The organism is Ruegeria sp. AD2(2025) (assembly GCF_056542385.1).
Genome location: NZ_JBQFZS010000004.1, coordinates 1 through 57671, shown reverse-complemented (window position 1 = coordinate 57671; position 57671 = coordinate 1). Strand labels below are relative to the sequence as shown.

General features: G+C 58.6%; 48 protein-coding genes, 1 tRNA gene and 2 pseudogenes (1 of these 51 running past the window's edge). 20 read left to right on the top strand and 31 right to left on the bottom strand.

Annotated elements, in window-relative coordinates:
* The 3 genes from ACR1XV_RS09895 to ACR1XV_RS09885 form a co-directional block, all read right to left on the bottom strand.
* A protein-coding gene (locus ACR1XV_RS09895; RefSeq protein WP_480530791.1) for a hypothetical protein crosses the window boundary here: on the bottom strand, positions 1–1193 show its 5' portion. Its footprint begins 34 nt before the window's first position; only the first 1193 of its 1227 coding nucleotides appear in the window; it begins with the start codon at positions 1191–1193; its stop codon lies off the left edge, out of view.
* 82 nt (positions 1194–1275) lie between these two features.
* Positions 1276–2673, bottom strand: a complete 1398-nt coding sequence (locus ACR1XV_RS09890) for an FAD-binding oxidoreductase (RefSeq protein ID WP_480530789.1) — start codon at positions 2671–2673, stop codon at positions 1276–1278.
* Positions 2674–2691: 18 nt separating this feature from the next.
* Positions 2692–3678 carry a 2-hydroxyacid dehydrogenase gene (locus ACR1XV_RS09885; protein WP_480530787.1) on the bottom strand — a complete coding sequence of 329 codons (987 nt, stop codon included), beginning with the start codon at positions 3676–3678 and terminating at the stop codon, positions 2692–2694.
* Positions 3679–3815: 137 nt separating this feature from the next.
* Between ACR1XV_RS09885 and ACR1XV_RS09880 the strand changes: the two genes are divergently transcribed.
* Positions 3816–4337 (top strand): SH3 domain-containing protein, encoded by a 522-nt coding sequence (locus tag ACR1XV_RS09880; RefSeq protein WP_480530785.1) that lies wholly within the window; start codon positions 3816–3818, stop codon positions 4335–4337.
* A gap of 3 nt (positions 4338–4340) precedes the next feature.
* On the opposite strand, the gene ACR1XV_RS09875 is transcribed toward ACR1XV_RS09880, so the two are convergent.
* Complete coding sequence (locus ACR1XV_RS09875) at positions 4341–4850, bottom strand: ferritin (RefSeq protein ID WP_480530783.1); 510 nt, start codon at positions 4848–4850, stop codon at positions 4341–4343.
* A 351-nt stretch (positions 4851–5201) separates the two neighbouring features.
* Here ACR1XV_RS09875 and ACR1XV_RS09870 point away from each other — a divergent pair.
* Both ACR1XV_RS09870 and ACR1XV_RS09865 read left to right on the top strand, forming a co-directional pair.
* Positions 5202–5276: transfer RNA gene (locus tag ACR1XV_RS09870), tRNA-Gln, on the top strand.
* Between the two features lie 100 nt (positions 5277–5376).
* The gene (locus ACR1XV_RS09865; RefSeq protein ID WP_480530780.1) at positions 5377–6720 is read left to right on the top strand and encodes a sodium-dependent transporter; all 1344 of its coding nucleotides are present in this window, start codon (positions 5377–5379) and stop codon (positions 6718–6720) included.
* A 217-nt stretch (positions 6721–6937) separates the two neighbouring features.
* Here ACR1XV_RS09865 and aroE read toward each other — a convergent pair whose 3' ends face one another.
* The 4 genes from aroE to ACR1XV_RS09845 all read right to left on the bottom strand — a co-directional run bounded on the left by aroE (position 6938) and on the right by ACR1XV_RS09845 (position 11465).
* Complete coding sequence (gene aroE, locus ACR1XV_RS09860) at positions 6938–7801, bottom strand: shikimate dehydrogenase (RefSeq protein ID WP_480530778.1); 864 nt, start codon at positions 7799–7801, stop codon at positions 6938–6940.
* Positions 7802–7828: 27 nt separating this feature from the next.
* Positions 7829–8881, bottom strand: coding sequence for an ABC transporter permease (locus tag ACR1XV_RS09855; protein ID WP_480530776.1), 1053 nt, complete (start codon positions 8879–8881; stop codon positions 7829–7831).
* Positions 8878–10449: a sugar ABC transporter ATP-binding protein gene (locus tag ACR1XV_RS09850; RefSeq protein WP_480530774.1), complete on the bottom strand. Its 1572-nt coding sequence runs from the start codon at positions 10447–10449 to the stop codon at positions 8878–8880. Before ACR1XV_RS09850 ends, ACR1XV_RS09855 begins: the two co-directional genes overlap by 4 nt.
* Positions 10450–10511: 62 nt before the next feature.
* Positions 10512–11465, bottom strand: coding sequence for a substrate-binding domain-containing protein (locus ACR1XV_RS09845; protein WP_480530772.1), 954 nt, complete (start codon positions 11463–11465; stop codon positions 10512–10514).
* A 151-nt stretch (positions 11466–11616) separates the two neighbouring features.
* Here ACR1XV_RS09845 and ACR1XV_RS09840 point away from each other — a divergent pair, with 151 nt between their 5' ends.
* Positions 11617–12585 carry a GntR family transcriptional regulator gene (locus ACR1XV_RS09840; protein WP_480530770.1) on the top strand — a complete coding sequence of 323 codons (969 nt, stop codon included), beginning with the start codon at positions 11617–11619 and terminating at the stop codon, positions 12583–12585.
* A gap of 26 nt (positions 12586–12611) precedes the next feature.
* On the opposite strand, the gene ACR1XV_RS09835 is transcribed toward ACR1XV_RS09840, so the two are convergent.
* Positions 12612–14138: a UxaA family hydrolase gene (locus tag ACR1XV_RS09835; RefSeq protein WP_480530768.1), complete on the bottom strand. Its 1527-nt coding sequence runs from the start codon at positions 14136–14138 to the stop codon at positions 12612–12614.
* Positions 14139–14449: 311 nt separating this feature from the next.
* Here ACR1XV_RS09835 and mgrA point away from each other — a divergent pair, with 311 nt between their 5' ends.
* Together mgrA and ACR1XV_RS09825 are read left to right on the top strand one after the other, a co-directional pair.
* A complete protein-coding gene (gene mgrA, locus ACR1XV_RS09830; protein WP_480530766.1) occupies positions 14450–15487 on the top strand; it encodes an L-glyceraldehyde 3-phosphate reductase in 1038 nt (345 codons plus the stop codon).
* Positions 15488–15511: 24 nt separating this feature from the next.
* Positions 15512–16411 carry an NAD(P)-dependent oxidoreductase gene (locus ACR1XV_RS09825; RefSeq protein ID WP_480530764.1) on the top strand — a complete coding sequence of 300 codons (900 nt, stop codon included), beginning with the start codon at positions 15512–15514 and terminating at the stop codon, positions 16409–16411.
* Positions 16412–16413: 2 nt separating this feature from the next.
* Here ACR1XV_RS09825 and ACR1XV_RS09820 read toward each other — a convergent pair whose 3' ends face one another.
* The 5 genes from ACR1XV_RS09820 to ACR1XV_RS09800 are packed head-to-tail and all read right to left on the bottom strand — an operon-like array spanning position 16414 to position 21702.
* A complete protein-coding gene (locus ACR1XV_RS09820; protein ID WP_480530762.1) occupies positions 16414–17319 on the bottom strand; it encodes an SMP-30/gluconolactonase/LRE family protein in 906 nt (301 codons plus the stop codon).
* The gene (locus tag ACR1XV_RS09815; protein WP_480530760.1) at positions 17316–18293 is read right to left on the bottom strand and encodes an ABC transporter permease; all 978 of its coding nucleotides are present in this window, start codon (positions 18291–18293) and stop codon (positions 17316–17318) included. The genes ACR1XV_RS09820 and ACR1XV_RS09815 overlap by 4 nt, the downstream gene beginning before the upstream one ends.
* Positions 18290–19216 (bottom strand): ABC transporter permease, encoded by a 927-nt coding sequence (locus ACR1XV_RS09810; protein WP_480530758.1) that lies wholly within the window; start codon positions 19214–19216, stop codon positions 18290–18292. The genes ACR1XV_RS09815 and ACR1XV_RS09810 overlap by 4 nt, the downstream gene beginning before the upstream one ends.
* Entirely contained in the window at positions 19213–20685 is a 1473-nt protein-coding gene (locus ACR1XV_RS09805; protein WP_480530756.1) for a sugar ABC transporter ATP-binding protein, read from the bottom strand. Before ACR1XV_RS09805 ends, ACR1XV_RS09810 begins: the two co-directional genes overlap by 4 nt.
* Before the next feature lie 3 nt (positions 20686–20688).
* Positions 20689–21702, bottom strand: a complete 1014-nt coding sequence (locus tag ACR1XV_RS09800) for a substrate-binding domain-containing protein (RefSeq protein ID WP_480530754.1) — start codon at positions 21700–21702, stop codon at positions 20689–20691.
* Between the two features lie 222 nt (positions 21703–21924).
* Between ACR1XV_RS09800 and ACR1XV_RS09795 the strand changes: the two genes are divergently transcribed.
* Positions 21925–23115, top strand: a complete 1191-nt coding sequence (locus tag ACR1XV_RS09795) for a GAF domain-containing sensor histidine kinase (RefSeq protein ID WP_480530752.1) — start codon at positions 21925–21927, stop codon at positions 23113–23115.
* Entirely contained in the window at positions 23112–23846 is a 735-nt protein-coding gene (locus ACR1XV_RS09790; RefSeq protein ID WP_480530750.1) for a response regulator transcription factor, read from the top strand. The genes ACR1XV_RS09795 and ACR1XV_RS09790 overlap by 4 nt, the downstream gene beginning before the upstream one ends.
* A gap of 1490 nt (positions 23847–25336) precedes the next feature.
* Here ACR1XV_RS09790 and ACR1XV_RS09785 read toward each other — a convergent pair.
* The 6 genes from ACR1XV_RS09785 to ACR1XV_RS09760 form a co-directional block, all read right to left on the bottom strand.
* Complete coding sequence (locus ACR1XV_RS09785) at positions 25337–26482, bottom strand: ABC transporter permease (RefSeq protein ID WP_480530748.1); 1146 nt, start codon at positions 26480–26482, stop codon at positions 25337–25339.
* On the bottom strand, positions 26479–27405 hold the full coding sequence (locus tag ACR1XV_RS09780) for an ABC transporter ATP-binding protein (protein ID WP_480530746.1): 927 nt from the start codon (positions 27403–27405) through the stop codon (positions 26479–26481). The genes ACR1XV_RS09785 and ACR1XV_RS09780 overlap by 4 nt, the downstream gene beginning before the upstream one ends.
* Positions 27402–28271 (bottom strand): HlyD family secretion protein, encoded by an 870-nt coding sequence (locus ACR1XV_RS09775; protein ID WP_480530744.1) that lies wholly within the window; start codon positions 28269–28271, stop codon positions 27402–27404. The genes ACR1XV_RS09780 and ACR1XV_RS09775 overlap by 4 nt, the downstream gene beginning before the upstream one ends.
* A 189-nt stretch (positions 28272–28460) precedes the next feature.
* Complete coding sequence (locus tag ACR1XV_RS09770; protein WP_480530742.1) at positions 28461–29351, bottom strand: haloalkane dehalogenase; 891 nt, start codon at positions 29349–29351, stop codon at positions 28461–28463.
* Positions 29348–29773 carry a GFA family protein gene (locus ACR1XV_RS09765; RefSeq protein ID WP_480530740.1) on the bottom strand — a complete coding sequence of 142 codons (426 nt, stop codon included), beginning with the start codon at positions 29771–29773 and terminating at the stop codon, positions 29348–29350. Before ACR1XV_RS09765 ends, ACR1XV_RS09770 begins: the two co-directional genes overlap by 4 nt.
* 13 nt (positions 29774–29786) lie before the next feature.
* On the bottom strand, positions 29787–30164 hold the full coding sequence (locus ACR1XV_RS09760) for a hypothetical protein (protein WP_480530738.1): 378 nt from the start codon (positions 30162–30164) through the stop codon (positions 29787–29789).
* A gap of 117 nt (positions 30165–30281) precedes the next feature.
* On the opposite strand from ACR1XV_RS09760, the gene ACR1XV_RS09755 reads away from it, so the two are divergent.
* Entirely contained in the window at positions 30282–30875 is a 594-nt protein-coding gene (locus tag ACR1XV_RS09755) for a TetR/AcrR family transcriptional regulator (protein ID WP_480530736.1), read from the top strand.
* 95 nt (positions 30876–30970) lie between these two features.
* On the opposite strand, the gene ACR1XV_RS09750 is transcribed toward ACR1XV_RS09755, so the two are convergent.
* A complete protein-coding gene (locus tag ACR1XV_RS09750; RefSeq protein ID WP_480530734.1) occupies positions 30971–31360 on the bottom strand; it encodes an ectoine synthase in 390 nt (129 codons plus the stop codon).
* 17 nt (positions 31361–31377) lie between these two features.
* Positions 31378–32127 carry an SDR family oxidoreductase gene (locus ACR1XV_RS09745; protein WP_480530732.1) on the bottom strand — a complete coding sequence of 250 codons (750 nt, stop codon included), beginning with the start codon at positions 32125–32127 and terminating at the stop codon, positions 31378–31380.
* Positions 32128–32243: 116 nt separating this feature from the next.
* Between ACR1XV_RS09745 and ACR1XV_RS09740 the strand changes: the two genes are divergently transcribed.
* Positions 32244–33122 (top strand): LysR substrate-binding domain-containing protein, encoded by an 879-nt coding sequence (locus tag ACR1XV_RS09740; protein ID WP_480530730.1) that lies wholly within the window; start codon positions 32244–32246, stop codon positions 33120–33122.
* 139 nt (positions 33123–33261) lie between these two features.
* Here ACR1XV_RS09740 and ACR1XV_RS09735 read toward each other — a convergent pair.
* Positions 33262–33369: pseudogene (locus tag ACR1XV_RS09735) on the bottom strand (IS5/IS1182 family transposase); the annotation flags it as partial.
* A 43-nt stretch (positions 33370–33412) separates the two neighbouring features.
* Positions 33413–33526: pseudogene (locus ACR1XV_RS09730) on the bottom strand (IS5/IS1182 family transposase); the annotation flags it as partial.
* Between the two features lie 165 nt (positions 33527–33691).
* Here ACR1XV_RS09730 and ACR1XV_RS09725 point away from each other — a divergent pair.
* The 4 genes from ACR1XV_RS09725 (at position 33692) to ACR1XV_RS09710 (ending at position 38231) form a co-directional block, all read left to right on the top strand.
* Positions 33692–34864: a Hint domain-containing protein gene (locus ACR1XV_RS09725; RefSeq protein ID WP_480530728.1), complete on the top strand. Its 1173-nt coding sequence runs from the start codon at positions 33692–33694 to the stop codon at positions 34862–34864.
* A gap of 514 nt (positions 34865–35378) precedes the next feature.
* Positions 35379–36389 carry a TRAP transporter substrate-binding protein DctP gene (gene dctP, locus ACR1XV_RS09720; RefSeq protein WP_480530726.1) on the top strand — a complete coding sequence of 337 codons (1011 nt, stop codon included), beginning with the start codon at positions 35379–35381 and terminating at the stop codon, positions 36387–36389.
* Between the two features lie 19 nt (positions 36390–36408).
* Complete coding sequence (locus ACR1XV_RS09715; protein ID WP_480530724.1) at positions 36409–36915, top strand: TRAP transporter small permease; 507 nt, start codon at positions 36409–36411, stop codon at positions 36913–36915.
* Positions 36916–36938: 23 nt separating this feature from the next.
* A complete protein-coding gene (locus ACR1XV_RS09710; RefSeq protein ID WP_480530722.1) occupies positions 36939–38231 on the top strand; it encodes a TRAP transporter large permease in 1293 nt (430 codons plus the stop codon).
* A gap of 103 nt (positions 38232–38334) precedes the next feature.
* Here ACR1XV_RS09710 and ACR1XV_RS09705 read toward each other — a convergent pair whose 3' ends face one another.
* The 5 genes from ACR1XV_RS09705 to ACR1XV_RS09685 all read right to left on the bottom strand — a co-directional run bounded on the left by ACR1XV_RS09705 (position 38335) and on the right by ACR1XV_RS09685 (position 44575).
* Complete coding sequence (locus tag ACR1XV_RS09705; RefSeq protein ID WP_480530720.1) at positions 38335–39669, bottom strand: NAD(P)/FAD-dependent oxidoreductase; 1335 nt, start codon at positions 39667–39669, stop codon at positions 38335–38337.
* 31 nt (positions 39670–39700) lie between these two features.
* Positions 39701–41002, bottom strand: a complete 1302-nt coding sequence (locus ACR1XV_RS09700) for an NAD(P)/FAD-dependent oxidoreductase (RefSeq protein ID WP_480530718.1) — start codon at positions 41000–41002, stop codon at positions 39701–39703.
* Positions 41003–41017: 15 nt separating this feature from the next.
* Positions 41018–42412, bottom strand: coding sequence for an aspartate aminotransferase family protein (locus ACR1XV_RS09695; RefSeq protein ID WP_480530716.1), 1395 nt, complete (start codon positions 42410–42412; stop codon positions 41018–41020).
* Positions 42413–42427: 15 nt separating this feature from the next.
* The gene (locus ACR1XV_RS09690; RefSeq protein WP_480530714.1) at positions 42428–43804 is read right to left on the bottom strand and encodes a glutamine synthetase family protein; all 1377 of its coding nucleotides are present in this window, start codon (positions 43802–43804) and stop codon (positions 42428–42430) included.
* A gap of 120 nt (positions 43805–43924) precedes the next feature.
* On the bottom strand, positions 43925–44575 hold the full coding sequence (locus tag ACR1XV_RS09685; RefSeq protein ID WP_480530712.1) for a GntR family transcriptional regulator: 651 nt from the start codon (positions 44573–44575) through the stop codon (positions 43925–43927).
* 151 nt (positions 44576–44726) lie between these two features.
* On the opposite strand from ACR1XV_RS09685, the gene ACR1XV_RS09680 reads away from it, so the two are divergent.
* The 6 genes from ACR1XV_RS09680 to ACR1XV_RS09655 all read left to right on the top strand — a co-directional run bounded on the left by ACR1XV_RS09680 (position 44727) and on the right by ACR1XV_RS09655 (position 50832).
* Positions 44727–45815, top strand: a complete 1089-nt coding sequence (locus ACR1XV_RS09680) for a polyamine ABC transporter substrate-binding protein (protein WP_480530710.1) — start codon at positions 44727–44729, stop codon at positions 45813–45815.
* A gap of 69 nt (positions 45816–45884) precedes the next feature.
* On the top strand, positions 45885–47024 hold the full coding sequence (locus ACR1XV_RS09675) for an ABC transporter ATP-binding protein (protein WP_480530708.1): 1140 nt from the start codon (positions 45885–45887) through the stop codon (positions 47022–47024).
* A gap of 12 nt (positions 47025–47036) precedes the next feature.
* Entirely contained in the window at positions 47037–47933 is an 897-nt protein-coding gene (locus tag ACR1XV_RS09670) for an ABC transporter permease subunit (protein ID WP_480530706.1), read from the top strand.
* Positions 47930–48748 carry an ABC transporter permease gene (locus ACR1XV_RS09665; RefSeq protein ID WP_480530704.1) on the top strand — a complete coding sequence of 273 codons (819 nt, stop codon included), beginning with the start codon at positions 47930–47932 and terminating at the stop codon, positions 48746–48748. Before ACR1XV_RS09670 ends, ACR1XV_RS09665 begins: the two co-directional genes overlap by 4 nt.
* Entirely contained in the window at positions 48745–50085 is a 1341-nt protein-coding gene (locus ACR1XV_RS09660) for a glutamine synthetase family protein (RefSeq protein WP_480530702.1), read from the top strand. The genes ACR1XV_RS09665 and ACR1XV_RS09660 overlap by 4 nt, the downstream gene beginning before the upstream one ends.
* A 15-nt stretch (positions 50086–50100) precedes the next feature.
* Complete coding sequence (locus ACR1XV_RS09655) at positions 50101–50832, top strand: type 1 glutamine amidotransferase (protein ID WP_480530700.1); 732 nt, start codon at positions 50101–50103, stop codon at positions 50830–50832.
* Between the two features lie 39 nt (positions 50833–50871).
* Here ACR1XV_RS09655 and ACR1XV_RS09650 read toward each other — a convergent pair whose 3' ends face one another.
* Both ACR1XV_RS09650 and ACR1XV_RS09645 read right to left on the bottom strand, forming a co-directional pair.
* Positions 50872–52152 (bottom strand): NAD(P)/FAD-dependent oxidoreductase, encoded by a 1281-nt coding sequence (locus ACR1XV_RS09650; protein ID WP_480530698.1) that lies wholly within the window; start codon positions 52150–52152, stop codon positions 50872–50874.
* A gap of 467 nt (positions 52153–52619) precedes the next feature.
* Positions 52620–57440, bottom strand: coding sequence for an NAD-glutamate dehydrogenase (locus ACR1XV_RS09645; protein WP_480530696.1), 4821 nt, complete (start codon positions 57438–57440; stop codon positions 52620–52622).
* Between the last annotated feature and the right edge of the window lie 231 nt (positions 57441–57671).

Genomic DNA, 57671 nt, shown 5'->3' with positions numbered 1-57671 from the left:
CCGTTCATGTTGCAGGACGACGCGGTCCCGCCCCCTTTGCGCACCCGCACCTCGCTGGCCTTTGTAACCTCGGTACCGTCACCCGTGCCGAACTTGGGCAGTTTTTCCATCAGCCCTCGCAGAAACCCCTTGCCTTGGGGGGCAGCCGCAGCCTGACGCTGGTCCGAGCGCAGCAGCATCTCAAGCGCCTTGCCATGGGCCATTTGCAGGTTGTCCTGATTTTCAAACACCTTGCCACCGGTGATATCGGCCAGACCCTCGGCATCGAAATCCGCGGCGAGCAGCGTGTTCAGCATCACCGCGCCCATATCCATGTTTTCGAGCTTGTCCTGTGTCGTACGCTCTTGCATCAGCTTCATCTCTTGATAAAGCCGATGGCTCTTATCCGCCATCTCGGCCTGCTGTTCGAGCGCGATATCGATGCCCTGCCCCGTTGCGGGCGAGGGGTATTGCAGCAGCGCATTCAGGGCCGCCAGATCAATTTCGGCCAGCAACGCGCGTATGGTTTCATCGCTTGCATTGCTGTGCAGCCGGATCACGATCTCTTCGTCAAAGCCGATCCGGCCCTTGATCTTGCGTACGTCACTCTCGTCCGAACGCCCCGAGATATCCTCGCGCACCTCGACAAACGGAACGCCGTCGAGAACGGCAAACCCGTCCTTAAGCTCCATCGCGTTCATGAAGTTGGCCTGACGGCCCAGGGCCAGTCCGACCAGCGTGTTGCGCGGCTGCTTGCGCTTGAACGCGATGTCGAGCCAGAGGATCTCATCATCTTTTACATAGACATAGCTCGTCTCAGCCAGCTTACGGATCAGGCCATCCCGGCCCGCGTTGGACAGGCGCTGCAATTCGGCCTGACTGGAAATCGAACTGATCAGCGGCGTGAGTTGATACGCCGACAGTACCGTCTGAACCGGCGCGCTTTCAGTTTCGGTCAGGTCATGGCGGCTCCACCCGGCGGGGGCCGAGGGGAGGTGGGGTTTGGACCCCTCATCCCACCGCGATTTCCGATCGCGTTCGACCTTCTTGGCGACCTGTTCGGCCTTGTACGCGCCAAAGCGGTCTTTGAGCGTGTCCGTATAACTGCCGAAAGACAGCCTGCCTTCGACCTTCTTGTCCTGCTGGTAATAGTCCAGCCCCGCGATAACCAATCCAGCGATCAGCAAAAACCCTATGAAACGCAACGCGCCCATGAATGACCTCGGAATCAAAACCTGCTCTTGCAGAGGTCAATCACACAAGATTGAGGCACCGGTATGGCCTAACCACTGATGGTCAGAGAATCTTGCCGGGGTTCATGATGTTATCAGGGTCCAACGCAGCCTTGATTGTCGACATATAGGTGGTGGCCGCGCCAAGTTCTTTGACCAGATAGGGGCGCTTGCCCTGACCGATCCCGTGCTCCCCGGTGCAGGTGCCGTCCATCGAAATCGCCAGATCGTTCAGCCAGCCGACAAATTCCTCGGCCGCCGCGACCTCGGTGGAGTTGTCCATGTCGATCAGCAGCAGCGTGTGGAAATTCCCGTCGCCGACATGACCCACGATCGGGGCCAGCAAACCCAATTCCTGCGCCTTGTCCTGAGCCGTCGTGACGCATTCGGCCAGACGCGAGATCGGCACGCAGACATCGGTCGATATCCCGCGCGCACCGGGGCGCAGCTGCAGGCTCGCCCAGTACATATCATGCCGCGCCTGCCACAGCTTGTTGCGCTCTTCGGTGGTCGAGGTCGCGGCGAAATCCGTGCCCCCGAACTCTTCGGCGATCTGGCCGAAGGTTTCGGCCTGCTCGGCGGCGCCTGTCTCCGAACCATGGAACTCGAGCAGCAGCAAAGGCGTTTCCGGCAGGGTCAACCCGGAATAGGCGTTGGCCGCACGGACAGACATCTGATCCAATAGTTCGATCCGGGCAACAGGAATGCCGTATTGGATGGTCATCATCACCGCCTGACAGGCCGCATCCACGGTTGGAAATGAACAGCGGGCCGAACTGATCGCCTCGGGAATACCCTGCAGGCGCAGGGTGATCTCGGTGATGATGCCCAGCGTCCCCTCGGCCCCAATCAGCAGGCGCGTCAGGTCGTAGCCTGCCGAGGATTTGCGCGCCCGGTGACCGGTGCGAATGATCTGCCCGTCGGGCATGACGGCCTCAAGGCTCAGCACATTGTCCTTCATCGTGCCATACCGCACCGCGTTGGTGCCCGAGGCACGGGTGGCTGCCATTCCGCCCAGCGAGGCATCGGCCCCCGGATCAATGGGAAAGAACAACCCCTGATCGCGCAGATGCGTGTTCAATTCGGTGCGGGTCACGCCGGGCTGCACGGTGCAATCCAGATCGCTCGCATTGACGGCGAGAACCTTGTTCATCTGCCTCAGGTCCACCGACACGCCCCCAGCGGGCGCATTTACATGCCCCTCAAGCGAGGTGCCGGTGCCAAACGGGATCACCGGCACTTTATGCGCGGCGCAGGTTCGGACGATTTCGGCAACCTCTTCGGTCAAGTGTGGAAACACCACCGCATCCGGGCTCTGGTTCTCGATCCAGGTGGTAGTGTGGCCGTGCTGTTCGCGGATCGCCGCACCGGTTTGCAGCCGATCCCCGAACCGTTGCTTCAGTATCCCCAAGGCCGTTTCGATGCCGGCCTCATTACGTGGCAGAGCGGTTGCCTGCGCCATCGTCTTTCCCCTTCCGGCCTAGAGCATCGCCGGGACGACCTGATCCGGCGGCCGGTGGCCATCTTCAAAGGTCTTGATATTGATGATGACTTTCTCACCCATCTCGATCCGTCCTTCCAGCGTGGCCGAGCCCATATGCGGCAACAGGACCACATTGGGCAATTGCCGCAGACGCGGGTTCACATCCGTGCCGTGTTCATAAACATCCAGCCCCGCCCCCGCGATCTCACCCGCGCGGATCATCCGGGTCAGCGCATTCTCGTCCACGACCTCACCACGCGACGTGTTCACAATCACCGCCGAAGGCTTCATCAGCTTCAGCCGCCGCGCGTTCATCAGGTGGAAGGTAGATGGCGTCGAGGGACAATTGATCGAGATGACATCCATCCGCGCCACCATCTGGTCCAGACTGTCCCAATAAGTGGCCTCAAGCTCTTGCTCGATCTCGGGGCGCAGACGGCGGCGATTGTGGTAATGCACTTGCATCCCAAACGCACTGGCCCGCCGCGCTACGGCCTGCCCGATCCGACCCATGCCCAGAATGCCCAGACGACGGCCGCCAACCCGGCCGCCCAGCAACGCGGTCGGCGCCCAGCCTTCCCAATCGCCCTTTTGCATCAGGCCCAGCCCCTCGGGGATACGCCGCGTCACAGACAGGATCAGCGCCATGGTCATGTCCGCGGTATCGTCGGTCAGCACGCCGGGCGTGTTCGAGACCAGAATGCCCCGCTGCCGCGCCGTCGCCACATCGATGTTATCGACCCCCGCCCCGTAGTTTGCGATCAGGCGCAGATTTTCCCCCGCCTGCCCCAGAATGCCGCCGTCGATCGTATCGGTGATGGTCGGCACCAACACGTCCGCCTCTTTCACCGCCGCGACCAGTTGATCGCGCGTCATGGGGGTATCGTCGTCGCGCAAGCGCACGTCGAACAGCTCACTCAACCGGGTCTCGACTGCCTCGGGCAACCGTCGCGTAACGACAACACTCAGACGTTCTCTTGGCACCTCAGCCCTCCTACCGCTTTGCAAACAGTCGCGCGCCATGGCATCGTGGCGCAGGATGACACGGGGCACAAGAACCCCAAGGGCCAAAGGCCCGACCTTTTTTCGAAACGCGGTCAACAGGCATTAAGAGCAGGCAATTGAGTGTCAGGGTTTCAGTAAGACGCCATTTACTGGCGATACTTTCCGCATTGGTCTTTGCGTTTGCCGCCGTCGCCGCAGCCGCGCAGGACAAACGCGGCCAGGTCACGAATCTGCCGTTGCCGCGCTATGTCTCGATGAAAGCAGCCGAGGGCAATGTGCGCCGCGGCCCCTCTCTGACCCATCGAATCGACTGGGTGTTCAAGCGCCGCGGGATGCCGCTGCAGATCACCGCCGAATACGGCAACTGGCGCAAGGTTCAGGACCGCGACGGTGCCGGAGGCTGGGTCCACTACGCGCTGCTGTCCGGAGTGCGCACAGTCCTGATCGAATCCGATATGCTGCCGATCTATGCCAGCCCCGACCCCGGATCACAGATCAACGCGCATTTCGAAACCGGCGTGGTCGCCCGGCTAGGCACCTGCACCGCCGACTGGTGCCAGATCTCGGCAGGTGGCTATCGCGGCTGGACCCTCAAGAGCAACCTCTGGGGCGTCGACGCAGCCGAGATCCGGGAATAGCCTCTATTCTTCCGCCTCGCCGTCCCCGCGCTGGGACAGTTCCTGATCCAGAAGCAACAGGTTCCAGCGGTCATCCCCGGCGGCCTTTGCCTTATCCAGAATGGACGCGAACAAATCCTCTTCTTCGATCTGTTCTGCAAGGAACCAGTTCAGCATATTCTGCGTGCTGTATTCCTTCTCGGACTGCGCCAGCTCGAACAGAGCATTGATCTGCCCGGTCACGACCTGTTCATGCGACAGGGCATGTTCCAGCACATCAACGGGCGATGCGTATTCCGTTTGCGGTTTGGCAATACCGTCCAGATGAATGCGCGCACCGCGCTTGGCCACAAAGTCGAAGATCCGCATGGCGTGCGTCTCCTCTTCGGCCGAATGGCCCCGGAACCAACTGGCGAACCCCGGCAATTCCTGCGCTTCGAAATAGGCGGACATCGCAAGATAGGTGTATGAGGCGTTCAATTCGTTATTGATCTGATTGTTCAGCGCCTCGGCGACTTTCTGATTCAGTTTCATCGCGAGCTCCTCAGGACTGGATGCGTATGGTGCGAACATAGTATCAGAAACCGGGTCACTCAACGCCCGCGCCCTTATTTTTATAAAAAAAACATAGCCTTATGAGGCCATCGGTGTGAATGACTTTCACTCGCATCTATCAGCCCCACTTCTCGGCGCATGCGGCCAACAGCGTCATCCAACGACCTTCACCTGCACCCTGAGCGAAAAGCCGGGGCGCTCAGCTCCTAGAAACACCCGGGTTTCATGCGCCCCGAGGGCCATCCCAAAGCGTTCTCGGAATTGATGTCGCTTTTGTCCAAAAAAGCCCTTGAACCCTGAAACCAACAGTCGTAGATAGCCGCTCATCGTTGGGGTGTAGCCAAGTGGTAAGGCAGCGGTTTTTGGTACCGTGTATCGTAGGTTCGAATCCTACCACCCCAGCCAATCACACCCCTAAGATGTCTTGTGCTCAATAGTTCAAACGCGGACGAATCCTGAGATGCCGACTGCGTGCTATTCGAGTGCATCGCTCAGGACAAAAAACATGAACACATCGCATGAAAACTGGGGCTCTCGCGTTGGATTTATTCTGGCCACCGCAGGGTCTGCCATCGGCCTGGGGAACATCTGGAAATTCCCTTACATCGCAGGCGAAAATGGCGGGGCCGCCTTCATAATCATCTATTTGGGGATCGTGTTCACGATTGGCCTTTCGGTGATGCTGGCCGAGATCGCGATCGGTCGACACGCCCAGACCGACGCCATCCACGCATTCGCCAAGCTTGGAAAGCCCGGATGGTCTTTCATCGGTGTGCTGGGGGTACTGACGGCGTTTGTTGTCTTGTCTTTCTACTCCGTCGTCGCAGGCTGGTGCATCGCATATGTTGTCAAATCCGCCAGCGGCGCGTTCTCGGGCATGGATGCCGCAGAGGTTGGGGCTGCATTCAGCGCGTTTGTCGGATCGCCTGTGACCCCAATCATCTATCACGGCATTTTCGCAGCGCTGACCATCGCTGTTGTCATCGGAGGTGTCTCGGGCGGGATCGAGAAGACAAGCAAGGTTCTGATGCCGCTGTTCTTCGTCATCCTGGTGGCTTTGGTCGTGCGGTCGATCACTCTTCCCGGCGCGGAGAAAGGTCTGGAATTCTTCCTCGCACCCGATTTCTCAAAGGTCTCGGAGACGACGATCATCGCGGCTCTGGGGCAAGCTTTTTTCTCGTTGTCGCTGGGCATGGCGGCCTTGCTGACCTTTGGGTCTTATGTCGGCAAGGACATGAACCTTGGCAAGTCCGCGGTTCAGATCACGGTTCTGGATACCTTGGTTGCCATTCTGGCTGGGCTTGCCATCCTGCCCGCCGTTTTTGCCATCGGCATGGATCCCGCCACGGGGCCGGGCCTTACATTTGTGACTTTGCCGGCGGTCTTCAATTCGATGCCCGGCGGGTATGTGTTTGCCATCATCTTCTTCGTCCTGTTGACCATCGCGGCCCTGACATCTTCCGTATCGATCCTTGAAACGGTTGTCGCGTTCTTTGCGAACACGGGCTTGTCCCGCAGGACTGCCGCCATTGGGGCGGGGACTGTCGCGTTTCTGGCCGGAATTCCGTCGTCCTTGTCGGTCGGCATCTGGAGTGACGTTCACTTCATCAAAGGCCAGGGCTTTCTCGATTCAGCCAGTTGGCTAACGGACAAATTGCTGCTGCCGATCGGCGGCCTGCTGATCTGTATCTTCGCCGGTTGGATCATAGGCCCAATCGCACTGAGAGAGGTTGCCGGAGATGGCAAGCCGGGTGTGCTAACCCGGGCTTGGTTGTTCATTGTGCGCTTCGTCGCCCCTGCCGCGATCCTGTTGATACTCCTGAGCGGCCTAGAACTCATAACGTTCTGACAGATAGAGGAAAGATAACTGCGTATTCACAAAGTGATTGTGTAGTCTTGGCTGGTGCAGTTTTTGAACCGTTGGCGGGGTCAGCAACTGCGCCGCCTGATGCTCCGCGCAGTCCCAGAGGCCAACCGCTGCAATAAGTTTATGAAAATCGTCGTAGGCCGATTTGGGGTCACTGGAAATCTAATCGGGGCCATCATCGCAGTCGTTAACGGCAAATCTAATCCAGAAAATCCCGTTCCAGCGCGCTGCGCAAGGCGTGCTTGTCCGGATTGCGTCCCGTCCAAAGCTCGATCCCGATCCGGCCCTGTTCGATCAGCATATCCAGCCCGTCGATGACCCGACAGCCGATGCCTTGCGCCTGCTGCAGCAAGGGCGTCAGCGGCGGGTTGGGGATGACATCGATCACAAGGGTTGACAGGGACAGTGTCCCGATATCCAGCGGCACCATCGCGTCCGCGTCCGGGTACATTCCAATGGAAGTCGCATTGATGAATATGTCAGTCCCTTCAGGCAACCGGACCTGCCCGTCCAGCGGCATGAAGCGCGCCCTTAGCCCGGCAGCCTGCTGTTGAACCGCTTCTGACAACAGGGTGGCCACCAGCTCCCTACCCCGGCTTTCGTCCCGATTGACCACGGTGATCTCGCTGATGCCGGCCAGGGCCAGTTCAACCGCGATGGCGCGGGCAGCCCCCCCTGCGCCCAGAAGAACGACGTGCTGTCCCTTGGGCGAGGTGACGTCCTGCAGCGCCCGCACCAGACCGCGCCCGTCGGTGTTTTCCCCGATCAGGCGTTTGTCGCGCCGTACCACGCAATTCACTGCGCCGATCAGCGCCGCCGAAGGCGCGATTTCGTCCAGATACTGCATGACAGCGATCTTGTGCGGCATCGTGCAGTTGAACCCGGCAAACCCCAGCGCGCGCAGGCCTCGGACGGCGTCGCTCAGGCCTTCGGGCGTGACCTCCAGCGTCAGATAGCGCCAGCGCAGGTTGTGATGGTCAAAGGCGGCCTGCACCATTGGCTCGCTGGGGTTGTCCCAGACCGGCTGGCCGATAACGCCCACGAGGTCGGTCTTGTATTTCATGTCAGCCTCCGATTCGGGCAGAGCAGATCAGGTGCTGCGGCTGCGGGATTTGATGTAAGTGTCAAAGGCCACCGCCGCGACGATGATGATGCCAATCACGATCTGCTGCCAGAACGGCTTTACGTTCAGCATGACCAGACCGTTCAGCAGCACCCCGATCAGCAAAGCCCCCGCAGCGGTGCCCAGAACCGAGCCGATGCCGCCAAACAGACTGGTGCCGCCGATGACTACGGATGCGATCACACGCAGCTCGAACCCGACCCCGGCCACCGCCTCGGCCGAGTTCAACCGCGCCGACAGGACAAAGCCCGCCAGACCTGCGCAGAAGCCGGTGATCGTATAGACGCTGGCAACGACAAAGCCGACATTGATCCCCGACAGGCGCGCAGCCTCGGGGTTGGCGCCGACGGCATAAACGCTGCGTCCATAGCGGGTGTAGTTCAGCACATACCACGCCAGCGCAGTGCCCGTGACGAACAGGAAGACCGGAACCGGAATGCCTGCGATATCGCCCCTGCCCCACCAGCGATAGCCCGCGTCAAAGCCGCTGATCGGGCCCCCATCGCCAACCAGCAGGGTGATACCGCGAAACAGCGACATGCCGCCCAGCGTCACCACAAAGGGCGGCACCTTGAACACCGTTGTGGTCACGCCCTGCAAGGCTCCGGCAAGCGTACCGACCGTAATCGAGGCCGCCAGCGCCCAGAACCACCAGACGGTTTCCTTGTCACCTCCACCCAGCGAGAAGGATTCAGTCTGCCCTCCGGTCACAATCGCCGCCCCCACAATGCCCGCCGCCGCAAGGGTCGAGCCCACAGACAGGTCGATCCCGGCGGTCAGGATCACGAAGGTCATGCCGATAGCCAACAGACCAAAGATCGACACTTCGGTGAGGATATTGAAGATGTTACGGGTCGACAGGAACCGTTCGTTATACGAGGTGAAGACCACCACCAGCAGGACCAAAAAGATCAAGGGGGCCAGCTTGGCCAACATTCCGGCCCAGTCAAAGCTTTGGCCTGCGGGGCTGTCCTTACCTTGGGGTCCCGCGCTGGCCGGGCTTTTTTCATCACTGCTCATATCTGTTCCTCTGCAAGGCCAGGTGCGGGGCTTGCCTGTATCTGGGCGGGTGTCATGCTTTGCATCAAAACTTCCTCGGACGCGGTTTGCCGGGTGAATTCGCCGGTGATCCGGCCTTCGGACATGGTCAGGATACGGTCCGATACGGTCAGGATTTCGGGCAGTTCAGATGAAATCACGATGACCGCTGTGCCCTGATCAGCAAGGCTGAACAGGATGTCATGGACCTGCGCTTTTGATCGGACATCGATTCCGCGCGTCGGTTCATCGACGATCAGTATTTTCGGCGCTTTCGCCAGCCAGCGTGCAATCAGCGCCTTTTGCTGATTGCCGCCCGACAGTTTGCCAATGGCCTGCCGCGCACCGGCCACCTTGATATCCAGCTTGTCACGGCTGTCTTCGAACAGGCGGGCCTCGGCCCCCAGATCCAATATACCAAACCGACCCGATAAGTGTTCTAAAGAGGCCATCGAAATGTTCTGGTTGACGGGCAGATCCAGAAAACACCCCTGTTTTTTGCGATCTTCCGTCACCAGCCCGATACCCGCATTGATCGCCTGCCGGGGCGAGGTGATCTGCGCGGGCCTGCCTTCGACCAAAATCTCTCCGCTCAGCCTGTCATCGGCTCCGAAGATCATGCGCACGGTTTCCGTCCGCCCTGCCCCGACCAGACCGGCAATGCCCAAAACCTCTCCGAAACGGGCTTTGAAAGACACGTTGTGGACGGTTGTGGCATTCGGATCGCGCAGGTTGGGAACACTGCAAAAATCGCGGACCTCCAGCGCGACTTCACCCGTTTGGGCGGTGTCCCGCCGGGCAAAGATATGGGAAAACTCGCGCCCGACCATCGCGTGTATCAAGCCATCTTCGTCGGTATCCGCAACCGCGCCCGACCCCACCATGCAACCATCACGCAGCACCGAATAGCGGTCGCAGACGCGGAACACCTCTTGCAGGCGATGGGTGACATAGACAACGCTGAGACCCTGCCGTTTCAACTCGTGCACAATCTCAAGCAAGCGATCTACCTCGGACCCGCTGAGCGCGGCGGTGGGTTCGTCCATGATGATCAGCTTGGAATCAATCGACAGCGCCCGGGCGATTTCGACCATTTGCTGTTCGGCGACGCTCAGGCTGCTGACCAGCCGGGCGGGCGAGATGTCCAGACCGATCCGATCCAGCGCCTCGCGGGCTTCGCGATGCATCTGCTTGTGGCGGATCCCCAGAATGCCGCGCGGTTCGCGGCCCAGAAAAATGTTCTCGGCCACGGAAAGCGGCGGGATCAGACTGAATTCCTGATAAATTGTGACAACGCCCGCCTCGCGCGCCTCAAGCGGCGTGCCGGCATTCAGCGGCGCGCCGTTCAGGGACATCGTGCCCCGATCTGCAGGCTGCGCACCGCTGAGAATTTTCAGAAGCGTTGATTTTCCCGCCCCGTTCTCACCAAGCAGGGCGTGGACTTCTGCCGGGCCGACCTCAAAATTGACCTTGTCCAGAGCGACCACGCCGGGGAAGGTCTTGGTCAACCCCGCGACCTTCAGAAGTGGCTGTGAATCGGTAGTTTGCACGGTGCGGCCCCTGGATGGCGGTCGGGACGATGCGGGCGAAACGCCCGCACCCCGGAGCGATCTTACTTGATTTCACCGAACCGTTCAGCCTCTTCAAGATTGTCGGCGCTGATCATGCGCGGGATGATCAGATTCACAACCTCTTCGGGCCGTTCGCCACTGGTGACAAAGGCATTCACGATTTGTACCGCTGTACGAGATTGCAGGCCCGGGAACTGATCGACTGCGCCTGCCAGACCACCTTCGCGCACGGCCAACAGCGCCTCGGGGCCCGCGTCAAAAGCGATGATCTTGACCTGATCCTCCGCCCCCAGCGACCGCAATGCCTCAAGCGCGCCCAGCCCCATTTCATCATTGGCGGCGACGATCACATCGGGCATCTCAGAGAGGCCGGTCAGGATGGCATTGGTCACGCTCAACCCTTGCTCGCGGCTCCAGTTTGCGGTCTGCTCGGCAACTATCTCGTACTTGTCGCTCAGCGGATCGAGCACATTGTGCAGACCCTGATTGCGGTCAATGGCAGGGCTGGCACCAGGTTGACCCTGAAGATTCACCACCCGCGCGCCGTCCGGGAATTGTTCGACCACCCATTGCCCCTGTGCCTCGCCTCCGGCGACGTTATCGGCGCCGACATGCGCCAGCAAGCCATCCACACCATCGACACGGCGGTCGATCGTTACGACCGGGATCCCTTCGTTCACTGCATCCTCGATCGCACCGGCAAGTGCGTTCACATCATTCGGGCTAATGATGATTCCATCTACCCCTTGCACGATCGCATTTTCGACATCAGCTACCTGTTTAGGAGATTCATTGCGGCCATCCGCCTCGATCACCGAGATGTTCCCGATCTTTTCGGCCTCGTCATTGATACTGCTTTGCATGTGGACAAAAAACGGGAATTGCAACGACGGCATCGAGGACATGATCGTCATGTCTTCGGCAAATGCAGGGCCTGCGATGCCAATGCTCAGTGCGGCGGCGGCCATCATGCGCTTCATATCGGTATGTTTCATCTTTCACCTCCTGGGTCTGCCTCGGCCTTGATAACCGATGTTCGATGCTTTTTGACTTTTGCACACAAAAGTTATTTCTTCAAGTTTGACATGAAGTGTGATTGAACACCGGGGTTCAACGCGGGAACTGCCCAAAATAGGAGACAGCGGATTGACCCACGAGCGCACCCATCCAATGTATGCGCAGATCAGCGAGCGGCTTGGCGATGCAATCCGCACCGGCCTTGTGCCGGACGGCACCGTGCTGACGGAATCCATTATTGCCGATCATTTCGAGGTCAGTCGCCAGACCGCACGCAACGCGCTGCAAGCGTTGCAGGCAAACGGACAAATCCACGCACGAGCGGGCAAACGCGGCTTTGCGGTTGCAACGCCAGAAAACGCGCCGCTCCCGAGCGTCGACCGGGCTGGCAACCCACTGTCTGATATCGAAAAACTGTCTCCGGCGATCAAATGGATCGAACGCTACGACACTATCAAGTTTGAACTGTTGGCTCTTGCCAGCGCCGGAGAGCGCCGGATCGTGCCGTCAAAACTGGCCGAATGCCATGACATCAGCCGCACTGTATTACGCGACATTCAGGTGAGGCTGGTCGAGGATAACATCATGCGCCTGGACGGGCAGAAGTGGGTGCTGAACCGCTTTGACGCGCGCGCGATCGCCGAGCAGTTTCAGGTCAGAGTTCTACTCGAACCACATGCGCTAAGCGAAGGCTTCGACCGGATCGATCAGGGTTTCTTGGAGGATTGCATGGCCCGCCTGGAGTCCGCGAGTCGGCGTAGCGCCTCGTTGACGTCACAACGGCTCGAGCGGCTTGAGGCTGATCTGCATGATCACCTGCTGTCTTACTGTGGAAACGACTTCCTGATGGCGGTTTTGCGGCGCAGTCGGTTGGTGCATGTCTTCAACAGTTTCTATTTCCCGCGCTACAGCTCGCGTCATTTGTTCGCAGACGAGCACGCCAAGGTATTTGCCGCCGTTCTTGCAGGGGACCTGCAAGGAGCCAAGTCAGCGCTGGTCTGGCATCTGGAGAACTCATCCCAAAAAACACAGGAACGACTTGAACGGTTCCAACAGCAAAACGCGGGTCTCGACTACCCGTATGCACGCCCCTTGTAGACAGCCATGCGGGTGCGGCAATCCGCTTACATGACCGCGCCGATCTGCCAGGGCACGAACTCATGGTCGCCCAGACCCTGCGCTTCAGACTTACTGGGCCGACCCGAGGCGACGGCGATAATATGCTGGAAAAGTTCTTGCCCGACCGCCTCGACGCTCAGCCCTTCCGAGACAATGACCCCTGCATCGAGGTCGATATCCTCCGGCATCCGGCCCCATAGCGCCGTGTTGGAACCGACCTTGATCGTCGGCGCAGGCTTGGAGCCGAAGGCAGAGCCTCGACCCGTCGTAAAGACCACCATATTGCAGCCCGAGGCAATCTGACCTGTAATCGAGACCGGATCATAGCCGGGGCTGTCCATGAAAACGAACCCTTTCGTATCGATCGGCTCTCCATAGCGGTAAACTCCGTTCAGCGGTGTGGTCCCGCCTTTGGCCACCGCGCCCAGAGATTTCTCGAGAATGGTTGTCAGACCACCTCGCTTGTTGCCGGGCGACGGATTGTTGTCCATCGAGCCGTCATTGATTTCCGTGTACCGTTCCCACCATTCAATGCGTTCGATCAACTTGGAGGCGGTGGCTTCGTCACGGGCGCGGCAGGTCAACAGATGCTGCGCGCCATAGATCTCTGGCGTCTCGGCCAAAGCAGCCGTGCCGCCGTTACGCACGAGCAGATCCGCCGCATATCCGAGCGCCGGGTTTGCCGTCACACCTGACCAGCCGTCCGAACCGCCACATTGCAGCGCCAACGTGATTTCGGACACGGGGGCCAAAGCGCGCCGATCCGCGTTGACGATCGGCAACATCTCACGCACTTCGCGCAGACCCGCCTCGACCGTCTGGCGCAGCCCGCCCATGTTCTGAATATTCATGGTCCTGACCCGCGGCCCCTGCGACAAGCCATAAGCCTCAAGTAGAAAATCGATCTGGTTGACTTCACACCCCAAACCGACGAACAGAACACCGCCGACATTGGGATTTCGCGCATAGCCCCAAAGCACCCGTTGCAGGTTGGCGAACCCATCGCTGTTCATCGCCATTCCGCAGCCAGTTCCGTGCGAAAACGCGGCGACCCCATCGACATTTTCGTACTCGGACAGTTCGTCATCCGTGATTTCGGCAGCTATCATATGTGCTGCGGTGGCCGAACAGTTCACCGATGTCAGCACAGCGATGAAATTACGCGTGCCCACCTGGCCGTTGGGGCGACGATACCCCATGAACTGAGCGCGGTCTGGCTCGGGCACGAAATCAACATCTTTGAGGTCTTGCCCCACACGCATATCAAGTTCGAGCGGCTCGAATTGCAGATTGTGAGAATGCACATGCTCTCCGGCCCGAATGTCAGCGGATGCAAACCCGATCACTTGCCCGTATTTGCGAACGGCATCGCCCTGCGCAATATCCTGTGTTGCGATCTTGTGTCCTGACGGCACCGGATTGGTCAGTGTGATCCCGGCCAAATCCACCCCGGCATCCAGTGTACGGGCCGCGATGACGATGTTATCAGCCTCTTGGAGACGGATCAGATCGCCGCCATTGATCGCACTCATTCCGAATTTCCCGACTTGTTCCAGGTTCTTCGTTGTCAGGAGGACCGAACGGCAATCTGCAAATCCGTCCACACGCAGCCCGCAAAACAACTTCGCATCTGTGATAGCGCCATAGCCGCCAAAACAACAGCCCTGCCAATGGGTCGAACGCGGCATTCGCTTGTAAGTCTGTGTTCAAGACATCGTTATCAGGCGGGTGAAAGTTGTTTATGTGACGCCCCCATACAGTGTAGGTTTCGGGCAATGCGGGACATGCACCACCAAACAGGGTCGTGAAGGCCTCGCCAGCTCATCTTAAAGGACTGCTTGTTATGGCTAAAAGTTCCTACGTGCCCCGCGCGGGCCGATACGACGACATGATCTATAACCACTGCGGCAACAGCGGGCTGAAGTTGCCTGCGATCTCGCTGGGGCTATGGCATAACTTCGGATCGGACAAGCCACATGGCCTTAAGCAAGAGCTGTGTCGGACAGCTTTTGATCTGGGTATCACGCATTTTGATCTGGCCAACAATTATGGCCCACCTCCGGGCAGCGCCGAGGAGGCCTTTGGGCAAATCCTGGCAACGGATTTCGCCGGATACCGGGATGAGCTGATTATCTCATCCAAGGCCGGTTACGATATGTGGCCCGGGCCTTACGGCGAATGGGGCAGTCGCAAATACCTGATCGCGTCTTGCGATCAGAGCCTTAGACGCATGGGCCTGGACTATGTCGATATTTTCTATTCACACCGGTTTGACCCCAACACCCCGCTGGAAGAGACGATGGGCGCGCTGGATCAGATCGTGCGCTCGGGGAAGGCGCTTTATGTCGGGATATCGTCCTACAACTCGCAGCGCACGCGCGAAGCGGCTGCCATCCTGAAGGATCTGGGCACACCCTGTGTCATTCATCAGCCCAGCTACAACATGATCAACCGATGGGTCGAGACGGACGGGCTGAAAGACACTCTGAAAGAGCTCGGCATCGGCTCCATCGCCTTCACCCCGCTGGCGCAGGGAATGCTGACCCGGAAATACCTGAATGGCGTTCCTAAGGACAGTCGGGCCGCAGATGACAAGTCACTGAATCCGGGTTTGCTGACCGACAAAACCATCGAAAACCTGCGCAGCCTGGATGCCATTGCCCAACGTCGGGGGCAAACGTTGGCCCAGATGGCGCTGGCATGGGTTTTGCGCGACGGTGGAATTACAACGGCGCTGATCGGGGCCTCACGGTCCGAGCAGATCATTGATTGCGTGGGTTCCCTGAAGAACATCGCGTTTACGCCCGATGAATTGGCCGAGATTGACCTCTATTCTGCCAATGGCGACGTCAATCTGTGGTCGCAATCCTCGAACGCATAATCCGATTTGAATAAGGAAACGAGCATGAACAAGCCTGTCATAGGTTTCATTGGTGTCGGCCTGATGGGGCACGGCATGGCCAAGAACATCGTCCAGAAAGGCTATCCGCTGGTTGTAATGGGCCACCGCAACCGTACCCCCGTCGATGATCTGCTGCAACGCGGTGCGACCGAGGTCAAATCGGCCAGGGACATGGCCGACCAGTGCGATATCATCCATCTATGCGTGTCCGGCAGCCCGCAAGTGGAACAAATCGTGCGCGGCCCCGAAGGGATTTTGGCGTCTGGCAAAGAGGGTCTGATCGTTATCGATTGCTCGACCTCTGATCCGGTCTCAACCCTGCAACTGGCCACTGAACTGCGCGCGGCAGGTATGGATCTGGCCGACGCACCTCTGGCGAAAACTCCGGTAGAGGCCGAAGCGGGCACGCTGGACGCAATGGTCGGTGCGACACCCGAGACATTCGAAAGGATCAAACCGGTTCTGGAATGCTGGTCCGGGTTGGCCGTGCATCTGGGCGAGGTTGGTCTGGGACACAAGATGAAGCTGATCAACAACTTCATCTCACTGGGCTACGCGGCGCTCTATTCCGAGGCGTTGGCGATTGCCGAGAAATCGGGCCTGACGGTTGAGCAGGTGGATTCCATCATCCGTCCCGGCCGTTTATCGAACGGGTTCTATGAAACCTTCATGAAATGGACGCTGGAGCGGGATGAGAACGCCCACAAGTTCAGCATCACGAATGCCCACAAGGACATGCGGTATCTGACCAACCTGGCCAACAGTGTCGGGGCCCTCAACCCGGTGCAGGCGGATGTGCGGAACGCCTTCGCAGCGATGGAGGCAGCCGGGCAAGGAGAGCGCTACCTGCCGATGCTGTCGGATTTCATCGCGCAGATGAATGGGTTGGACAGGGGTAAATAGCCCTAGCGTTCCGCCGTATTCACAAAAACCGAATAGACAGAGGTGGTCGCGGTGATAAACAGCACGTTGCCGCGCTCACCGCCGAAGGTCAGGTTGGCGACCCTTTCCGGTACCAGAATCTTGCCCAGCAGGTCGCCGGACGGGGAAAACACATGCACACCGTCCCCAGCAGAGCACCAGATATTGTCATGCCGATCTACCCGCAGACCATCAGGCAGGCCGCTGTCGATCTCGGCAAAGCGGTGACCGTTGGTCAATCTGCCATCAGGCAAAACATCAAAAGCTCTAAGGATCGAAGGGACCGAAGCATCGTGGCTACTGCCGGATTCGGCAACATATAGCCGCGTTTCGTCCTTGGAAAACGCCAGCCCGTTGGGTTGAACAAAACCATCAGCCACTGGCCTTAGCGAAGACCCATCCGGAGTCACGCGGTACACGTAGTTTCCATCCTGCTCTGGCTCAGCTCTATGGCCTTCCAGATCGGAGAGGATTCCGTAGGTCGGGTCCGAGAACCAGATGGACCCGTCCGAATGCACCACCACATCGTTGGGTGAATTCAGACGTTTGTCGTCATACCTGTCGGCCAGAACGGTCAGGCTGCCGTCATGCTCGGTGCGAACAACCGATCGGGTGCCATGCTGACAGGTCACCAGACGACCCTGCGGATCTCGAGTATTGCCGTTGGCATAGTTGGATGCAGCGCGAAACACACTGGTGCCCACTTCGGGTGTCCAACGGCAGATACGCTGGTTTGGAATGTCCGAAAAAAGCAGCGTGTTATGTGCGGGGAACCAGACCGGACCTTCTGTCCAGACGTGCCCGGTTGAAATCCGGGACATCGCAAGATTGGCATGGATCAGGTCATTGAACTCAGGCCGGACAACATCGTAGAGCGCTGCTTGGGTCATGCGTCGTATCCTTTACGATTGGCCAGTGTGACGACGCCAACGATCACCAGACCGGTCAAAATAAGCCTAATGCCTGCCCCCAAACCGTAAGAGTTCAGCATGGACACGATCAGGAACATGAACAGCGCCGCCCCCCAGATGCCGGGTACGTTGGAGTTGCCTCCGCCGATTGAGGACCCTCCGATCACGACCACCGCAATGGACATCAGCATGTATTCGGTGCCCATGTTCAGGTTTGCGCCGCCGGAAAAACTGGCCAGTAGGAACCCGGCCAGCGCGGCACAGACTGCCGAGTTCACGTAGACCGCAAAGCGCACGGCATTGACGGGAACACCGCTTAGACGGGCGGCGCGCATGTTCTGGCCGATGGCAGAAATCCAGCGTCCGGCGATGGCGCGTTCCAGCACAAGCCACGCCAACACCGCCAGCACAATGCCGACCAGCGCCACATTGGGGACACCCAGCGTTCCGCCGGTGGCGAAATCGGCCAGCGGCTCGGGCGGTTTGATCCGCAGGCCCCTGTTCGACCAGATCGCCAGTGATTGATAGATGAAAGACGCCGACAGCGTCGCGATGATCGGTGGGATCCGCAGTAGCAGGATCAGCGCGAAGTTCATCACGCCACAACCGACGCCAACGCCGATGGCAACCAGCAGCCCCGGCAGGATTAGCCCCGTCTGCGTGTCCATGAATTTCAATGCAAGCGTGGCGGCCAGTGTCATCGAGGCGGGGATCGACAGGTCGACATTTCCCGGCCCCAAGGTGATCACCAGCATCTGCCCAATTCCGACAATGGCCGAGAAAGACGCAAATGTCAGCGCCGCATACAACAGCGATCCAGCACCCGATCCGGCCAACATGGAAGTCGCACCAAAGGTCAATGCGGCCGCGACATAAGCCCAGAGCCAAGGCTTTCGCAGAAGTTCGCGCGCAGGGTTGCGGCGCGTCTCGATGGTGGTCATCTCATCCGTCATGCGGTCGTCCCCCTGCGCAAAAACAGGAGGCGGACGGCAAGCACCAGTACAAGGATCGCGCCTTGCGCGCCTATCTGCCAATCCGGCGACAGGCGCAGAAAAGACAGAAAACTGGCGGCCAGCGTCAGCGTCAGCGCCCCGATCACGGCCCCGAAGGGGGAGATTCGCCCGCCCACGAATTCCCCGCCCCCCAGAATGACTCCGGCAATCGACAAGAGCGTATAGCGCAGCGCGATATTGGCATCCGCGGCCGTTGTCAGCCCGACCAGACACATGCCCGCAAGCACACCAAACAACCCGGCCAGCCCATAGGCCCCGGCGCGGAGTCTGACGACGGACCACCCTGCCCGCTCCATCGCGCGTTCATTGCCGCCAACGCCTTGCAGGATCACTCCGACCCAGGATCGTTTGATCAGCAGATGCACGGCAAAGGCAATGACCAGCGGCGCGATGACCGCGATGGGCACGAGGGGTGTCTTGAGGCTCATCAGCGTTTTCAGCCATTCGGGCGAGGCCCCGCCGGGCGAGGGCAGGATCAGCACTGCAAGCCCGCCCCAGACAAAGGACATGCCCAGCGTCACAACAATGGCAGGCAGGCCGCGCAGCTGGATCAGCGCGCCGATGGACGCATAGACCAGAATGGCGGCGGCAAGGATGACATAGCCCAGCAACGGCGTGTCATGCACAAAGGTGGCGGTGACACAGGCGCAGAAACTGACAAAAGTGCCAATCGACAGGTCGATATCGTTGACCATGATGATCATCATCTGCGCGATCGTTGCGAGGGCCACGGGAATTGCCAGATTGAACAGCAGGTTCAGGCCAAAATAGCTCATCGCGCGGGGTTGCAGGTAGAACACGGCGCCCAGCAAGACGGCCAGAGACAGAACCGGCAGCAACAGGCGCATACGGTCGGCGGTCATTCGGCAGCCTCCTGCATTTCGAACGAGGCGCGCAGGATGTTTTCCTCGGATATTTCTTCGCCGGTCAGCTCTGCGGCGATCTCGCCCGCGCGAAAGACGAACACCCGGTCGCATTCCAGAATTTCATCCGTCTCGGTCGAGTACCAAAGAAAGCTGCGCCCCTTGGCGGCCTCATCCTGAATCATCTGATAGACTTCTTTTTTGGTGCCCACATCCACGCCGCGCATCGGGTCATCCATCACCACAATCGGCGCGCTTGAGGCCAGCGCACGGGCAAACAGAACCTTTTGCTGATTGCCACCCGACAGCGACAGGATCGGGTTCAGCAGATTATCGGTACGAATGCCGATCCGCTCTTTCCAGCTTTGCACCAACCTGGCCTCATTGCCGCGATCCACCATGATTTTGCGGCTGAACTCGGGCAGAGTGGTCAAGGACAGGTTCCTCAGGATCGACCACAGCGGCATCACCCCATCGCGCGACCGGTCTCCAGCCACAAAAACTACTTCGGTCTGTTTCGACGTCTTCCAGACCGAGGAATGGTCAAAGAAAATCTGCGCTAGGGCTTCGGCCTGCCCGTGCCCGGCCAACCCCGCCAGCCCCACGATCTCGCCCCTGCGGGCGTTCAGACCGTTCCTTGCCCGGATCACCTCATCCCCCAGGGGGCGGTTCGCGCGCGCCTGTTCTGCAGTATCGTGATCGGGCGCGACATGGCCCATCGCGTCGACGATGCTGCTGCGGGTAAAGGCCTGGGCCGGTTGGTCATCTACGATCTGACCGTCCTTCATGATGATGATCCGTGTCGCGACCTCAAAAATCTCACCCATCATGTGAGAGATGAACAAAACGGACCCGCCGGATGCACAGAACCGTTTGATGTGATCCAGCAATTGCCGGGCAATGGCCGCATCCAGCGAGGATGTCGGTTCGTCCAGAATAACAAGGCTGGGTTCGCGGTCGCGGTCGGCAAAGGCAATTGCGATCTCGACCATTTGACGTTCAGCGATTGTCAGATCGCCAACGGTTACATGCGCTCGGATGCCATGGCCCGGAAAAACCAGATCCAGCGCGGCGATAATTCTCTGCTGGGCTACACGACGCCAGCCTTTGCGCGGCATGTTGCGATAGGGAATGCGCAGGTTTTCCAAAACGGTCAGGTTGGGGCACAAGGACAGTTCCTGAAACACGCTGCGAACCCCGGCATTCTGCGCATTCTGACTGTTTCTCAGGGTCGCATCCCCGCCGCGATATGCCACCGACCCAGCGGTCTGTGTCAGCCGCCCGTTGATCACATTCGCCAGCGTCGACTTACCAGCGCCGTTATGGCCCACCAGCCCGACGCATTCGCCTGCGCCGACCGATATTGACGCGGCACGCAGCGCGTGCACAGGACCAAAGGACATATTGGCCCCGTCCAGCGTGACAACCGGCGCATCTGGTGCGCCGGGTATCGTTTGGGTTTCGGTCATGGATTACTGAGAAGCCGAGATAACAGCCTTTGCCTCATCCAACGTGTATTCCACATTGGCGACCGAGCCCTTGGGCGTGGTTTTCAACGCCTCTTCCAGTTCATCCTGTTGGATCGTCAGGAAAGGAACGGTCAGATCCTTGGGAACATCGGCCCCATCGAGAACCTGCTGCGCAACCCAGAAAGCCAACGTGCTGACACCCGGTGCAATCGACAACGAGGTCGTCTCATACCCGTTTGCAGCCTTTTCCTCGGACCACCATTGCAATTCGTCCTGACGGTTGCCCATTACGATGGTCGGCATGGCGCGATCCGTGGCCCCGATGGCTTGCGCGGCACCATAGCCGTCACCACCCTGGGTCACGACACCGACGATCTCGGGCAGGCTGGGCAGAATACCCGCAACGGCCTTTTGCGCCACATCCTGCGCCCAATCACCATGGACCGAGCCTACGATTTCGAAATTGCTGTTGGCGACTTCATCATGAATGCCCGCACTGATCTCATCATCGACGAACACACCCGCCAGACCGCGGATTTCCAGCAGGTTGCCGCCGTCCGGATAGCGCTCAGCCAGATATTTCACCTGCTCGCGGCCCATTTGCTGAAAGTCGACCGCGATGCGCCAAGCGCAGGGTTCCTGCACGATGCCGTCAAAGGACACCACGGTAATGCCGGCATCACAGGCCGCCTTGACCGCGCCGTTGATGGCCGTGGGTGAGGCCGCGTTGATGACGATGGCATCATAGCCCTGCAGGATCATGTTCTGAATTTGCGCCGCCTGTTCGGTGGCCTGATTTTCCGAGGTCGTGAACGCATCAGCTGCAGCGACAACACCATCCGCAACAGCGGCGTCCCCGTTCTTTTGCCAGCTTTCTAACATCGCCTGACGCCACGAGTTTCCGGCATAGTTGTTCGACAGAGCAATGCGTTTGTCCGACGTATCCGCCGCGACGCCAGATGCAGCAAATACGGTGGTCCCGGCAACAGCGCCGAGCAATATGGCCTTCAGTGTCATCTTTTCCTCCCTGAGCGGCCCAACCGCCGCACAAATTGCGCCCGCCTTCTCAAGCCGGCAGCGTAAGGATTCACCGGGCGCGGCGATTGTGTAAGAGTACGACGCGCGCAAAGCTTGCGGGTTCCCGCAAATTCGCTGCGGCAATCCGCATGACACGCCCCTGCCCCAGCGGTATAGTCGGGCCTGCCGGACGCCTGAGGCCGGTTTCGAAAGGGCGCTCATATGGCAGACCTTGCTTATTACTTGCGGATTTCCAATCACCTGGCCGGCAACCTGGACATCAAATCCGCTTTGCGCTCGGTCAAATCCGAGATCGACAGGATACTCGAGGTCGATCATCTGGACGTCTGCCTGATCGATGAAGAAGGCGCCCTCAATACCAGCTATGAGGTCGGTCTGCACACCAGCTGGAGCCGCACCCGGGCTCCTGCCGAGGTTTCTCCGGTGCGGGATATCTTGCTTGGGCGATGCGACAGCCTGCTTACCGGCAATGCTCTGGAAGACCCGCGATACGTGTTCGAAGGCGCGGATGCCGGGCCGATCATTCGGCACAAGATGCGCAGCCGGGTGAACGTGGCGATGAAAGTGCTGGGGCGTACGATTGGCGCGTTAAACTGTTCGTCCCAAAAACCCGATTTCTACGATGAACAAGCCGTCGAGCAGGTGCGCAATATCGCTGACATCCTGGCCCCTTATTTCTACGCCCTGCGCGCCACAGAACAGGCCAAGCGCGAGGCGATCATGCGGGCCGAAGCGCTGGCCCGCGAAGAAGGGTTGCGGCAAGGTGCATCCAGTCTGACCGACGCGTTGGAGCTTGAACGCCAGCGCATCGGAATGGACCTGCATGACCAAACGCTGGCCGACCTGACGCGCATAAGCCGCGATCTTGAACGGTGCAAATCACGACAGGACATCGAAGTACTACAGGACAGCATGCAAAGCTGCATTCAGGATTTGCGGGGCATTATCGATATGTCGATCCCCTCCCTGCTGGAACTCTTCGGGTTTCAACACGCGGTCCGGACGCATCTGGAACGCGCAATCGGTGCGGATCAGGGTATCGACATCGACGTGCGCGATCTGTCCGACGGCCTGGTAGATGAACTGCCCCAGACAAAGCGGATCGCGCTGTTCCGCATCGCACAGGAGGGCATCAACAATGCCGTCCGCCATGCGCAAGCCAGCAGGATTTTGGTAGAGATCCACTGCAAAGGTGGCCTGCGCCTGCGCGTCACTGACGACGGGGTCGGCGCGAGCCCGCCCGGGCGGCTCAGGACATCGGGCGGCCTGACCCATATGCGGACCCGAGCCCAATTGATTGGTGCGCAGTTTGCAATCTCGCAATCCAACGGCACCGAGATCGTGGTCAGCCTGCCTGCCTCGGAATGCCCAAAAACTGAGGTGGCGGTATGAAAGTCCTGTTGGTTGAAGATGACGCCATGCACGCGAACTACCTCAGGGAAATGGTCTCAGAGGCCCTGCCCGAAGCCACAGATATCAGCCTTGCGACCAACGGGCGCGAAGGCGAGATGCAGGCCCGTCAAAACGCGGTCGAAGCCATTGTCATGGACCTGCGCATGAAGGAACGCAACGGGATCGAGGCTGCCAGAACGATCTGGGCGGAACGGCCCGCAACGCGTATTCTGTTCTGGTCCAACTACTCGGACGAGGCATATTTGCGCGGCATCACCCGGATCGTCCCGAAAGAAGCCGCTTATGGATATGTCCTGAAAACCGCGAGCCCATCGCGCATGCATCTGGCCCTGCGCGCCGTTCTGGTCGAGGCGCAAATCGTCGTTGACCGCGAGATCCACCAGATCCAGCGCGATCAGAACCGCGCGGGCGAAGCGCTGACCGAAGTGGAACTAGCGATACTGACTGATTTGGCGTTGGGTCTGTCGGACAAGACGATCGCCCAACGTCGGAAACTGGCGCTGCGCACCGTACAAAACCGGTTGCTATCCATTTATGAAAAATTGGACGTTAGCGACCTGCCGGTCAGCGGAACCGATATCACAATCAACAAGCGTGTCAGAGCCGTATCCAAAGCGATACGGGCGCAAATCTTGAACGTCGAAGCAATCACATTCGCCGAAAAAGAGCTCGGCCAGTGGTTGCCGAAGGTTCATTCGCAAAGTGTGTAAGCATCCATGTCGAAAACCGTTTGCGAGGCTTTGGATCGCCGGCGGAAACACATCGTCGCAGAGTCTCTCGCCGTGAGTGACCATCAAGCAATCGCTGCTCTAATCGCCAGCACTCCGGACAAGCGTTGGGTTCTACTTATCCAAAGCTCAGACTATCTGAAGCTGTGGATGCAATTTACCGAAATCAATATGAGATATGAGATATGAGACATGAGACATGAGACATGAGACATGAGACATGAGACATGAGACATGAGACATGAGGAAATAAACCCTATCTGCCTGTATAACGCTCTAAATTGCCTTTTTTCTGCTACTTCATCTGCTACGTTTTTGACCACTAATCACACCAGATAAGAGTTTGTTTTAATTATATAAATTTAAATTTGGCCACAACAGCAAAGAAACTCACCGTCATTAGAAGAAGTACGCATAATACTGCTGGGCTTGTAACCTCGACTGGGAGAGCCCTGCGCGGGAGTACCACTATCCCACCCTGCACTACCAACCAAAATTAGCGGCGGGGCTGGAATGGGAGCTCGGAGGTCCATACAAGGCAATGAAGGGGCATGAGATGGGCAGGGGTCTCCGGGTTACTCTTATTCGAATACTAAGAATGGCGGAAAAAATCATGGGGTAGAAACCTAAAGGAGTTAACCTTTCCCTGCGGAATACAAGTTTTCGCTGAAGGTACGCCAGAATTTCCCTGTTCGTATGTTGAGAGAAGCCGCCCGTAACGCGCAGATTTATCTACGCGCCTCTACGGCCTATCTGGAATGGCGCTTCTGTCGTTAGTTCTTCGGCATCGACCTGATAAGCCTTACACTCCATCGGACGGGCGAGTGCCAGGAGGTCCAGTTGCACTGTCAGGGACCCCTGTCCCAGATTTGCCCACAAAATCAGGTCGAGGCATTTCCTGTCGAACTGGCAATCCCTGATAAGCTCCGTTGCTGAAGCAATCTCGACAGCTGACATATCCCGCACCATTGATGCCTCGGCCTTCGGTCGGCTCAGTTGTCGTCTGATCACTTCAACCAAGTAGTTTTCGGCTAATCTGCAGGCAGCCTGCCATGCACCAGGATGCTTCTGACTTCAGACGTCCAGAGATGTAACAACGTAGAGTTTTGCCGTTCTTTCGGCTATGGCTAGGCGTCAGTTGATCTCCGGTCTCATCACAGAGCTTTCCGGTCAACAATGATCGCTTCGCTATCTGCTCTACGCCACGTTACCTTGCCGCTCTATCCGTCAAAAACTGCTGCACTCAATATCGGTAGACTCATTGCGGGACCGGGTGACCGACACGAAAGATGCGCCTGCCGCATCGGCTTCTTATGAGCCAGACCTCAACCTACCCGCACCGCAAGTCTGCTTTGTCTGCGTTCCGCAGGATCAAATAATACAGATCAATGCAGCTGTGGCGAGGTGTCCGGAAATTGGGGGAGTGCCTAATGAACCGCGATCAACCGATAGGTGACTTATTTACGCCGCCGTCAGCCCAGCCGTTTCCTCAACCTCAGAGTTGCCGCCAATAATCCGAGCACCGCGAAACCGATCATCCAGATAATCCCCCATCTCAATTCGTAAAGCGAGGCGTCACGCAAGACCACGCCGCGGATCATGTCCATGAAATGGGTGGCCGGAAGGGTCTGCGCGATGATCTGGACCGGGCGGGGCATGCCGTCGAAAGGGAACATGAACCCGGACATCAGAATCGAGGGCAGCAGAACGAAGATGGTCATCTGCATCGACTGAAGCTGGTTCTGAGCTAGGGTTGAGATCAACAGCCCAAGGGACAGGCTGGCGATGATGAACAGCAACGTAACTACTAGCAGCACGCCCAATCCGCCGCTGATTGGGACATCAAACAGAACGTGTCCAAGACCAAGAATGATTGCGACCTGTATCAGGCCCAAGAAGATATAGGGAATGATCTTGCCGACCATTAGCTCAATCGACTTGATCGGGGTGTTGATCAGCATCTCCATATTGCCCAGCTCGCGTTCCCGCACCATAGCGGCTGAGGTAAACAGGATCATCGTCATGGTCAGGATCACGCCGACAAGACCCGGCACGATGTTGACGGCTGACCGCTGTTCAGGGTTGAAATATAGCGTGACTTCGAACGTGGGCACCTGCCGGTTTGGCGGCTGCCTCAGAAGTTCGCTCAGTGGCATCGTCCGCAGCGATTTGATCGCGCTGGCGACCATCGTGTCAGAGCCATCGACGATCCAATGGGCCACAGGCCGGCTGCTGGTCTGGTCGGTTGCGTTGGGCAAACCCAGCCCGACTGACGGGCTGCGGGCAAGGCGTTGGCTGACGTCCGGTGGGATGATCAATGCGGCGCGCACGCGGGTCTCGGTGATCGCGCGTTCCGCCTCTTGTGGGGAGGTCAGCTCTTCGGTGATGGTCACGACTTGAGTCGCCTGAACGATCTGGGCCAATGTGCGGGACAGCTCGGTTCGGGACTGGTCTACCAGTGCCACAGGCACATGGCGCAGGTTTGTGTTGATGGCGTAGCCGAACAGCAGCAGCTGGATCAGCGGGATCATGATCACCATGGCAAATGTCATCCGGTCCCGCCGCAGTTGCAGCAGCTCTTTCTTCAACACAGCAGCGATGCGGCGGGGTGAGATCACTGTTCCGGCCCCCGTGTAGCGCTGACAAACACGTCTTCCAGATTTGGTCGTTGCGGGGTCAGGGACAGGTCCGGAAAAGCGCCAAGGTTGGCGCGCAGCATATCAACAGGCTGAGGTTCGGATTTGTCCACCAGAACACGCAGTCGCGATCCAACTTGTGCGGTTGACAGAATCTTGGGCTTGCCGTCCAGCGCGTGTTTCACCTTTCTCAGGTCAGGTCCTTCAACCTCAACAACATCAGCCTGCAGATCATCCATCAACTGGCGCGGAGAACCATCGGCCTTTTTAACCCCATGTTGCAGGATCGCCAGCCGGTGACAGCGCTCGGCCTCGTCCATGAAATGGGTCGACACGATCATCGTCGCGCCCTGATCGACCAGATCGAACAACTGTTCCCAGAACGTCCGACGGGTTTCGGGATCAACGGCCGAGGTCGGTTCATCCAGAAACAATAATTTGGGTCGGTGCATCACGGTGGCCGCGAGTGCGAGCTTCTGTCGCTGCCCGCCGCTCATGCTGCCGCTGAGCTGATGAATGTTGCTTGTCAGATCATAGGTGTGCAGCAGTTCGTCAATCCGCCCCTTGGCAGACTTCACTGGAATGCCATAAATTTCTGCCGCGAAGCGAAGGTTCTCCAGCACTGTCAGGTCACGGTAATACGAAAAGATCTGGGTCATATACCCGATCTCATTTTTCAGCGGTTCTGCAGCCTTGGGCATCGACCGTCCCAGAACCTCGATGGCTCCGCTCGTCGGAGTCAGCAACCCGGTCAACATGCGCATGGTCGTAGTCTTACCGCAGCCATTGGGGCCCAGAAACCCGTAGATCTGACCGGTGTGAATCTCTAAATCCAGATTATTGACTGCGGTGTTCTCCCCAAACCGGCGGGTCAAGCCCTTCGTTGAGACAACCACATCGCTCATGGCATGGGAACCTGCACGGGCACTCCGGCTGGCAGGTCCGGTGAGGCGTTGGGCAGGTCGATCTCGGCCAGATAAACAAGGCGCGTGCGGTCGTCCTTGTTCAACCCGTAATAGGGCGTGAACGACGCATCGTCACTGATCCAGCGGATCACGCCGTCCAGCGGATCGGCCAACCCGTCCACGCGCACGTTCAGCTTATCGCCGGGTTTCAAATTGACGCGATGCGGTTCGGGCACATAGACGCGCGCGTATGGCATCTGGCCCGTGACCATCACGGCCACCGGGCTGCCGGATGTGACGCGTTCGCCCAGATTCCAGGGCAGTGAGTCCAGCACCCCGTCGCGGGTTGCAACCACTGTCAGATCATCCAACACGGTTTGTTCGGCGGTAACCGAAGCTTCTGCCGCGCGGACATTGGCCTCGGCGACCGCAAGGTCTTCGGGGCGGGTGCCGTTTTGCAGCTCTTTCAGCGATTGCTGAGCGCTGGCCAATTCAGCCCGGGCGGAATCGCGCAGGGCCAGATCATTTGCCACCTGCGCCTCGGTAACAACCGAGTTTTCAACCAGCCTGGCGTTTCGGTCATAGATGGCTTCGGCGTCAGCCAGCCGGGCAACGGCACCTGCGACCTTGGCCTCGGCAATCGCGATTTCTTCCTCACGCGGTCCGACCTGCAGCTTCAAAAGCGTGGCCTGCGCCTTTTCAAGCTCGGCCTGCGCCAGGCTCAGCTTGGCTTGCTGCAATGTCGGATCAAGCTGAACCAGAGTATCCCCTGCCTTGACAACAGCGCCTTCGGCAACCGGCAAGTCGACCACAATTTCGCTTGCCGTTGCGGTCAGGGCAACCCGATCACGCGCCAATACGCCCAAGGCTACGCTTGTATCAGACCCAGAGCATCGGTCCAAAAAGGCGGGAAATACTGCCGCCAAAATCAAGGGTATGGGGATTGTCATGTTCAGCAATGCGTCTCTCCGGCAACTGGCCTGTGATCATATCGGGCTGGTTTTTGAAGCATACAATCAGCTAATTCGATTTGTATATATCGTCCTTCCGCCACCTCATTCGGGCAGGCGCGCCAGCCAATCTTCCAGCTTTTGACCGATCAGGTGAGGGTCGTCTTCCTGCAGGAAATGAATGCCCTTTCCGAAATCCACCATTTCGAGATTGCTGATAGCCTCGCGACACCACTCAACCTCTTTTGGCCCGATGGTTCCACCGGGTGTGGCGTAGAACATCAGCATCGGGGTTTGGGTCTCTCCCAGCCAACGGCTGTAACCACCGACAATGTCATGAACATCCGCCGGGGTGCCGTCGATCGGAACCTCGCAGGGCCACACCCGAAGCGGTTTGCGGCTACGCGCAGTGGGGAAGGGCGCGCGATAATGCTCCATCTCCTGCGAGGTCAGGTCGCGCACGATGGCACTTGGCAGGATTTTTTTGACGAACATGTTCAGGCCCGAGATCATCGCCCACCCCAGACCGGGCGTTCGCATCAAGCGAAATCCGGCACGGAAGTCGGGCGGGAATCCGGCCCATGTCATCGGGCGGACCACGCCTTCCATGAAGGCGATCCCGCGAATATTCTCTGAGTGTCGGTGCGCATAGTGAAATCCCAATGCCGAACCCCAGTCGTGGATCACGAGCGTCACGTTGGTCAGCCCCAGCGCCTCGATAAACCCGTCCAAAAAGGGAACGTGATCGACAAAGCGATACGGAATATCGGGCTTGTCCGACTTTCCCATGCCGATCAGGTCCATCGCAATGGCGCGGCCTTGCCGGGCGGCATAGGGAATGATGTTGCGCCACAGGTAAGAGGAGGTGGGATTGCCATGCAAAAACAAAACCGGCGCGCCTTCGCCTTCTTCAACATAGTGAATGCGCTGCCCATTCACTTCGACATATTTCGATTCAAACGGGAAGTCGGATGAAATCGCCTGTCCGCTACTCATTGGGCAGCCCTTTCTGCATTCCGGGTTTCTTCGATCAAAGCCAGTGCCTCATCATACCATGCGGGGCGGGACGACCATCCGACGATTGTGTTAACGGAGCCGGTTGGTGGTCGGGACAAGCTGCCGACGGGGACGACCAGATGCGTTCCGTTCTGCGTCTCAAACGGCAAAGTCGTTCCGCAGGTCCGGCAGAACACCCGGCGAACCTGAGATTTGGGCACGTCGAAAGACGCAAGATTGTCTTCGCCGTCCAACCATTCGATCTGATCGGGCGTTGTGAAGGCATTCGCAACATGGGCCGACCCCGACGCCTTTTGACAAAAGCCGCAATAACAGATCTTGAAAGCGGTCAAGCTGTCCTGCACCCGGCACCGCACCGCGCCGCAGATACATTGCCCCTCAATCTTGTCTGGGCGGGTCATCGGAACGCCCACCTTAACCGCGATACGCGAAATACGTGCGCACCGATTCGGTAAGGGTCAGTCCCATTCCGACAATTGCGATGACGAAACCGATGACTGCTGTGGCCGGGATCGAGACCAGAAAGTCAACGGCGATGGCCGCGCGGATACCGATCATGCTGCGCTTGAGGATGGATGCGATGATGCAAGCAAAAGTCACCATGTATCCCAGCATTGTATAAAGCATCAGGTTGGCGGCTTGCGGGCCGGCCAGCTCTCCGACCTGCAGGCCGTAGAACTTGAAGGCCGCAAAGAAGCCAAAAGCCAGCAAGATTTTGAGCGCATTCAGGATGAAAATTACACGCAGCGCGATAGGCTTTGAGGCTCCGGTTGTCAGGTCGATGGCGGTCATGTCAGGTCTCCGTTTCAGATGGGCAACATGGCGTTTACCGCCATGCGCCCATCATGCTATCCATGTGGATAGCAATTATTTACTATCCACATGGATAGAAAAAGCAAGGATGAATCTGTGGCACGAAGACGCAAGACGGATCACGACAGTGCGGTTGCAGGTGCGCTCGACCTGTTTTGGCGGCGGGGCTACCACGGGGCCAGTACACGGGAACTGGAGCAAGAGACCGGCCTGACCCGCTTTACGCTGCAGACCACTTATGGCGGGAAAGAGAATTTTTTCCTAAGGACTCTGGACACTTATCTGGACAACGCCGAAGCCCTGCACTTTCCTGACCCAGACACCTATTCGCTGGATGATCTTGCGGACTGGTTCCGTGACGTCGCCTCGGCTGAACGTATGCCAAAGATCGAGGATGCCGGTTGCCTTGCCTTCAACTCGATCAGTTCCTTTGACCGCACGGACCCCGAGGTTAACGCCCGAATCGAGAGATACCTGACCGCCTTGGAGGGACGGTTTGAAGCTATCCTCAGCCGTGCCAGGACCGAAAGGGCCGTGCGCGACGATGTTGATCCGAACCAAGGCGCGAAGCTGTTGATGGGCCTTTTGCTTGGGCTCCACACCATCATGAAAGCCCGGACGTCGGACCAGTTTCCGCAGAGCTATGCCGAAGCAGCTGTTGGGCTCATTGAAGGCTGGCAAAAACGGTAGGTCGTGAGATTGTTCAGGCGCGGCCAGCTGCTTCAAGCCAACTTCAAAAGATCAAAATGCCGAATACCGCGTTCAGAGGAGAACCCGCTGTGTTCTCATGATTCAGTCGGCGCATAGCTTCCGTCTTCGCGATGCACTTCGCCACCGCTGAGCGGCGGCGTGAAGACGCAGACAAGCCGCAGACCGGTTTCGGTAGCTTGCACCACGTGCCGATCATGTTGATCAAGTGCATAAAGGGTAAATGGTTCGAGGGAATGCCAGGTTTCGTCGTCTGCCGCCCTGATCTGACCCTTGCCCCCGATGCAATAACACGCCTCTAAATGATGGGTGTATTCCAGCTCGAGCACGGATCCTTTCTTGATAACCGTATCGGTCAGCGAAAACCCCATACCATCTGCGGCAAGCAGCAATCTTCTGCTGTTCCAACCCGGGCCGGAAACATCCCGGTCTGTTCCGAGGATATCTTTGAGCGCCTTAACAATCATCTTTCACCGCCTTATCGCTATCGTACCGCCCGGTTCATCCCTCCGTCGGACAGTATACTCTGACCATTAATGTAGCGAGCTCCTTCGCTGGCAAGAAACACGCAGGCTTGTCCAATTTCTTCGAATGTCGCAGGTCGCTGAGCGGGAATTTCACGACGGGCCTGTTCGGACAGATTCACGTTCTCGCAGAAGCCGGGCAGCAGGTTGTTCATGCGAATATTGTGCCGTGCATAGCGATCACCGTACAGCTTGGAGAAACTGTGCAGAGCGCCGCGCAGCATACTCATCGGATAGGGCGCACGCGGTTCGACCGCATTCATGGACGAGATATTCACGAACGCACCGCCGCCTTGTTCGATAAGTATGGGCGTGACGATGCGGGCAATCTTCACCACGTTCAGCACATACATATCCAGACTTTCGTGCCACAGCGCGTCGCTAAGTTCCAATAGCGGCCCGTCAAAGTCAGGATCGAAACCGACCGTCCGGATCGCTTCAGGTACCGATCCGCCATGCCCCATGTTGCTGACGATGGCGTCAATCCGGCCATAGTTGCTCATCGTGTCGTCAATCAGCGCCCGCAGGTCATCGACATCCAGCACAGAACCTCGGCGTCCAATGCCCCCAAGCTCCTCCGCCAGTTCGATCGAGCGATTGGACGGAGACATCAGCGACACCTTGTAGCCTGCCTTCGCCATTTCGATGGCACAGCCCCGACCGATTCCCTGACCTGTTCCGGTCATCAATGCGACTTTGACCTCGGGCATGGTGTCTCCTTTCTTGGACGAATGATATGATGTTTTTTGGTAGCTAGGTCAGCGTATCGTCATAGGATCATTCAGACCTATCGAGTTATTGGGGTATTTCTGTTAGATTTTCTCACATGGTGGAAAACCTCAGACACCTTCGTGCCCTGCAAGCCTTTGACGACACGGCAACCCATTCCAGTCTGACAAGGGCTGCGGACGTTCTGAACGTCACGCACGGGGCGATCAGTCGGCAGATCAAGCTGCTGGAACTACATCTCGGCGTGACGCTGTTTCATCGCCGCCCCAATGGCGTCGAACTGACCAAGGCCGGAGAACGCCTGCATCAATCAACACGCGGGGCATTTTCTGCATTGCAGCTAGGCGTCATGGAAGTAAAGCGGCTACACCACCGCCAGTCGATTACAGTGTCTTTGTCCACCTCGCTGGCGCTCAAATGGCTTGTGCCGTTACTCAGTTCATTTCAGCAAGAACATCCGGGCATCGCATTGTTGCTGGACACAAATGATGCCTTTGCGGATTTCGATACGTCCGAAGTCGACGTAGCCCTTCGTTTTGGAAAGCCCGGTTGGGGCGGGTTGCATCATGAGCAGATAAGACAAGAGGAACTGGTCGTGGTCGCCGCACCGTCCCTTGTTGGCAACAACCGGCTTCCAATGGCGGCCGAGGACATCGCTGACCTCCCATTGCTGCACGATGCCTTCAACGTCGGCTGGGAAAGCTGGGCCGCACAAGTTGGGCTGAACGCTGATCGGATCAACTCGCAGAGCATCAAATACGTCGACAGCGCAGTTCTACTGGAGGCCGCGATAGATGCCCAGGGCGTGGCATTGGCCAGACATCTTCTGGCCGAGAGGGACTTGGAGCTTGGCCGGCTAATCCGCCTCGATGAAAGCAATGTTCCACTAGATCGCGGCCTATACTTTGTCTGCCGGCCCGGCGATCAGGAGCGAGTCACGGTGAGAATCTTTAAGAAATGGCTCATGTCGATTTGACAGTCGGTTTTTTGTACCTGTGCAGGATATCTTCTCCGGCAAACCGAAGCTCAGAAACATAGCTATGCAGCGAATGGCCCAATAGCGCTGTCTGTGATTGAAGCTTGTATATCTGGAGCAACATCTCAGGGCACATTGGCAGGTGTCGCAGCCAGAGGCGAATTAATATGATGTCGATGAAGCCTAGATAGCTCTCCGTGGCCCTGAAGTAACGGGGTGGGACGCTGCGAGCATTCTTCGGCTTGTTGACCAGCGCCCCGCCAAATCGCGAAGGCGATAGGGCTTAACTATTTGCAGAACTCGTCAAGCAGATCGCCCCCAGGGGGAGTGGTTAAGGCGATCCAGGAGATCCCATCAAGAACAAGGCGGTGATCGGCGGGTTTGCGGCCATTTGGAACGCGTACGACGATGCGGCACAGGGCATGTTCAACAACGTTGAGATGCCCTACAACACTAAACGCTACCCCACCAAGGACGACACGCCGTCACATATTGGCTTCGAAGTCAGACAACTCAAACTGAAATAAGGCGACGGGTCAGAAAACCAGCCCCTCAAACAGAGTACCGAAATGGCCTTCATCTCCGAAATTCACTACCGGACCGCTGATGTCGATACTGCTGACAGCACAACCCATGAGTTTGTGGAAATCACTCTGGGATCAGACGATGATCCCGCCGATTTTGTTGTTTCCTTCTATGGACGTGATGGCGCGCTTATGGATGATGCAGGGGACAACATTCAGGCAACGGGAGTGGTCAATGCCGAAGTCCGGCTCAGCGATCTGGTCGGCGTCCCTGATCCGGACAATCCTGACTTCACGATCTACACGATCACCGCCACGAGCCCTGACCATGAGCTGATCAACGCTACTCCAAGCCAGGTCGCTGATGAAGCCAACTATGTTGCGCTGACCAATACATCAACAGGCGTGGTCGACGACGCGATCGGCATTGGAAGCAACGGTCCAACTACATTGACCGGCGGGGCCGCAGACGGTGCAACGACAACAAATGCTCCGACGGTTGGGCCCGGCGAGTCGGTTCAGTTCGACGAAGAAGGCAACAACGTTTCAGGGCCCCGTACCCCGGGCAATTCGGATGTGCCATGCTTCACCGCCGGTACATACATCACGGTTCCCGGAGGGGTGCGATTGGTGGAAGACCTCGCGGTCGGTGATGAGGTCATCACTCTGAACCATGGTCCACAACCCATCCGCTGGGTGGGTCGCAGACATCTGTCTGCTGCGCAGCTCAATGCAAACCCCAAACTCAAGCCAATTCGGATCCGCAGCGGCAGCCTTGGCAACGGCTTGCCAAATCGTGACCTGCTGGTGTCCCGGCAGCACCGAATGCTTGCATCGTCGCCCATTTCCATGCGCATGTTCGGCGATACGCTATCACTGATCGCGGCGATCAATCTTATACAATTGCCGGGGGTGTCCGTTGCACCCGAGCCGAGCGATGTCACCTATTTTCATCTGGTATTTGACCAGCACGAGATCGTCTTTGCTGAAGGTGCCCCCACGGAAAGTCTGTTTCTTGGCAAGCAAGCTCTTGAGGCCTTGGGTCCGCAAAGCCGGGAAGAGATATTGGCGATATTTCCTGAAGTTGCGCAGGCAGGTTTCAGGCCACATCCTGCAGCGTACCTGCCAATCCCGAAGAGGCAAAAGAACTTTGCAGCGAGGCATGTAAGAAACGGTATCCCTCTATTAGACGCAGATTGGCAACATACTCGGCCATAGATACAGTCAACGATATGATCTTGAGGTCTTGGACGGCGGGAACACCTCTCGGTTAGCAGGGCCTCGGGAAGCAATGTCCGCGCTTCAAACATCGAGACCCCCGCTTTCCAGATTTCGACGGCTTCTGCCCGCCCGTGACATAGCCATCCCCCAAGTCCACGGGCAGCATATGAACAGAAACTGGTCCAATCGAGCGCTTTCGCGCAAACGCCCCCAATGACAAGATTTTGAAACGAAACGGAAAATCCAAAACCTGAGGATAAGAACCATCGAATTTCGCTGCTGGATGCTTTCGCGAAAAGTTACTACCATCCTTCGACGCAATGACGCTCTGTGATCCAGACGCAGGTATAACTTGCAACGGCCCCAGCACTTTCTATGCTTTCAATCGGGGGGGTGCGACAGCACCTATCTGCCTTAAACCAGTAATCAAATTCATCCCGAGCGGCACAAAAATCGAAATTCCAAGAGCTCGACAAAGAGCCAAATGTCGAACACTTCAGGAGGACAAAACGTGAAAAGAACTTTCCGATCTGCCGCTATTGGCGCGGCCGCTTTCCTATCAGCCGTTGCCCCGGTTGATGCAGAAGAGTGGCGATTCAACAATTTCCTGCCCGAGACCCGCCCCGAAACCGCGGAATTGGAACGCTTTGTCGAAGATGTAAACGCCGCCCTTGAGGGTGAGAACGAACTGAAGCTCTATAGCGGAGGTTCGCTGGGCCTGCCCAATACCGACACCCTCCGGTTCCTGCCCAAAGGTGCGGTTGAGATGAGCCTGATCTGGGCGAACTATCTGGGGCGCGACGCACCTGCGCTCAGTTCGGTAGTGGTTCAGGGCACCATCGGTTCGATTGAAGAGTTCGAGAAAGCAATCCCGACCGTGCGCGAAATCTACGAAGAGGAGTTTACCGATTGGGGCGTGACCTCGGTGGGCTACGTTCCGATCCCGATGCTGTCGGTGTCGGTCTTCTGCCGGGATGAGCCTGTGCGCACCATCGACGCCCTGAAGTCGAAGAAGCTGCGCGTCTGGGCGCGGGATCAGGTCGAAACCTTCACACGCCTCGGTGTGGCCGCGCAGATCATTCCGCAGGAAGAGATGTATGTGGCGCTGAAAACCGGCGTGGTCGATTGCGCGCTCTACCCGGCACTTTATGCGCACACAGTCTCTTTGCAGGAGGTCGCCAAATATGCGTCCTTCCTGTATCCGATGGCGTCCGGTCCTTACGTGATCGGCGTGGCCACCGATAAGTGGGAAGCCACAGATGACGCCACCAAAGCGGCGATTGCAACGGCGGCAGACGCTTTGTGGGAGCGCACAAATCAATATGAAGACGACTTCGAACGCGAACTGGCCGCGCGCGACAAGCTGAGCGAGGAAGGCGTGACCTGGGGTGAAGATTTCTCGCAGGAAGACCGTGACCTGTTTGTGTCGAATGTCACCGAAATCTGGGCCGAGCTTGCAGAAGAGGCTGGTGGCAACGCGCCTGCCTATCGTGAGCGTGTCCTGACAGCGTTGGGCCGCTGACCCTCAGATGGGCCGAGGTTTGAAACACACCATTGCGCAGGGGCTGGATCGTCTGGCCCTTGCCTGCGCTGCGGCGGCGGCTTTGGGGATGATCGCGATCGTTGGCCTTATCGTGACCAGCGTTCTGATGCGTAAATTTGCCAACACGCCGCTGCATATCACCGAAGAAGTTGTTGGCCTGTTGCTGAGTGTTTCGCTGTTTCTGGGCCTGCCGATGGTAACGCTGCGCGCCAAGCATGTCCGCGTGTCGCTGCTGGCGGACATGCTGAAAGGCAGGCTGCATGACGCGATGCAAATCGCAGCCCTTCTGGTCGGCATCGCATTTTTCCTCTGGCTGATTGTCGAGACGATCCCCTGGTTCGAATTTGCCTTCAAGCGCAGCCTCAAAACCGAAACCACTCGGATACTGCTTTGGCCATGGATGGCGCTGATGCCGATCTCGCTTGCCCTGACCATGTCCATCTTGGTGGCGCGACTGGTCGGCGTGCTGGACCGGGTGCCCGACACCGACGCTGACATCGAATAATCCCCGGCAAAAGAGGCCTCTACATGTCATTCTGGCTTACGTTGACAGGTGCGCTGGTTGCCACCGCCGGTACGGGCGTGGCGCTTGGGGCGGCCCTTGGCCTGACCGGACTTCTGATCCTGCATTTCTTCTCGAACGGGGCCACATCGCTCGCCGTAGACGCAATCTGGAGCGTCTTTAACTCATTCACCCTCAGCGCGGTTCCGATGTTCATCCTGCTGGGCGAAGTGCTTTTGCGCAGCGGCATCAGCGAGCGGGCGTATTCTGCATTCTCCCCGCTGTTTCGCCGCATCCCGGGCGGGTTGCTGCACACCAATATCGCGGTTTGCACGCTGTTTGGAGCGGTCAGCGGTTCCAGCCTGTCAACTGCGGCGGCGGTGGGCTCGGTCGCTTATCCTGAGATGTCCAAACGTGGCTATGACAAGGATACGATTGTGGGCAGTCTGGCGGGCGGCGGTACGCTTGGCCTGTTGATCCCGCCCAGCCTGTCGTTCCTGATCTATGGTGCGCTGACGGAAACGTCGATCGGGCGCCTGTTCGCCGCCGGGATCATCCCGGGCTTTCTGGTTGGACTGATGTTCATGGCCTACCTGTTCGTGAAAAGCGCCAGAAACCCGGCCATCGCCCCCCGCGATGAGACCCCGTTACCCCTGCGCGAAACACTGGCGGGCTTCAAACAGATCTGGCCGTTGCTGGCGCTGATCATTGCAGTCATCGGCAGCATTGTGGGCGGGCTGGCCACACCCACCGAAGCAGCCGGAGTAGGCGTGGTGCTGGCCGTCATCATCTCGTCCATTTGGGGTGATCTCACCTGGAAGAAGCTTGTCGAGGCGGTCTATCAGTCCGTTCTCTTGTTCGCCTCGGTCGGGTTTCTGGTGCTGGGCGCGACCATATTGGCGAAATCGACCAGCATTCTGGGCGTGCCGCAACAGATCCTTGAGGTGGTGGCGGAAAGCGGGATGGGCACCTATAGTGTGCTGCTGATTGTAGTGCTGATCTATCTGGTACTGGGCTGCTTTTTCGACGGCCTTTCCCTGATGATCATGACCTTGCCGGTCGTTTTCCCGTTGCTGACCGGGCTGGGCTTTGATCCGATCTGGATCGGGGTCATCATCACCATCGTCATCGAGATCGGTCAGGTCACGCCACCGGTTGGGCTGAACCTGTCAGTTCTGACCGCACTAACCAATAATGAGGTCAGCTTGGGCCGCGTCGCGGTCGCAACCGTGCCGTATTGGCTCATTCACCTGTTTGCCATCCTGGTCCTGACACTGTTCCCGGCGCTGGCCCTGTTTCTGCCCGATCTCTTGTTCTGACAGATATGTTGCTGCGCCGGGGCCCAGAACAAAGCCTCCGCCCGACTTAACGGACAGCGCCGCGCTTCGAGCTAGGCGGCCCACACCTTTCAGGGGATAGCGGTCAGAGACCGTCTTTGATGCTGTACCAGGCGAACGCCGGTGGTAGGGACCATCTGCGCCGGGGTCCCAGTTCGAACCGGCGCAGCGGGCGCTTCATCAGCTGGGGATGCGGCAGGCGCGACCGATCGAGGGCCAGATCCGCGATCAGCGTACCGGCATAAGGCGCCATTGCCACGCCGCTGCCGTGATATCCCAACGCACCCCACGCATTGTCCAAACCGGGTAAAGCGCCGGCAAAAGGTACAAGATTGCGGGTCATACAGATCAGGCCCGACCAGAAGTATTCAGTATCCACGTCCCGCCACGCGGGGAACATCCGGTCGAAATCCCTGCGTGCACGGGCCCGTGTCGCGTCCAGATTGGCTTCCGTCACGCGCACCGATCCGCGCAGACCAAACAACATCCGGTTATTTGGCAGCAGCCGAAAGTAATGCAGCAGGTCACGCGTGTCACAGACCATTTGATGGCTTGTCCATCCCTGCGCCTGAAGCTCGGTATCGCTCATCGGACGGGTGACAAGGATATTGGATTGCACCGGCAGGTACCTGCTGACAAGCGCCGGGGGCAGATCGTCCGAGGAATAGCCGTTGGTCGCCACCAACAGGTTGCGCGCACGCAGCCTGCCTTGCGGCGTATGCAACAGATGCGTACCTTGCTGGTCGATCCGGGACACGGGGCTGTGCGAATGCAGCCGAACCCCTGCCCGCTCTGCCTGATCTGTCAGCCCCAGCGCGAATTTCATCGGGTTCAGGGCAAAGCCAAGCGGCAGGTGGACAGCGCCGTGAAATTCGGGGCTGTTCATCCCGTGCCGGGCCATCTCGTCCTTTGGGACGACCTCGGATTTCAGCCCGTATCGGTCGGCATATTGCCGAGCATAAGCCTGAAGGTCGGAAACTGCTCGCGCACTATGCGCCACATAGGTGTAGCCTTTGGATTGCCTCTCGATATCCAGATCAAAGCGGTCGGCGTAATCCTCGACCAGTTCTATCGCCGCGCGTTCGGCGTCGAAGAACAACCGCGCCTCTGCGTCGCCATATCGGCGTCTGACCGCGGCATCGCCCAGCTTTGCGCTGCCGGTCGACACCAGCCCGCCATTGCGCCCCGAAGCACCCCAGCCCACAGCCTGCGCGTCCAGCACCACCACATCCGCCCCGGCCTCGGCCAATCTCAGGGCTGCCGACAATCCGGTATAGCCACCGCCGATCACCGCAAATTCGCAGTTCTGCTCGCCCTCAAGTGACGGGTAAACCGGCAAGGGCGCCGCAACCGTGTCGTCCCAATACCGATCTCGGATCGGGCGGTCGCCATAGGCCAAAGGTTCATAAATGCGTTTCATGCGATGCCTGCCCACAGGACCGGTGACCCTGTCAGAGTTTGTCGCGCAGACTGAACCACAACATGGCCAGAACCAGCAAGGGTGTCCTGAACATGGGCCCGCCGGGGAAGGTTCTGGTGGGCACCTTCGCCATGATATCAAAGCGTTCGGCCTGCCCCGCGATGGTCTCGGCAGCGATCTGACCCGACAGCGTACCAAGGGCCACGCCCGCGCCGGAAAACCCCGAAAGCGATAGGATATTACCGCTGATCCGTTCGTAATGGGGCATCCGGTTCATCGTGATCCCCAGCGTGCCGCCCCAGGCGTGTTCGATTTCGACCCCGGCAAGTTGCGGAAAAATCTCAGTCATCGGTTTGCGCACGGCATCCGCAATGTTCGACGGAAAGCGATAGCCATAGCTTTCGGTGCCACCAAACAGCAGGCGATGGTCGTCGGAGAACCGGAAATAGTTGATGACGAACTTGCTGTCGGCCACAGCATAATTGTTGCGGATCAGGTTTTCCTGCGCCTCTGCGCTCATCGGTCTGGTCGAGACGATGAAATTGTTGATCGGCATGACCCGCTGCGCCACATGCTGTTGCAGATCGCCCAGATAACCGTTGCAGCCCAGTACGACATAGCGCGCATTGATACGCGCACCGTCGGTCCTGACGACAGCTGGGTCACCCTCGGCAATATTTGTGACCTTGGACTGTTCAAAAATCTTTGCGCCCGCAGCCACCGCCAGCCGCGCCAGCCCCAGAACCAGTTCCAGCGGGTTCACATGGCCCCCACCCATGTCCAGCGTGCCACCGAAATAGGCGGGTGAGTTCACCAGATGGCGGCACTCGTCCTTGTCCAGCAGGCGTATTTTGTCATAGCCGTATTTTACGGACATGTGTTCGACATGGCGTTCGTTATGCTGTTGATACCGCGCGCGATGAACCGTGTGGATCACGCCGTCATGAAAACCCGTGCGGACCTCATCCTTTGCGGTCAGTTCGCGCACCAGATCGACGGCCTGCGCCCCGATTTCCCAGAGCTGGCGGGCGTGCTCATCGCCGACCATCGCCTCAAGTTCTTCCTGATCCAGCCGCTGGCCCATGCTGACCTGACCGCCATTGCGGCCCGATGCGCCGAAGCCTAAGCGCTGCGCGTCCAGCACAATCACATCATAGCCGCGCTGCGCCAGATGATAGGCGGTGGATAGACCCGTGAACCCTGCCCCCACGACGCAGACATCGCAGTCAAGCGCGCCCTGCGCCTTCGGAAACGGCGCAAGCTGTTCTGCAGCCTCAGCGTAGTAAGATCGCGGGTATTCCCCCGGACGGTCATTGGCGGTGAGCAGGTCCATCAGATGTTCTTGGTCTCAGGCCGCCTTGAAAATGCCGTCTGTGCGGATCTGCTCAAGGCATTCATCCAGCGATCTGCGGGCACGATCAATCAGAATATCAATCTCGGCCCGCGTGATGACCAGCGGTGGCGAGATGATCATCCGGTCACCCACATGACGCATGATGACATTGTTGGCAAAGCAACGTTCACGGCAGATATAACCCACAGTACCGGCATCCGAGGCAAAGGGCGCGCGGGTGTTTTTGTCTGGCGTCAGAGCAATCGATCCCATCATCCCCTCGATCCGGGCTTCGCCGACCAGCGGGTGATCGGTCAGCGCCTCCCACTTTTCTTTCAGATAAGGCGCGGCCACGGTCTGCACATGGTGCAGGATGTTTTCCTCTTCCAGAATGCGCAGGTTTTCAAGCGCGACGGCGCAGGCCACCGGATGGCCCGAATAGGTATAGCCGTGGTTGAATTCGGTGTCATTGATCACGCGCGCGATCTCATCCGACACGATCGACGCCCCGATCGGCGCATAGCCCGAGCTGAGCCCCTTGGCGATCGTCATGATATCGGGCCTGATGCCCAAAGTTTGCGAGCCGAACCAATTGCCGGTGCGACCAAAACCGCAGATCACCTCATCCGCAATCAGCAGGATGCCATACTTGTCGCAAATCCGCTGGATCTCGGACCAGTACGTGGTGGGCGGAATGATGACGCCGCCTGCACCCTGAATGGGCTCGCCGATAAAGGCGGCAACCTTGTCTGGCCCGACCTCTTTGATCTTTTCCTCCAGCTGGCGCGCGCGTTCCAGGCCGAACTCTTCGGGCGACTGGTCGCCGCCATCCGCCCACCAGTTGGGCTCATCAATGAACTCGATGCCCGGAATGGGCAAACCACCCTGCCCGTGCATCCCCTTCATCCCGCCAAGCGAGGCCCCGCCGATGGTCGAGCCGTGATAGGCGTTCCAGCGCGAGATGATCACGTTGCGATCCGGCTGGCCCTTTTCGGCCCAATAGGTCCGCACCATGCGGATATTGGTGTCATTGGCGTCCGAGCCGCCATTGGCAAAGAACACATGGTTCAGATCGCCCGGCGCGAGCTCGGCCAGTTTCTTGGCCAGCATCAGCGCGGGCACATGCGAGGTCTGGAAGAATGTGTTGTAAAACGGCAGTTCCTGCATCTGGCGGGCGGCCGCATCTGCAATCTCGGAACGGCCATAGCCGATGTTCACGCACCAAAGCCCGGCCATTCCATCCAGAATCTCGGCCCCTTCGCTGTCTTTCAGCCAGACACCCTTGGCACTGGTGATGATGCGGGCACCATTGTCGTTGATCTCGTTGCCGGTGGTGAACGGGTGCATGTGGTGGGCCGCATCGATGGCCTGCAATTCCGCGGTGGGCAGGTGGTTCGCAAAAGTAGTCATAACTGGCCTCTCAGATCAGACGTTCAGCAACAGGTGCTGGCGTTCCCAAGGGGAAATCTCGCGTTGGTATTCTTCGTTCTCGGCGCGCTTGATACCGGCATAAAGGCTGCAGAATTCCTCTCCCAGCAGGTTGCGGATTTCCTTGGCCTCATCAAAAACATCCAGCGCCTCACGCAGGGTGGCGGGCAGCGGCTCCTCGACCTCCCACACTTCTTTCCTGGCCTCGGGCCGGGGTTCGACCTTGTTGCGCATCCCCAGCAAGCCGCAGGCCAACGACGCGGCGATTGCGATGTAAGGGTTGCAGTCCATGCCGATAACACGATTTTCCAGGCGGCGCGCCGCCGGGCCGGAATGGGGCACCCGCAATCCTGTGGTCCGGTTATCTGCGGCCCATTCGATATTTGCCGGGGCGCTCTGACCGTCAACCGTGATCCGACGGTACGAATTCACGTAAGGCGCCAGCAGCGGCACGACCTGCATCAGGTATTTCTGCGACCCGCCGATGAACCAGCGGAACAGATCAGACGCAGCGCCATCGGAAGCCGAAAAGACATTGGCCCCGGTGTGGATGTCGACGATGCTTTGATGCACGTGCATCGCGCTTCCCGGCTCATCCCGGATCGGTTTCGCCATGAAGGTGGCAAAGACCCCGTTCTTCAGCGCCGCCTCGCGGATGGTGCGTTTGAAGTAAAACACCTGATCGGCAAGGCGCAGCGGGTCACCATGCATCAGATTGATCTCGATCTGACCGGCCCCGCCCTCTTGGATGACGGTGTCGATTTCAAGGCCTTGCGCCTCGGCGAAATCATAGATCGTATCGATCACCTCACCGAACTCATCCACCGCAGCCATCGAATAAACCTGCCGGCTGGCCCCTTTGCGGCCGGTCCGCCCAAGCGGAGGTTCGATGGCTTCATTCGGGTCCAGATTGGGTTTGGTCAGATAGAATTCAAGTTCGGGTGCAACAACCGGCCTCCAGCCCTGGTCGTGATAGGCTTTGACGACCCGCCTCAAAACAGCCCGCGGAGAAATCTCAAGTGGCGAGCCGTCGCGGTTGAACATGTCGCAGATCACTTGCACCGACAGATCCGGGGACCACGGGATAGCAGTTGCGGTGCTCATATCCGGCCTCAGGACAATGTCCTTTTCAAGCCACTGGTTTTCGATCTCCATATCGACATATTCGCCCGAGATCGTCTGGTAGAACAAAGATACAGGCAGCGCGAGCTCGGCGTCGGGGTTGAATTTCACGCAAGGCATCGCCTTGCCGCGCGAGGTTCCAACCAGATCGGGCACAATGCACTCGACCTCATCGATCCGGCGCCCCTGAGCATAGGCCACAAATTCTTCGGGCAGATCATCCTGCCACTGAACAGTGCGCACCTTTTCCATCAAAAACCTCCGCCACATCGCCGATTACGGGATGCCTTTCTCAGTCGGCATCATTTTGATCAAAAATTATCTCTAGTCAATCACGAACGTTCCGGGCATGTTTTCGACACACCGGTTTTGTCAGACCAGAACCGTCTGACGGACAAATTCGATCCCTTGCCGAATGTCCTCTTCAATCGCCGTCCGCACCCTTTCGGCGTCGCCATCTCGCAGGGCCTCGATCGCCTCGCGGTGCTGGTCCATCAGTTTCTCGGTGCCGTATCGGCCGCAAACCACCCGCAGCGAAGGCCCGATCTGCAACCACATGGATTCGGCAATGCGTTGCAGAATCAAGGCATCTGCGGCCTCATAAAGGGTGAAGTGAAACTGATAATTCGCTGCCAGATAATCACGGGTATCGCCAAGCTCGATGGCCCGATCCACCAGATTATCCAGCCTTTCAAGCTCGGAAATCGCCTGCCTGTCAAAGCTCCGCGCCGCCATCGTCGCCAAAGCAGGCTCAATCGACATCCGGGCCAGTTCGATCTGCTCCAGACGGTGTTCAGTCATTTCGGGCACTTCGACCCGGCGGTTCTTGAGCGCCCGCAACGCACCCTCAGCCGTCAGCCGCCGAATCGCTTCACGAACCGGAGTGACACCTGCACCCAATTCCTCGGACAGGCCCAGAATCGTAATCGGCTGACCGGGAATGAACTCGCCGAACAATATCATCTCTTTGACGCGGACATATATCGTTTCGTGCTCGGGCTTTTTGCCGACTAAGCGGTTCATGTCTCATCTTTCCTGCGGGAACCACAATCGGCGTCAACTTAGCACACCATGGAAAACTATCAAATTTTTTTGAGAGGGTTGCATCGAATCGGATTTTGATCAAATGTTGAGAGAAAAACCACTCAAAATCCAATCCAGATGGGAGAAGCCAATGCCGAATTTGAAGTCCAGCGCCGCCGTCATGGCGGTCGCTCTTGCTGCTCAGGGCGCTTGGGCAGAAGAAGTACGCGTTTATAACTGGTCGGACTATATCGACGAGGATCTGCTGACCAAGTTCGAAGAAGAAACCGGGTATGATCTGGTCTACGACGTGTTTGACAGCAACGAGGTGCTGGAAACCAAGATGCTGTCCGGCAGCTCAGGCTATGATGTTGTCGTCCCTTCGGGCACCTTCCTGCAGCGCCAGATTGCGGCAGGTGCGTTCCAGAAGCTGGACGACGGCAAGCTGCCGAACTCGGGCAACCTGTGGAACGTAATTGAGGAGCGCACGGCCCAGTACGACCCGGATAATGCATACTCGATCAACTACATGTGGGGTACGACCGGGATCGGGGTCAATGTCGGCAAGGTTCAGGAAGTTCTGGGTGCTGATGCGCCCGTGGGCTCGCTCGATCTGATCTTCAATCCGGACAATATGGCCAAACTGGCTGAATGTGGTGTCTATTTCCTGGATGCACCGTCCGAACTGATCCCAGCCGCGCTGGCCTATATCGGTGAAAACCCCGACAGCCACGACAAGGATGTCATCGCCAAAACCGAGGAGGTCTTCCTGAGCGTCCGTCCCTATATCCGGAAGTTCCACAGCTCGGAATACATCAACGCGCTGGCCAACGGCGATATCTGCGTGGCCTTTGGCTGGTCGGGTGACATCCTGCAGGCCCGCGACCGCGCCGCAGAGGCCGAGAATGGCGTGGAGATCGCCTATAACGCGCCCAGCGAAGGCGCGCTGATGTGGTTCGACCAGATGGCGATCCCTGCGGATGCACCAAACCCGGAGGGCGCACATGCGTTCCTGAACTTCATCATGGATCCCGAGAACATGGCTGCCGCTTCGAACTACGTCTATTTTGCCAACGGCAACGAAGCCTCTCAGGCGCTGTTGGAAGAAGATGTGATCGGCGACCCGGCGATCTATCCTGACGAAGCGACGCTGGAAAATCTCTACACGACCAGACCGTATGATCCGAAGGTCCAGCGTGTGGTGACGCGCCTGTGGACCAAGATCAAGTCTGGAACTTGAGCCCGGTTACCAATAGCAAACCCGCCTGCCCAACACCGGGCAGGCGGAACTTTTTTGGGGGGACAACGAATGGCAACTCCGATTACTGCAACAGATTTTGAGCCATGGGCGGACCCGCAGGCAACGCCGCTGATTTCGTTCAACTCGGTCACCAAGACCTTTGGGGCCTTCACCGCAATTGACGATATCACGCTGAATATCTACCCCCGCGAGTTCTTTGCCCTTCTTGGTCCCTCGGGCTGCGGCAAGACCACGTTGATGCGGATGCTGGGCGGGTTCGAGACCCCAAGCAAAGGCGTCATCACGATCGACGGTCAGGACATGGCAAATGTTCCCCCCAACCGACGCGCCGTGAACATGATGTTTCAAAGCTATGCGCTGTTCCCCCACCTTTCAGTCTGGGACAACATCGCCTTTGGCCTGCGGCGCGACAAGATGCCGGCGGCTGAGGTCGAACAGCGGGTGGAAGAGATGGTCAACCTTGTCCAGCTCAACAAATTCGCCCGCCGCAAACCGCATCAGATCTCGGGTGGTCAACGACAGCGCGTGGCGCTGGCGCGGGCGCTGGCCAAGGCCCCCAAGCTGCTGTTGCTGGATGAACCTCTGGGCGCGCTGGACAAAAAACTGCGTCAGGATACTCAGTTCGAACTGATGGATATTCAGGAAAAGACCGGTACAACCTTTGTCATCGTGACCCATGATCAGGAAGAGGCAATGACCGTTGCCAGCCGGATCGCGGTAATGGACCACGGCAAGCTGGTGCAGGTCGAAACCCCAGCCAGGATTTACGAGACCCCGAACTCGGTCTACGTGGCCGATTTCATCGGGGATGTGAACCTGATCGAAGGCAACACGCGCCCCCGCGGCGATGGTAAGACCGAACTGTTCTGGGCCGAGGGCGAACCACCTCTGGTCGCCGAATGCCCCCACGCCCCGGATATCGAGGCGCGCTGCACCTTTGCCGTTCGTCCAGAAAAGGTGGCCATCAGCAAGGACCGCCCAGATGGCAAGACCAACGCGGTGCGCGGCAAGATCCACGATATCGCCTATCTGGGCAATATCTCGACCTACAAGGTCGAGCTGTCGAACGGGACCATGGTCAAAGCACAGGCCACCAACAGCCGGCGGATCGCCCGCCGGGAACTGACTTGGGACGATGAGGTCTGGCTGTCCTGGACCGAAACCGCTGGCATCGTGCTGGACAAGTAAACGGGGGCCGCGATGAATTACCGCCGTTTCCTCCTGATCGCCACACCCTATATCTGGCTGCTGTTCCTGTTTCTGGTGCCCTTCGGGATTGTCCTGAAAATCTCACTATCCGACACGGCCCTTGCGATCCCACCCTATACGCCGACGCTGGATATCTCGGGCGGCTGGGCCGCAATCTCCGAGTTTTTCTCGGAACTGGATTTCGAGAACTTCGTCTTTCTGACAACCGATGACCTCTACTGGAAAAGCTATCTGTCCAGTTTGAAGATCGCGTTCATATCGACCTTTCTGTGCCTGCTTTTGGGCTTTCCCATTGCCTACGGCATGGCCAACGCGCCGGACGAATGGCGCCCGACGCTGCTGATGCTGGTGATCCTGCCCTTCTGGACCAGCTTTCTGATCCGGGTCTATTCATGGATGGGTATTCTCAGTCAGGAAGGGTTTTTGAACCAAATCCTTCTGGGGCTGGGCATCATCGGTGAGCCGCTGACCATTCTGAACACCAACGCCGCCGTCTATATCGGCATCGTCTACACCTACTGCCCGTTCATGATCCTGCCGATCTATTCGACGCTGGAAAAGCTGGACGGCTCGCTGCTTGAGGCGGCAGAGGATCTGGGATGTTCGCGCACCACGGCCTTTTGGCTGGTGACAATCCCGCTGTCCAAGGCAGGCGTGATCGCCGGGTGTTTTCTGGTCTTCATCCCCGCATTGGGTGAGTTTGTCATCCCCTCATTGCTGGGCGGCTCGGACACACTGATGATCGGTAAGGTCCTGTTTGAAGAATTCTTCTCGAACCGTGATTGGCCGGTGGCCAGCGCCGTGGCCGTGATCCTGCTGCTGATCCTGATTGTTCCGATTGTGCTGTACCAGCGCAACGAGCAGAAAATGATGGAGGCCGACCAATGAGACGTCTGACATGGTTCAACACCACTTCTCTGACCTTTGGCTTCGCCTTTCTTTATCTGCCAATGGTCATTCTGGTGGTCTACAGCTTCAATGAATCGCGGCTGGTTACCGTCTGGGCTGGGTTCTCGACCAAGTGGTATGGCGAACTGATGCGGAATGAGGCGTTTCTGGACGCGGCGGTCGTGACGCTCAAGGTTGCGCTCGGTTCGTCCATCATCGCTACCATCCTGGGCACAATGGCGGCCTATGTGCTGGTACGCGGCGGGCGCTTCTTTGGGCGTACCATATTTTCAGGCATGATCTATGCCCCGCTGGTCATGCCAGAGGTGATCACCGGTCTGTCGTTGCTGCTGCTGTTCATTTCCATCGGACTGGATCGCGGCGTGTTCACCATCATTCTGGCTCACGCGACCTTTTCGATGTGCTTCGTCTCGGTTGTTGTCAGTTCCAGACTGGTCAGCTTTGATCGCTCGGTCGAAGAGGCGGCGCTGGACCTCGGCTGCTCGCCTTTCGAGGCTTTTCGTCTGGTCACACTTCCAATCATTGCGCCCGCAGTCATTTCGGGCTGGTTGCTGGCGCTGACGCTGTCGCTCGACGATCTGGTGATCGCGTCCTTTGTGGCGGGCCCGTCATCGACAACCCTGCCGATCCGCATCTACAGCTCGGTCCGGCTGGGCGTCACGCCCGAGATCAACGCGCTGTCGACCATTCTGATTGCGATCGTTACGGTCGGCACGATCACTGCATCGCTCGTCAACAAGCGCGCCGTGACCAGACGGCAACGCGAAGAACAGATGGCGGATCAGGCAACATGAGCTTCACCACCGAATATAACGCCTATTGCGCCGCGCATGGCACACCCGACCGGATCGAGCTTTTGCTCTGCGATGGCAACGCGGTGCTGCGGGGCAAATGGCTGCCCGGTGACGGGGCAGACAAGCTGATCAAGGGGGCCGTGCGCCTGCCCCTTTCCACTTATGCGCCCGCCATCATGGGCAACGAGGTGGCCGAGACCGGTCTGGGGATCGAGGTCGGCGATCCCGATGGCATTCTGGTGCCCATAGACGGCACCCTTCATCCTGCCCCCTGGCTGCCCGGCAACGTTGCGCAGGTTCTGGTCGAAATGACCGATATGGGCGGAACTATCAGTCCAAACTCACCCCGCGCGCTGTTGCAGCGCATCATCGACCGCTATGACGACAAAGGATGGCGACCGGTCGTGGCGACCGAGCTTGAGTTTTATATCCTGCGTGCCCGGTCCGAGCGGTCCGAGGCCCCCGTTCCGCCCGCGTTCAGCCCTGATGCCCAGAACTATGATATGGAGCTTTTGGCCCGGCGCGAGGCGATTCTGAACGAAATCCTGTCCGTTAGTGCCGCGCAGGGTCTGGCCACCGATACACTGATTGCCGAATATGGTCCCGGCCAGTTCGAGATCAATTTCCACCACACGGACGACGTGCTTGCAGCGGCCGAAACCGCGATCCTGTTCCGGCGACTGGTGCGCGGCGTGGTCCAGAACCACGGTTATGAGGCCACCTTCATGGCCAAACCCTATACCGACCAGCCAGGCAACGGGATGCACGTCCACGCCTCGGTCATTGACCGCGCGGGGCAGAACATCTTTACGCCGACAGGAGAGGAAGTCGTTTCGCAGCCCCTCAGGAACGCGGTCGCCGGCGTTCTGGACAGTATGCGCGACCTGCAGGCAATCTTTGCCCCGCACGCCAACTCCTATCGCCGTTTCCGGCCCAACAGCTTTGCACCCGCCACCCCGGATTGGGGGCTGGATAATCGCGCAGCCTCGGTCCGGCTGCCCGAGACCAAAGGCCCCGCTGCACGGCTTGAGCATCGCATCAGTGGTGCCGACACCAACCCTTATCTGGTACTGACCGCCATTCTGGGTGGTATGCTGCACGGTCTGGAAAATCCCGTGACCTTGCCCCTGCCGCTGGATGACCCCGCCTGCATCCCGGCGAAACCGCTTGGCCATGACTGGTCGCTTGCGGTGGACCGGTTTGCCGGATCCGACATTGCCGCCGATTGCTTTGGCCCCTACCGCGAGGTCTATGCCGCCGTGAAACGGGATGAGATTTCCGTGATCCTCGATGCAATTACACCGGCAGAATACACTTACTATCTGAGCCGCATGTAGCTCTCCGAGGCCTTGATGAACCCTGAAAAAATCCGAGTTGGCATTCTCGAAACCGGTCGCCCGCCCGAGGAACTGGCCGCCAAGTTCGGCGATTATCCAGGCATGGTTCGCCAGTGGTTGGGCGATCTGGATGCCCAGTTCTCGGCCTACGCCGTGCTGGATGGCGAATTCCCCGCAAGCGCGGAAGAAGCGGATTTGTGGGTGATTACCGGATCGAAATTCGGAGCCTACGAAGACCACAGCTGGATTCCACCGCTTGAGGCCTTCATTCGCAGCGTCCGCGCGGCAAACAGACTGATGTTCGGGATCTGCTTTGGCCACCAGATCATCGCACAAGCCTTGGGCGGTGTGGTGCGCAAATCGGACAAAGGCTGGGGGCTGGGCGTGCACGAATACCCGATCACCCCGGACTGGCCACAGGAACTGGGTCCGGCCCCCGAAAAGATCGCCATTCAGGCCTATCATCAGGATCAGGTCGAAGAAAAACCCCAAGGCGCAATCACCATCGCCTCAACCGCGTTCTGTGAACACGGCGCATTGTGGTACCCCGGCTTTGCCATCACCGTTCAGGGCCACCCGGAATTCGCCAAACCCTATGCAAGCGCGCTTCTGGAAAGCCGCCGGGGCAGCGTTCTGCAGGACGAAGATGTCGATCGGGCTCAGCGCAACATGGCCATCGAGGATAACCGGGCCATGCTGGCGGGGCTGGTAAAAGACTATCTGCTGAACCGGATCGAGCGAGATTAGCCCGTCGTCCCGCCTGTACGCCCGATGCGCTCCTGCGCCTCAGCGCAGTTTCTCCCTGAGCTTGTAGTACATCATCCCCACCGCGATGGCCTGACTACCAAGCGCGCGGGTAAAGGGCAGTTTCATGTGTCTCACGTTTTCATAGATCAGATACTCGGTGAGATCGCCGCAGATCGCCTCGGCCATGATCTCGCCCAGAATATGGGTCAGCGCGATGCCGTGACCGGAATAGCCCTGAACGTAGAAGACATTGTCGCCGATCCGGCCGACCTGAGGGATGCGGTTCAGAACGATGCCATCGATACCCGCCCAGCTGAACTCGATCTCGGTGCCCCTGAGGCGCGGAAAGGTCCGTTCCATCGCGGGGCGCAGTTCGGCGGCGATGTCCTTGCTGTCACGGCCCGAATAGTTGGTGCCGCCGCCAAACATCAACCTGTGATCGGCGGTGCACCGATAGTAATCCAGAATGAAGCGGCAGTCATACACCGCCAGATTGTGCGGGTTGATCTTGCGCGCCACATCCTCGCCCAGCGCCACGGTGGCCATGTTGGCCAGCGAGGCCGGGAACATCTTGCCGCCCATGTCCCTTTGTTCGAGGAAGTGATAGGCGTTGCCGGCTACCAGAACCCTGTCCGCCGTCACCCGACCCTGTTCAGTCGTTAGTGTCGGGCGGTTTCCGTTATCAATCCTCAGAACTTTCGAGTTTTCAAAGACCCGCGCGCCCAGCGATTCCGCCGCGCGCGCCTCACCCACACACAGGTCCATCGAGTGCAAATGCATATTACGCCGGTTCAAAAGCCCGCCGCAGTAGAGGTCTGATTCCAGATAGTTCGGGATGTCCTTGCCGTCGAGCAATTCAAGCTCATCGCTCATGCCGCGATCCTGCCCGGCGTCGTGGATCGCCTTCAACTCCTCCAAATGTGCTGGTTTCATTGCGGTTTGCAGATGGCCATAGGTCAGATCACACTCGATCCCGTATTTCTTGACCCGGTTCCGGATGATGTCGTGGCCACGCCACCGGGTTTGCCAAACCATCTCGTCCGCCTCGGTGCCGACTGTACGGCGAAACTCGCGCGCCATGGCGGTATCACCGGAAAGACTGCCGGTTACCTGCCCGCCATTGCGGCCCGTGGCACCCCAGCCGATCCTGTTTGCCTCAAGCAGCGCGACAGATTTTCCGCGCTCGGCGAGTTCAACCGCCGCCGCGACACCGCTAAACCCGCCGCCAACGATGGCAACGTCCACATCCAGGTGTTCAGCTAACTGCGCAAAGCCTTTTGTGTCACGGGCCGTCGCGGCGTAATAGGTATTTGCGTGCATCCAGACTCTCTATTTTTGATCAAAAAAATACCTCGAAGAAAACTATAAGTGCAAGCGTTCGCTCTTCGCCCCAAGAAGAAAAATCTATTATATATTATGATTTCCCCAATGCTCGCAAATCAGCTGATCTCACGAAGTGTCTCCATACTCCGTATTTTGACCAAAATTGAAAGCAAACAGCTCCAGCGCCTCCCTCAGCGAACGGGCCACCATCCCACGACAGCAGGCGGGACTTTGCATCAGCCATTTGGTCCGTCAGATCAGCGCTCTAGGGCTCACCACATCCGAACTGAGCGCTTTGTCTCTGGCTTCCAGAGCGGCCTCAAGCCTGGTCGGCCCCTGAACCGGCGGCAGACTACGTCTGCAATAGATCGGATCGACCTATTAGGTAGGCTCTGCCACCGCCGCGCCGAGCCACCGCGCATCGCCGGAAGGCGTCGTATGGCCGGTCTCTTCAGTATCCGTCTTCAGCTCGACAACAACGCAAAATGCGAGGACGCGACGGCCAGCTTCGACACGCTCAGCGCGCCGCCAGAGCGCAGTTCCGCGATCAGCCGGTCGGTTCGCTGTACCAGATCACCGTTCCCGTCCACCCACTGGGCGACACTGTCCTGACCGGATTTCGCGTCGGACAGCACCAGCGCTGCAGCGGCGATGTTGGATTGATGCACCCGGATATCTGACATCAGCCGGACCAGCGCCACGCGTTCCCAATGATCACCGACCACGACGCTTCGGGCACGCGAGCGCAGCCAGTCCAGACTGAACCGGGCACCGGTGGCAAAATAGCTCGCCGCCACGTCTCCCACCTCAAGCTGCAAGCGTTCCGAGACATCGAAGATATCCATCGCCCCGCCCAGCAACTCCAAAGTCGCGACCTTCGAAGCCAGACTTTCCGGAGCGCCCTTTTTCAGCAACTCGGACGTCCGCTGCCGGAGCCGTTCCAGCGAATAGGCGCTGACCGTTTGTTCGGCCACAGATGCGATTTCTGCGATGCCAGGCCGAAAAACCGAGATGGCATCGCCAATCGACCGGACATTGTTCTTGATCAGCCGCTGGCATTGCGCGGCCAGCATTTCCGACAGGGCGCGGTGGATCTCGATCTGCACATCGGCCGCAAGCGTGTTGTCCAGCGCGTTGACCTCGGCCGCGGTTTCGGCAAGGCCAAAAATCTCACGGTCGACAATGAACGCCTTGACGATCTCGCCCACCCCTGCCCCGGTATCCTCGCGCAGACGAGCGCAGAAGGTCGGGCCGATTTCGTTGACCAGCATGTTCACGACCACCGTGGCTATGATCTCGCGGCGCAGGCGGTGGTTGCGCAACACCTCAAGATGCGAGGTGCGTAACGGCGTGGGCATGTACTCGATCAGGAACCGTTCCATATACGGATCGTCCAGAACGTCCGATTCCACCAGATCCGAGAAGATGTCGTTTTTGGCATAGGCCACCAGGACGGCGATCTCGGGCCGGGTCAGACCCCGACCGGCGCTGCGGCGCTCGGCAATCTCTTCGTCATCGGGCAGGAACTCGACCGCACGGTCCAGCTTACCCTGAGACTCCAGCGTCTCCATGAAACGGACATGTTCGTCCAGCAGCGCGGGGGCCGCGGCCTCGTCCAGCGAAATTGCCAAAGTCTGGTGATAGTTGGTCTTCAGCACCAGCTCGCTCACCTCATCGGTCATATCGGCCAGTAGTGTGTTGCGCTGTTTTTCCGTCATGTCGCCAGCATCAACCACCGCACCCAGGGCGATCTTGATATTGACCTCATGGTCCGAGCAATCCACCCCGGCCGAGTTGTCGACGGCATCGTTGTTGATCTTGACTCCGCCCTGCGCCAGTTGGATCCGACCCCGCTGGCTGACGCCGAGGTTCGCGCCTTCGCCGACCACCCGCACCCGCACCTCGTCGGCGTTGACACGGACCTGATCATTGGCGCGGTCACCGGTATCGGCGTGGGTTTCCGCATCGCTCTTGATATAGGTGCCGATCCCGCCGAACCACATCAGATCAGCCTGCGATTTCAACAGGGCCCGGATCAGTTCGAACGGGGTGACAGTCTTGGCATCCAGCCCGGTGAGCTTTCGGATTTCGGGCGTCAGCTTGATCGACTTGGACGCGCGCGAGAACACCCCGCCGCCCTTCGAAATCAGCTTGGCATCGTAGGATTCCCAGCTTGAGCGTGGCAGTTCAAATAACCGCTTGCGTTCCGCAAAGCTGGTGGCCGGATCAGGTGTCGGGTCGATGAAAATGTCGCGGTGATCGAAGGCCGCGACCAGCTTGATCTGGTCCGATAGCAGCATCCCGTTTCCGAATACGTCACCCGACATGTCACCACAGCCGATAACCGTAAAAGGCTGCGTCTGGGTGTCATGGCCCAACTCGCGGAAATGGCGCTTGACCGCCTCCCATCCGCCCTTGGCGGTGATCCCCATGCCCTTGTGGTCATAGCCGTTCGACCCGCCCGACGCGAAGGCATCGCCCAGCCAGAACCCGTATTCCGTGGCCAGATCATTGGCAAAGTCGGAAAACGTCGCGGTGCCCTTGTCGGCGGCCACAACCAGATACGGATCATCCGGGTCGCGGCGCACAACCGCCTTGGGTGGAACGATCTCGGACCCCGCAAAATTGTCTGTGATGTCCAGCATCCCCGACAGGAAAATCCGATAACAGCGCACCGCCTCGGCCATCACCTCTTCGCGGGTGCCACCGGCCGGCAGGGTCTTGGGCAGGAACCCGCCCTTAGAGCCGACGGGCACGATGACGGCATTCTTGACCTGCTGCGCCTTTACCAGCCCCAGCACCTCGGTGCGGTAATCCTCTTTGCGGTCGGACCAGCGCAGGCCGCCGCGTGCGACCGGGCCATAGCGCAAATGAACGCCTTCGACCGAGGTCGAATAGACAAAAATCTCGCGCCACGGGCGCGGCAGCGGCAGTTCGTCCAGTTTGGAGCAGTCGAACTTGAACGACATATAGGCTTTCTCGCCGCCATCCGGATCAGGCTGGAAATAGTTGGTGCGCAGCGTCGCCTGTATCGCATTGCGGAAGCGGCGCAGGATCTGGTCGAAATCGAGGCTCGCAACCGATTCCAGCATCGCCTCGATGTCCGAGGCAATCTTGTCCGCCGCCTTCTCCCGAGTGTCAGAATCGCCGGACACGACCGGGTCGAATAGGGCCTGAAACAGGTCCACAAGCTTACGTGCAATATCCGGATTGGCGATCAGCGCGTCCTGCATATAAGGCACCGAATACGGAATCCGGGCCTGACGGAGATATCCGCCATAAGCCCGCAGCAGAGCTGTTTCGCGGATAGACAGGCCAGCAACCAGCACCAACCGGTTCAGCGGATCATCATCGGCATTCCCCGCCCAAAGCGACGAAAATGCTTCCTCCAGATTGCTGCGGACTGCGGTGACATCGATGCTCTGCCCATCCGACGATTGCATGTGGAAATCGTGTATCCAGATCGTGTCCTCGCCGCGATCAATCCGGAAGGGATGCTCGGCGAGAATGCGGAAACCAAGGTTTTCAAGGATCGGAAGGCAATCGGACAGCGACACAGATTGCCCGCGCCGATACAACTTGAAGCGCACACTGTGCTCGGGGTCTTCGAGTCTGCGGTAAAACTTCAGCTCCAACCCGGTTTCGCTGGTCAGTTGCTCCATCTTGTCGATGTCGGACACGGCCGAGACCGCCTGAAATTCATCCCGATAGGACGCGGCAAACCCCTCGCTGTAAAGCGCATGAAGCCTGTTGCCCTCGGATTCCCCCTTGCGTTCAACCAGCGCGTCGTGAAGGTGGTCGGCCCAGCTGCGCACCGCATCGATGATCCGGGCCTCAAGCGCGGCAGCCTCTTCCTTCGAGGCGACCTTGCCGCTGAGCGCGATGACGTAATGCACCCGCGCCAGAACTTCGTCAAAGGCAGGTTCCCATGTTGCAACGCGGCCTTCGAACTCCTCGGCCAGGATGTCGCCAATTTTGGTCCGAAGCTCCGTATTGTATCGTTCGCGCGGGACGTAAACGAGGCAGGACACAAACCGCCCGAAACGATCCGGGCGCAGCAACAGTCGGGATCGTGGCCGGATCGTCAGATGCAGCGCGTCGATAGCGTTTTCGAACATCTGATCATCCGAGCTCTGGAACAGTTCATCCCGCGGGTAAGTCCCCAGAACATGCATCAGCGCCTTGCCATCGTGGCTCTCGGGGGTAAAGCCGGACCGCTCGATCACGCGTTCGACCTTCTGGCGCAGCAAAGGGATCGACTTTGGGCTTCGGTTATAGGCAGCAGCGGTGAAATGGCCGATGAACACATGTTCCCCGGTCTGCTTTCCCTTGGCGTCGAACTGCTTGACCCCAATCAGATCGAAATGCGTCGCGCGGTGAACGGTCGAGCGGCGGTTCGCCTTGATAATCATCAGCGGTGAGATATCGCTGGCAAACGCGTCCATCTCGGGTGAGCGGTCGGTAAAATTCCCCTGCAGGTCGCGCAGAACCGTGAAATCCGGGTCACTCATCAAGCCAAGCGCAGTTTCACCAACCTGACGCATGGCGCCGGTTTTGCCGTCGGCGGCATATTCACGATAGCCGAGAAACGTGAAATGGTTGCGCCCCAGCCAGTCGAGGAATTCAACAACCTCGCCTGTGGCTTCCTTGGATTTCTTCGGCGCATTAGCTTTGAGCATCTCGGTCACGGTACTCAGACGGTCCATGATCGGCTGCCAGTCCTCGACCGAGACGCGGACGTCCTTCATAATCTGGGCGATCTCGGCCTCAAGCCGCTCAAGCTGCGTGGCGTCGCCAATCTGATCGATCTGAACCTGCATCATCGACTCGGACAGGCAATCGGAACCGGTTTTGACAGGCGCCCCGGTCCGGGTGCCATCGGCATTGCGTTCGACCCGCAGCAGCGGGTGAATCAGAGTGTGTATCGACAAACCCTTGCCAGCCAGAAACGAGGTGACCGAGTCGACAAGAAACGGCATGTCATCATTGACGATTTCCAGAACAGTATGACCGCACTCCCACCCGTGCTCTGCCATACGCGGGTTGTACATTCGCACCCGGGCCGTCCCTGCCGTCCTATGCGCAGCGAACTTCCACAGCGCCAGAGACGCGCCATAGACTTCTTCCGCTGTCCGGCCCTGAAGATCTTCGAACGAGGAACGGCCAAACAGCAGGTCCAGAGCGGTCAGGAAATCATCATAGTCTGACTTGTCCAACCGCGCCGACCCGATGGCACGCACGTCGTTCAGCAATTGATCGAAAGCGGGGTTTTCTGTCTTAGTCATCACACTCTCCCAGCGGCGGCCAACCGCCATTCAAATTCCTTTGGCAGCGAATCCCACCTGACCCGCTCGCCTCATTCAAACCTACGCCCTGACGCCGACGGTACCTGCGAAATCCGGTTTCAAACAGTGCCAAATGTCACAATCCAAAGTTCCGACCCAACCGGCTGCATTCGCGCGGTCATCATCACACCGCGAACGCTGGTCCTTTTTTGTCACGACATATTCGAGACG

Coding starts and splice junctions, on each gene's coding strand:
- ACR1XV_RS09890 (WP_480530789.1), bottom strand. CDS start 2,673: ATGGCGCAGGCAACCGCTCTGCCACGTAATGAGGCCGGCATCGAAACG.
- ACR1XV_RS09875 (WP_480530783.1), bottom strand. CDS start 4,850: ATGAAACTGAATCAGAAAGTCGCCGAGGCGCTGAACAATCAGATCAAT.
- ACR1XV_RS09865 (WP_480530780.1), top strand. CDS start 5,377: ATGAACACATCGCATGAAAACTGGGGCTCTCGCGTTGGATTTATTCTG.
- aroE (WP_480530778.1), bottom strand. CDS start 7,801: ATGAAATACAAGACCGACCTCGTGGGCGTTATCGGCCAGCCGGTCTGG.
- ACR1XV_RS09855 (WP_480530776.1), bottom strand. CDS start 8,881: ATGAGCAGTGATGAAAAAAGCCCGGCCAGCGCGGGACCCCAAGGTAAG.
- ACR1XV_RS09845 (WP_480530772.1), bottom strand. CDS start 11,465: ATGAAACATACCGATATGAAGCGCATGATGGCCGCCGCCGCACTGAGC.
- ACR1XV_RS09835 (WP_480530768.1), bottom strand. CDS start 14,138: ATGAGTGCGATCAATGGCGGCGATCTGATCCGTCTCCAAGAGGCTGAT.
- mgrA (WP_480530766.1), top strand. CDS start 14,450: ATGGCTAAAAGTTCCTACGTGCCCCGCGCGGGCCGATACGACGACATG.
- ACR1XV_RS09825 (WP_480530764.1), top strand. CDS start 15,512: ATGAACAAGCCTGTCATAGGTTTCATTGGTGTCGGCCTGATGGGGCAC.
- ACR1XV_RS09820 (WP_480530762.1), bottom strand. CDS start 17,319: ATGACCCAAGCAGCGCTCTACGATGTTGTCCGGCCTGAGTTCAATGAC.
- ACR1XV_RS09815 (WP_480530760.1), bottom strand. CDS start 18,293: ATGACGGATGAGATGACCACCATCGAGACGCGCCGCAACCCTGCGCGC.
- ACR1XV_RS09810 (WP_480530758.1), bottom strand. CDS start 19,216: ATGACCGCCGACCGTATGCGCCTGTTGCTGCCGGTTCTGTCTCTGGCC.
- ACR1XV_RS09805 (WP_480530756.1), bottom strand. CDS start 20,685: ATGACCGAAACCCAAACGATACCCGGCGCACCAGATGCGCCGGTTGTC.
- ACR1XV_RS09800 (WP_480530754.1), bottom strand. CDS start 21,702: ATGACACTGAAGGCCATATTGCTCGGCGCTGTTGCCGGGACCACCGTA.
- ACR1XV_RS09795 (WP_480530752.1), top strand. CDS start 21,925: ATGGCAGACCTTGCTTATTACTTGCGGATTTCCAATCACCTGGCCGGC.
- ACR1XV_RS09790 (WP_480530750.1), top strand. CDS start 23,112: ATGAAAGTCCTGTTGGTTGAAGATGACGCCATGCACGCGAACTACCTC.
- ACR1XV_RS09780 (WP_480530746.1), bottom strand. CDS start 27,405: ATGAGCGATGTGGTTGTCTCAACGAAGGGCTTGACCCGCCGGTTTGGG.
- ACR1XV_RS09770 (WP_480530742.1), bottom strand. CDS start 29,351: ATGAGTAGCGGACAGGCGATTTCATCCGACTTCCCGTTTGAATCGAAA.
- ACR1XV_RS09765 (WP_480530740.1), bottom strand. CDS start 29,773: ATGACCCGCCCAGACAAGATTGAGGGGCAATGTATCTGCGGCGCGGTG.
- ACR1XV_RS09760 (WP_480530738.1), bottom strand. CDS start 30,164: ATGACCGCCATCGACCTGACAACCGGAGCCTCAAAGCCTATCGCGCTG.
- ACR1XV_RS09750 (WP_480530734.1), bottom strand. CDS start 31,360: ATGATTGTTAAGGCGCTCAAAGATATCCTCGGAACAGACCGGGATGTT.
- ACR1XV_RS09745 (WP_480530732.1), bottom strand. CDS start 32,127: ATGCCCGAGGTCAAAGTCGCATTGATGACCGGAACAGGTCAGGGAATC.
- ACR1XV_RS09740 (WP_480530730.1), top strand. CDS start 32,244: ATGGTGGAAAACCTCAGACACCTTCGTGCCCTGCAAGCCTTTGACGAC.
- ACR1XV_RS09725 (WP_480530728.1), top strand. CDS start 33,692: ATGGCCTTCATCTCCGAAATTCACTACCGGACCGCTGATGTCGATACT.
- ACR1XV_RS09710 (WP_480530722.1), top strand. CDS start 36,939: ATGTCATTCTGGCTTACGTTGACAGGTGCGCTGGTTGCCACCGCCGGT.
- ACR1XV_RS09705 (WP_480530720.1), bottom strand. CDS start 39,669: ATGAAACGCATTTATGAACCTTTGGCCTATGGCGACCGCCCGATCCGA.
- ACR1XV_RS09700 (WP_480530718.1), bottom strand. CDS start 41,002: ATGGACCTGCTCACCGCCAATGACCGTCCGGGGGAATACCCGCGATCT.
- ACR1XV_RS09695 (WP_480530716.1), bottom strand. CDS start 42,412: ATGACTACTTTTGCGAACCACCTGCCCACCGCGGAATTGCAGGCCATC.
- ACR1XV_RS09690 (WP_480530714.1), bottom strand. CDS start 43,804: ATGGAAAAGGTGCGCACTGTTCAGTGGCAGGATGATCTGCCCGAAGAA.
- ACR1XV_RS09685 (WP_480530712.1), bottom strand. CDS start 44,575: ATGAACCGCTTAGTCGGCAAAAAGCCCGAGCACGAAACGATATATGTC.
- ACR1XV_RS09680 (WP_480530710.1), top strand. CDS start 44,727: ATGCCGAATTTGAAGTCCAGCGCCGCCGTCATGGCGGTCGCTCTTGCT.
- ACR1XV_RS09675 (WP_480530708.1), top strand. CDS start 45,885: ATGGCAACTCCGATTACTGCAACAGATTTTGAGCCATGGGCGGACCCG.
- ACR1XV_RS09670 (WP_480530706.1), top strand. CDS start 47,037: ATGAATTACCGCCGTTTCCTCCTGATCGCCACACCCTATATCTGGCTG.
- ACR1XV_RS09665 (WP_480530704.1), top strand. CDS start 47,930: ATGAGACGTCTGACATGGTTCAACACCACTTCTCTGACCTTTGGCTTC.
- ACR1XV_RS09660 (WP_480530702.1), top strand. CDS start 48,745: ATGAGCTTCACCACCGAATATAACGCCTATTGCGCCGCGCATGGCACA.
- ACR1XV_RS09655 (WP_480530700.1), top strand. CDS start 50,101: ATGAACCCTGAAAAAATCCGAGTTGGCATTCTCGAAACCGGTCGCCCG.
- ACR1XV_RS09650 (WP_480530698.1), bottom strand. CDS start 52,152: ATGCACGCAAATACCTATTACGCCGCGACGGCCCGTGACACAAAAGGC.
- ACR1XV_RS09645 (WP_480530696.1), bottom strand. CDS start 57,440: ATGACTAAGACAGAAAACCCCGCTTTCGATCAATTGCTGAACGACGTG.